Source organism: Wohlfahrtiimonas sp. G9077 (assembly GCF_002252155.1).
Classification (GTDB): Bacteria; Pseudomonadota; Gammaproteobacteria; order Cardiobacteriales; family Wohlfahrtiimonadaceae; genus Wohlfahrtiimonas.
Map to the genome: position 1 here is coordinate 230,150 of NZ_NEFD01000002.1, position 56,123 is coordinate 286,272.

Below are 56,123 nucleotides of genomic sequence, written 5' to 3' on the forward strand. Positions count from 1 at the left end.
TCTTGGCACGATGACTTTAGAAGCTGCCATCGACTTAATGAATAAAGATTAATACTTAATGGAGATAGAGTTATTAGCACACAGAATGAACATAGGTTAAATGACGAGATCACTGCACGTGAGGTTCGTTTGATCGATGCAGAGGGCGAGCAAAAAGGGATTGTTCCGCTTGCGGAAGCCCTCAATATGGCTTATGATAGCGACCTTGATCTTGTGGAGATTTCTCCAAATGCCGCTCCGCCTGTTTGCCGAATTATGAATTATGGTAAATTCAAATTCGAACAACAGAAAAAGCAACACGAAGCGCGTAAAAAGCAGAAACAGATCCAGGTCAAAGAGATCAAGTTCCGTCCAGGAACTGATGAAGGGGATTATCAGGTAAAACTACGCAACCTGATCCGTTTCCTTAGTGATGGTGATAAAACCAAAGTCACGCTGCGTTTCCGTGGTCGTGAAATGGCTCACCAAGAGTTGGGAATGAAGCTTCTGAACAGAGTTGAGGAAGATTTGAAAGAATATGGTGTGGTTGAACAGCGTCCTAAATTTGAAGGTCGTCAAATGGTTATGGTTTTAGCACCTGCTAAGAAATAATCTACCCATCTATTTGGTTCCTATTTGTTTTAATTATTGATTGAGAAATGCGAGTTAAAAAACTATGCCTAAAATGAAATCAAACAGCGGCGCTAAAAAGCGTTTCCGCAAAAACGGTGGCGGCAACTTTAAGCGTCACGCATCACACCGTAGCCACATCTTAACTAAGAAATCAACTAAGCGTAAACGCCATTTACGTAATGCTTCTGTTATCAAGAAAGTAGATACAAAAATGGTTAACCGCATGTTGCCTTACGCATAATTGAAGGAGTTTAGATCATGGCAAGAGTAAAACGTGGTGTTATCGCTCACGCGCGTCACAAAAAGGTTTTAAAGAAAGCAAAAGGTTACTACGGTGCACGTTCACGTGTTTATCGCGTTGCTAACCAAGCAGTTATCAAAGCGGGTCAATACGCATACCGCGATCGTCGTCAGAAAAAACGTGATTTCCGTTCTTTATGGATCGTACGTATCAACGCAGCTGCACGTGAGTGTGGTTTGTCTTACAGCCGTTTCATCAATGGTTTGAAAAAAGCAAACGTTGAAATCGATCGTAAAGTATTAGCTGATATTGCTGTATTCGAAAAAGAAGCATTCCGTGCTTTAGCAGAGCAAGCAAAAGCAGCTTTAGCTTAACTGTCAGTATTGATACTGAACCTTCAAGATTGATATTATCAAAGGAAAAGTAAGCATAGCGCTACTTTTCCTTTTTTTATGGATATAAATATGTCACTAGAAAACATTCTTAAGACAGCATTAAGTTCAATTGCTGATGCCAAAAATTTATCAGAGATCGAAGCCGTTCGTGTTGGGCATTTTGGTAAAAAAGGTGTGATCACTGCATTAATGCCTGAGCTTGGAAAGTTAAGCCCAGAAGAGAAAAAGGTTAGAGGGGCTGAAATTAATGCCGTTCGCCAAGAAATCATCAGCGCATTAGAGGCGAAAAAAACAGCGTTAGAAGATGCATTGTTGCAAGAAAAATTAGAATCTGAACGTGTGGATGTGACGCAACCTGGCCGCGGTCAAATGACCGGCGCTATGCACCCGATCACCATTACGCTCAATCGCATCAAATCACTCTTTGGCTCCTTAGGTTTTGAAGCTGTAGAGGGCCCTGAAATTGAATCGGCGTTCTACAACTTTGAAGCTTTGAACATTCCCGCACATCATCCTGCGCGTGCAATGTTTGATACATTCTATTTTAATGAAGATATGTTGCTGCGCACACATACTTCAAACACTCAGATTCATGTGATGCAAGCCCAAAAGCCACCAATTCAAATGATTGGCTATGGTCGCGTGTATCGCTCTGACTCAGATCAAACACACAGCCCGATGTTCCATCAAGTGGAAGGCTTAGTGATCAATAAAACTGCCACATTCAGTGACTTAAAAGGTTTATTGACTGAGTTCATGCAAAAATTCTTTGAAGAGGATTTAAAACTTCGTTTCCGCCCATCATTTTTTCCATTCACTGAGCCGTCAGCAGAAGTGGACATTGAATGTGTGATGTGTCATGGCGAAGGTTGCCGCGTTTGTAAACAAACAGGTTGGTTAGAAGTTTTGGGTTGCGGCATGGTTCACCCAAATGTCTTAAAAGCTGTGAATATTGACCCAAATGAATATCAAGGCTTTGCATTTGGTATGGGCGTTGAGCGTTTGGCAATGCTGCGTTATCGCGTGAATGACTTGCGTCTGTTTTATGAAAATGATTTGAGATTCCTCAATCAGTTCAAATAGTCATCCGAATCCTAAATTTTAAACAAAGAATAATTGTATGAAAATATCTATCTCATGGTTAAAAGAGTGGATTGATGAAATTCCACAAAACATTTCCAATCATTTGACGATGCTTGGTTTAGAGGTTGACTCAGAAGCATTGGCAGCACCTGCTTTCACAAATATTGTGGTGGGTGAAGTGTTAACGGTTGAACCGCATCCAGATGCTGATAAATTGCGCATTGCCACAGTGAATGTGGGAGAGGCTGAGCCATTACAAATCGTGTGCGGCGCGCCAAATGTGGCGGCAGGCATTAAAGTGCCAACGGCTGTGATTGGTGCTGTGTTGCCAGGTGATTTTAAAATCAAAAAATCCAAATTGCGTGGCGTTGAATCTTACGGCATGTTGTGTTCTGCCCGTGAATTGGGCTTAAGTGATGATCACGGCGGCTTGATGATTTTGGCGAAAGATGCGCCCATTGGTCAAGATTTCCGTGAGTATTACAACTTAAATGATGAAATTCTCGAAATCGATTTAACGCCAAACCGCGGTGACTGCTTAAGCATTTACGGCGTTGCGCGCGATTTAGCATTGAGCACAGGAACAGCTTTAAAAGCATTGCCACAGCATCATGTGGATGCCGTGATTGCTGATCAAGTCGCCGTGAATGTTCAAGATACAGTGGCTTGCCCACGTTATTTAGGCCGTAAAATTACTGGCTTAAATATGAATGCGCCATCTCCTCTTTGGATGACAGAGCGTTTGCGTCGTGCGGGCGTGCGCCCTCATGGCATTCTAGTGGACATCACTAACTATGTGATGTTAGAGCTTGGCCAACCATTGCATGCATTTGATGCCGATAAATTGGTAGGCAATATTCATGTGCGTCAATCTGCACAAGGTGAAACGGTGCAATTGCTCAATGGCGATACGGTGACATTAAAAGCGAACACATTGTTGATTGTCGATGATGAAAAAACGGTGGCGCTGGCTGGCATTATGGGGGCTGATAACAGCGTTTGTGATGACAATACTACGGCCATTTTCTTAGAATCTGCTTGGTTCAATCCATTGGCGATTGCTGGCCGTGCCCGTGAATATGGTTTGCACACAGATGCTTCGCACCGTTTTGAGCGCGGCGTAGATTTTAATCTACCCATGATTGCGCTTGAATATGCCACCCATTTATTGGTGACATTGGCAGGCGGTCAAGCGGGCGCTGTGACCGTTGCTGAAGATGCCGCATTATTGCCAAAGCGTGAAGCCATTACTGTGCGTTTTGCACGCATCAGCCAAATCGTGGGTCGTGATTATGCCATCGATCGCATTACAGAAATTTTAAGCCGCATTGGGAACACTCAAGTGGCGGATGATCATGCTGTGGTGGTGCCGCCATCTCATCGCTTTGACATTGAAATTGAAAATGATTTGATCGAAGAGATTGCGCGCATCGATGGGTATGACAACATCCATTCGCATTTTAATAACCGCATCTCCACCATGACGCCAATGACAGAGTACACAACGCCTGTGAATGCGTTTAACAATGTGTTGGTGGATCGTGGTTATAACGAAGTGATCACCATGAGCTTTGTGGCGCCAAAATGGCAAGCCATCATTGATAAAACTCAAGCGCCGATTGCGTTGAAAAACCCAATCTCCGCCGATCTTTCTGTGATGAGAACAACGCTTGCAGCGGGGCTCATCGCAACGATTGATTACAACTTAAAACGCCAACAAAAACGTGTGCGCATCTTTGAAACAGGTTTAACCTTTAAAGGTGAATTGGCAAACGTGACGCAACAAGCCTATTTAGGCGGTGCGGTTGTGGGCGATGTATTATCGGAACAATGGGGCGAAAAAGCGCGTAAAGTTGATTTCTTCGATGTGAAGAATGATGTGGAAGCGTTGTTAGCTCTATCCGCTCACGAGAGCGAAGTGCAATTTGTGGCCAAAGCATTTGATTTATTGCATCCTGGTCAAAGTGCAGAAATTTTTGTACGCGGTGAATCTGTCGGTTACATGGGCAAGATTCATCCGAAAGTGGCAAAAGAGCTCGACGTCAGCGCGGACATTTATTTGTTTGAATTAAATTTAACTGCCATCAAAACAACACAACCCACAGTGTTTAAGCCTTTGTCTAAGTTCCCGCAATCGCGTCGTGACTTAACATTGGTGGTGCCTGAGCACATGACTGTGGCGGCCGTGATTGATGTAATGCGTCAAGTTCAATCGCCACTCCTTCAATCCATTCAATTGTTTGATATTTATCAGTTGGCAAAAGAAGACAAAACAGAAAAATCTTTCAGTTTTGGCCTGATTTTCCAAAATGATATGGAAAATATCAAAGATGAAGAAATTGATACTATACTAACCAATATACTCAAGAACCTCGGTGAGGTTCAGGTGTTTTTGCGTCAATAATTCGTAGGGGGTAAAATGGCGACTTTAACAAAAGCTGAGATTGTGGAAAATTTGTATCATGATTTTAACCACATTCAGCGTGAAGAAGCGAAGCAATTTGTTGAAGATTTTTTCAATGAAATTCGCGAAGCTTTAACTAAAGGCGAATCTGTCAAATTGTCTGGTTTTGGTAGTTTTGAACTTCGTGACAAAAAGGAACGTCCTGGGCGTAATCCAAAAACTGGTGAAGACATTCCAGTTTCTGCGCGTCGTGTGGTGACTTTCCGTGTCGGTCAAAAGTTAAAAACTCGTTTAGCCAGCATCACCGTTGACGAATAAAGATCAGCTGTAAAAAAACCCCGAATTTCGGGGTTTTTTATTGCGTGGATTTAGGCGGATTTGACCTTTGCAATAAAGGTTTGAATGTCCTCTAGGAAGCATTCATCCGTTAAACGCACCATTTCAAGGACCTCTGTGCGCTCACCGTGCTCTAAAAACTCATCTGGCAAGCCAAAGGCTTTAAATGGTTTATAGATCAATTGACTGGCCAACAGTTCCAAAATGGCGCTGCCAACGCCGCCGGTCACAACACCATCTTCAATGCTGATGAGAAAATCGTGTGTTTTTGCCGTTTCTACGATCAGATCTTGATCGAGCGGTTTAACAAAGCGCAGATCAATCAGTGTGGCATTTAATGCTTCTGCAGCATGTTTGGCCACATGTAGCAATGTACCCGTTGCAAAAATGGCAATTGTGTGACCTGATCGAATTGTACGCCCTTTACCAAAGGTGATGTCTGAAGTTTCCGTTAAGGCAACGCCTTGAGCACTGCCACGTGGATAGCGCACAGCCGTTGGGTGATCAATCGTCAGCGCTAAATTGAGCATGTGATATTGCTCGTTTTCATCTGAAGGTGCCATCACCACCATATTGGGAATGATGCGTAAATATGCCAAATCAAATGCGCCAATGTGCGTTGGGCCATCTGGTCCCACAACGCCCGCGCGATCAATGGCAAACACAATCGGTAAATCTTGTAAAGCCACATCATGAATGAGTTGATCATATCCACGTTGTAAAAAAGTGGAATAGATGGCAACCACAGGTTTTAAACCCTTCATTTGCATGCCAGCGGCAATGGTGACGGCATGTTGCTCAGCAATGGCCACATCAAAAAAGCGCTTGGGAAAGCGCTGCTCAAACTCCACTAAACCTGAGCCTTCACGCATCGCAGGCGTGATGGCGACAACTTTATGGTCACGCGCCGCTGCATCACAAATCCATTGGGAGAAGATTTGCGTATAGGTTTTGGGTTTCGGTGCTTCAATAGGTTTCGGTGTTGCTGGTGCAGAGACTGCATGGAATTTAATGGGCGCCGATTCTGCGAGCGTATAGCCTTTGCCTTTTTGCGTGATCAAATGCAGCAGTTTTGGGCCACGTTTTTGTTTTAAATTATTGAGAATGGCGATCAATGAGGGTAGATCGTGTCCATCAACCGGCCCAAAATATTGGAAATCCAGCGCTTCAAATAAACCACCATCACCGGCCACCATGTTTTTAATCTGCTCTTCGGTGCGCTTTGCGAGCTCTAAAGCGTGTGGCAGCGGCAATTTTTCAATGAGTCGCTTACTCTCTGTGCGCAAAGATTGCAAAATGGGGTTCGACAATGTCTTAGTGAGCATGTTGCTCAGTGCGCCCACATTCGGGGAAATGGACATATTGTTGTCGTTTAAAATCACCAACATATCCGCTTTGATGGCGCCTGCATGATTGAGGGCTTCAAACGCCATGCCCGCTGTGAGGGCACCATCACCAATGACGGCAACAGCATGATGCGGATTGTGAAGTAGCTGATTGGCAATGCTCATGCCAAGGGCGGCACTGACGGATGTTGAGGAGTGCCCAACGGTAAAGGCATCATAGCGGCTCTCTTTCGGACAAGGAAAGGGCTTGAGACCATTTTTCTGACGAATGGTGCTGAGCTGTTCACGGCGCTCTGTGAGAATTTTATGGGGATACGCTTGGTGTCCCACATCCCAAATGATGGCATCGTTCGGCGCATCAAAGACATAATGCAGCGCCACCGTCAATTCAATGACGCCAAGGCCAGAGGCAAAGTGTCCGCCACTTTTCAACACGCTGTCGATCAAAAATTGGCGAAGCTCTGCCGTCAGCTGTTCGAGCTCAGGCATTGATAAGCGTTTAAGATCTTGCGGTGTTTGAATTTGGTTCAAAAGTGACATATTAATTCTGCCTTTCGATCACATAATGAGTAAGGGTATTGAGGGCATCGGCTGCGGCATCAAAGGGTTTTAGCATTGATAATGCTTCTGCCGTCAATTGGTTCATATAATCTTGCGCAGTCTCAATGCCAAGCAGGTTCACATAAGTGGCCTTTTCTTGGGCAGCATCTTTACCAACACTTTTGCCGAGCACTTCAGCGGTGCTGGTGGCATCTAAAATGTCATCTTGAATTTGGAACATCAAACCCACTTTTTGTGCATAAATCGCCAATTGATCAAAGGCTGCACGGTTAAATTGTGGCCCCACGCAATAACCCATCAAAATACTGGCTTGAATGAGTGCGCCGGTTTTATGTAGATGAATCTCTTGTAAGCCTTCAAGTGTGATCGGTTGATGCTCTGCCTGCATGTCCAAAAATTGACCTTTGATCATGCCAAGGGCGCCAGATGCGGTGCTTAAGAGTTTAAAAAGTTCTACTTTTTGCTCAGCACTGTAAACATCGGCATGGGCAAGGAGGGCAAATGCTTCGGTTAATAAAGCATCGCCCACCAAAATGGCGGTGGCTTCATCATAAGCTTTGTGGTTACTGAGTTTGCCACGGCGATAATCATCATCATCCATTGCAGGAAGATCATCGTGCACCAGTGAATAACAGTGGATCATCTCAATGGCAGCCGCGATGGGTAGGAGCGCTGCATTGTCCGCACCGCTCAATTGGCCGCCTGCAAAGACGAGCAACGGGCGGATGCGTTTACCACCATCGAGTGCACTGTAACTCATCGCTTCTTTCAATAAAGGCACAGTGGGCAGTTGATCTAGGTATTGTGCTAGATGGCACTCGAAGGCTTCTCTAAATTCGAACATGGTTATACTCAAAGGATTCTCTAATTAAAAAGGAATGTCATCGTTGTCAGTGGTCAAGTCATCAAAAATATCATGCCTGGTGGGCTGCGCGACTTTAGGGGGGTGAGCATCATCTTTAGCAGTGATGGCCTCAATTTTTGCAGCGGTTTGCTCTAATAATGTGCGGCAATCTTGAATGAGCTTTGTGCCATCGGTAAAGCATTTTAAAGATTCATCTAAACTCAATTCGCCAGACTCAAGCTGCTCAATCATTTGCTCGATTGCAGTGAGTTTGCTTTCAATGCTTTCATCGCCAGTTTTGCGTTTTGCCACAATATTCCTCGGTTAATTGTAAAGTAATGGAATGGTCAAAAACATATGTCATGACAGAGTTAAACTCTGCAATTTTACTCAAATGAAGTATATAATACTAGCTCTTTGTCTTTTTGCTTTAGAAAAAACGAATCACGCAAACATTATCGGGCGCTCATATTTTGAATAAGGTGGTTATGTGAACAAAAGAATCGTGGCTTTGCTATCCTTGATGTTTTGTGGATTACTCATTGATCTGCCTACGAATGTTGCGATGAGCCAAGCGTTACCCATCAATACGATTCTCAAAGATGGTTTAGGGGGCGAGAAGAGCGAAATAAAACAGCACGAATTGCCCGATCCTTTAAAGTTGAGCGCCACTTGGTGGGGATATTTTTCAAGTAAAAATGAGGATGACTTAAAAGGGGCGATTGAGGCTTTCACTAAACATGTGAGTGAGCAAATTGCTCAATTGCCTGCAGAAGAGCAAAAACAGTATCAAACGGTGGTGAATCAAATTTCTGCAAACTTAACCGCTTATGAAGCGTTTAAACGTAAGTCCGTCAAGAAAACCAGCGTCGCTAAAATCGTCATTGCTCAGCAATACAGCATTAAACAGCTCATTGATTTGATGCATCAGGAACGCGATTTAGAGGGCAATGCCCAGCGCCTTCGCTTAGAAGTGAGCGAGTATGAAAAGCAACTGCGCGCCCTTGATCGTCAGCTCAACACCAGTTTAGCTCGTTATTTAGAGATGACAAGCACCGATAGCCATCGCTTTCATGAAGGGCTCAACATCATTCAGCTGCAAACGGATGCCGTGCTGATCGATGAGCGCTATAAAGCCATTAAAATTGAGCTCGAGGGCATTTTAAAGCAGTTAGATGATGTCAAAATGGTGATGGGCGTTGCCGTCAATAGCTTGGTCACATCTGAAGCGGAGATTCAGCAACTGCGTGATGCCATCAATCAATCTGAGCAGCGCATGCAAGAGTTGTCCGCTAAATTGTCCCGCGAGCAGCAGTTTGCGGCTTTGATGGATTCATCTGGCACAAAAGAAGATGCCGCCGTTGCCCGTTATCGTGAGTTACGTGTTTTGAATACGCAAGTGCATTTGGCCACCATTCAAGCACAAATTGTGTTGTATAAGATGGAGGAAAATCTCCTGCAATTGCTCTTTGATGGCCATTCGGACAATGAAAAAGCAATGAAGATGGTGCGCCGTTATGATAAAGAGCTCAGTGAATTAAATGCAAAGGCATTGAGTCGTACGGAGCAAAATGAGATTGAGCGCATTCGTTCCACTGAATTGTTGGCAGAATCTCACGCCGATGGTGAGCAATCCCTCTTTTTACGCAACATCATTCAAGATCGCTCAAACCTCATTCAAGATACATCCATCACATTGCAGCGCTTGAATGTTTTGATCGAGGACAGTAATTATGTCTCGCGCCTGACTAAAGAGAAGGTGCTCGCGTTAAGTGGCGGCTGGCGCAATACCTATTATAAAGCGCGTCTATTTTTAAGTGATGCTTGGAAAACCGCCAAAGAATCCACATCAACCTCCCTTTTTAAAGTGGGCGAAACACCGGTGACCGCAAGCGGATTGGTGCGTTTTGTGGTGGTTTTATTTGTCTCTTGGTGGATTGCATTTTGGCTAAACCGCTTATTGCTGCGCGTTGGCAATCGCAATGGGGGCGATAAATTACCGGCGTACTATTTAACGGGGCGCTTGACCTATTACTCCATTATTTTGGTGGGCTTTTTAGGTGGGCTGACCATCATTGGGATCGACTTTACCAACTTTGCCTTGGTGGCCGGTGCGCTTGCCATCGGGCTGGGTTTTGGGTTGCAATCGATCGTCAATAACTTTGTTTCAGGCTTAATCATTCTCTTTGAGCGCTCGATTAAAGTGGGTGACTTCATTGAATTGCAAGACCGTAATTTACGTGGGGAAGTGCGCGCCATTAACGTGCGTGCCACCATCATTGCAGACAATGATAATGTGGAAATTGTCATTCCAAATTCAGAGCTCATCAATACCAAAATGCTCAACTGGACGCTCACAGAGCCCCATCGACGCATTCGTTATCCATTTAGGGTGGCTTATGGCACCGATAAAGAATTGGTGCGTGAAGCGGTGCTTAAATATGCAGAAGAGGTGCCACATACATTAAAAGGCATTCCCGGGCGCAATCCTGCAGTGTGGCTCAATCGCTTTGGGGATTATTATTATGAATTTGAGCTTGTGGTGTGGCTCACCGCGCGGGCCGTTAAACGCCCAAACAGCGTGCATGCAGCTTATATGTGGGCAATTGATACAGCGCTAAAAGTCAATAACATTGAAGTCCCTGTGCCACAAAGTGAATTGCGCTTTAGAGATAAGAGTGCAATGGCCATCAAGCCCTTTGAAGATGATACAGTGGAAAAGAGTTTTAAAGATGATCTGCGCGAAGTTCAGTTATCATTGTTCAAAAAAAGTGATTAAATGGGGTTGAACTCGCTATAATGTCGTCAATTTTTTAAGGTATAACGCAATTATGTCAAAAGTATTAACATTTCAGGAAATTATCCTCAAACTACAAACATTCTGGGCAGAACATGGCTGTGTGGTTTTACAACCCTATGACATGGAAGTGGGCGCAGGTACGTTCCATTCAGCCACATTTTTACGTTCATTAGGTCCTGAGCCTTGGGCATCTGCTTATGTACAGCCATCGCGTCGTCCAACCGATGGTCGTTATGGTGAAAACCCCAACCGCTTGCAGCATTATTATCAATTCCAAGTGGTGATCAAGCCTTCACCTGCGAACTTCCAAGAGCTCTATTTAGAGTCGTTAAATGTGCTTGGCATCAACACGAAAGTGCATGATGTTCGCTTTGTGGAAGACAACTGGGAATCGCCAACGTTGGGTGCGTGGGGATTGGGTTGGGAAGTGTGGTTAAACGGTATGGAAGTGACGCAATTTACCTATTTCCAACAAGTGGGCGGTTTAGAGTGTAAACCTGTGATGGGTGAAATCACCTATGGTTTAGAGCGCTTGGCGATGTATCTACAAAATGTCGAGAGCGTTTATGATTTAGTGTGGTCAGAAGGTCCATTTGGCACGATCACTTATGGGGATGTGTTCCATCAAAATGAAGTGGAACAATCAACGTATAACTTTGAACACGCGGATGTGGATTTCTTATTAACGGCATTCAGTTTTTATGAGAAAGAAGCCAAACGCTTGATTGAAGCAAAATTGGCATTGCCAGCGTATGAGATGGTGTTAAAAGCATCGCATACTTTTAACTTGTTAGATGCGCGTAAAGCGATCTCTGTGACAGAACGTCAATCTTACATTTTACGTGTGCGTGAATTGGCCAAATCAGTGGCAGAAGCCTATTACAACAGCCGTGAAGCTTTAGGTTTCCCGATGTTGAAAGATTAAGTATATGCCTATGAAAAAAGCGATCCTTGGATCGCTTTTTTATTGCCGGAGAGTATTAGACTTGTAATGCGTAGATCAAATCGATCATAAAGGCAATTTCATCTTTATTTTCAAGGATTTTCCAATCAGTGACGCCAATGTCATCTAAAATGGATTGACCATTTGGCAAGTTTTTCATCTCTTTGAGCACTTGTTTGATGGGCTCTGCAAATTCTGCCATTTGTGGGGAAAGCACAAAGCAATGGGCCACACTTTCGATGTCACGCGCTTGCGTTGACACCAATGGATTGAGGTCATTGGCAATGGTTTTACTGAGGCCATTGAAGATTTTGGTGGGAATCATGGCGATGTCTGCTTTGCCAGACAATAATGCTTTGATGGCTAAAATGTGATTGCTCACATCCACAAAAGTAAAATCATCTTTAGTGAGGTTTGCAGGCTCTAATAAAATGGCGCCTAACATGCGAAGATCAGCATTATCGGCCGCTGCAACATTCACACCTTTGGGAATGTCCACAACCGCTGTAATGGCACCGCCAACTTTGGCAACCACAGTCACTTCTGCCACATCGCTGGTGGGTTGCGCTAAAGCAATGAACTTTTGTTCGCGCACAAGCCAGCCAGCATCGTAAGGATTGGCGTATAAGAAATCTATTTTGCCATCTAACAGTGCTTGTTTTTGTTTTTCAAAAGATGAGAAATCTGTTGTTGTAATGGGGGTGTTGATCTGTTTTGATAGCCATGTCGCAAAGATATACCAACCTGGTAGACGTTGTGGCGCGATGTCTGGTGCTATTGAAAAAGAGATTGTTGACATATAATACTCCATGTAATTTTTATCTTTTTACATTTGTCTGTGAAGAGTTGGTCTCAATTCTAACAGAAAGTAAAAAAATGATCGTTAATTTTGTGCTTAATTGGGCAAGGTAATGTCATTTTGTCATAGTTTACATCTTAATATTGAGGAAAATATGGAACAGTTTTTAAAGGTTGCACTTTTAGCCGCGGCAGAGTCTAAAAAAATGATTCGTCAAGCGTACGAAGCACAAGGTTTTAACATTACGATTAAGGGTGATTATACACCAGTTACCGAGGTCGATGTTAATGTGGAAACCCTGATCAGATCAATTATTGTTGAAAATTTTCCTGAGCATGGATTTTGGGGTGAAGAAGGTGGAATGATCAATCCTGAGTCCGATTATCAGTGGCTCATTGATCCGATTGATGGCACCAAAGCCTTTATTCGCCGCCGTCCATTTTTCTCCACACAAATTGCGTTGATGTACAAAGGTGAGATCATTTTAGGTGTTTCATCGGCGCCATGTTTTGGTGAAGGCGAGATCGCTTATGCCACAAAAGGCAATGGGACATTCATCAATGGTGAGCGCGTTTATGTGAGCGACATTACTGAATTGAAAGATGCCGTATTTTCCTCAGGCAACATCAAATCATTGGCAAAAGACAGCACAAAATGGCAAAACTACGGACAATTGTTATTGGCCATCAATAGCACACGCGGTTTTGGTGATTTCTTGCATTATCATTATACGGCTGCAGGCAAAGTGGACATTGTGGTGGAATCTGATGTGACGATTTTAGACGTTGCGGCGCTTTCCATCATCGTGACAGAGGCGGGCGGTAAAGTGACGGATTTAAATGGTCAACCTTTGAGCTTAGAGAGCACAAACATCGTGGCAACCAATTGTGCATTGCATGATGCTGTTTTGAGTTATCTTCAATAAAAACGTTCGCCACAGGATTGTATGAAGAACATTTTAATTTTGTGCTGTGTGTGGATCATTGGTGCATGCAGCACACCTTCTCGTGCGCCGTATATGACGGATGCGCCCCTAGAACAGCGTTTAAAGAGCATTCGCGCGAAAAAGGGTGATCCCATTTTTGTGCGCATTTTTAAAGAAGAACGCATGCTTGAAATTTGGTATGAAAAACATGGCAAATATCAGCAATTGACCAATTATCCCATCTGTTACTATTCAGGACCTTTAGGGCCGAAGAAAAAGCAGGGTGATCGAGTTTCACCGGAGGGTTTTTATCAAGTCACGCGCCGCGCGCTCAATCCCTACAGCCAATATTACAAGTCGTTTGATTTAGGTTTTCCGAATCAATATGACCGCTTTAAGGGCTATACGGGCGATTATTTGATGGTGCATGGTGATTGTGTCTCCGTTGGCTGTTATGCCATGACCGATCAGCAAATGGAAGAGATTTATCAGCTCGTGGCCGCTTCATTGAATCGTGGGCAAGCGACAGTGCCGGTGCATGTGTTTCCCTTTAAAATGACGGATGCGCGCTTGAGCCGAGAGAAACATTCGCCCCATTATGCGTTTTGGTTAGAGTTAAAAGAAGGGTATGATTATTTTGAGAAATATCATAAGGTTCCGAATGTTGGCATCCGAAGTGGTAAATATACGATCAATCAATAATTTGCTATTTGGTTTTAAATCGGGTATATTTCTGCCCTCAAGCATTAATGGAGAAGTGGCCGAGTGGCTGAAGGCGTTCGCCTGGAAAGCGGATATACGTTAATAGCGTATCGAGGGTTCGAATCCCTCCTTCTCCGCCAGATAATGTAAAAAAGCCCTTGTTTTCAAGGGCTTTTTTATTGCCTAATTTAAATATCATTGTGCTGCAATGATTCTGCCCGAAAAGGGCAGGTAACAAGGAAAAAGAATGACAACTGCTGATTTTTATATCTATAAAATTAAAAAAGATGCGCAAGGCAACATTGCAGGCGCAAGAATTCGACGCGTTGATGTCGATCAAACAGGCAAAATCTCCGTGAAAAGTTCACGTTATGCCATCAAATCATTATTGTGTGATCTATTGAAAACACAAAAAATTGCTTTTGCAACGGCGCATTATGCGAAAAATCAAAAATTGTGGACGCCAATGCACGCGGTGAATTTAGTGATCATTGGCGATGCAGAATATTTACGCATTGATGAGGCTGAGATTGCCAAAGATGATTTAGGGCAATTGCCTGAATTTTTATAATTCAATGGTTCGGATTAAAAAAAACCTCAGCATGCTGAGGTTTTTTGATAACTTTTGAAAATGCTGCGATTAATTGAGCTGCAATGATTTTTTAGATTCCATTAAAAGATCAATCACATCGAGCGCTGTGATGATGATGGCATCTTTGAGTAAATCCTCTTCTTTGACGCCATTGTGGATCATACAGGCTTTACACACTTTCAATTTGCCGCCTGCTTGTAAAAAGGCTGGCAATAGTTCACGGAGCGCTTTAAAAGGTGCGCCAATGTCAATTTTTTCATCATAGCCTTGTTGTGCTAAAGCCACAGCATCAGACAACAGGACAATGTCCACGCTGTAGCCTTTATTTAAGGCTTCGTTGCCCATCGTAAAAGCGATGGTGACATTGTTCGCATTTGATTCATGTTGCGTTAAAGTGATTAATAAATCCGCCATAATTTACTCCTTAGGGTTGATTACATGGTCACAGCCATGCGCTAATTGCGTACAGATTAAACGGGTGACATTGTGAACCATCTCATCTTTGGTGATCAAACCATTGAGCAACATGCCGCCGGCGGCATTTGTGGCGCCATAGATCATGATCAACGTGAGCTTTGGAATTTGGTAGCCTTCCGGTAAAAACGGGGCAAGGGATGATTGCAATGTATTGCAATAAAAGTCTTGGACTTCTAGGTCAATCTGTTCATATTCAGGATAGGCTTTTAGTGCTGATATGATGGCAGAGAACTCTTTACCATGATTGTCCATGCAATTGATGCAAGTGCCCGCAAAAATACGCACGGCATCTTTTAAGCACGTGGCATCTTTGAGGATTTGTTGCTGCATCGTTTCGGCAACTTGCGTATAGGTTTGCTGAAAAAGGATGTGAAGCAGCGTTTTACGATTGCCAAAATGACGATAGGTAATGGGTTTGGTAACGCCTGCTTTATCCGCTAATGTGATCAATGTGAGGGCTTCAGTGCCTTCTTCACGAATGATCTGATTGGCAACAGACAATAACTGTTCATGGCGTTCATCTTTGTGTAAACGTTGGCTTCTCAACGGTTGTATCCTTATTGATCAATAAAATGATGATTCTCTATTATAGGCACAAATGTGAGAAGCACATAATTTTGTGGGGATAAATTCTCAAATATCGCGCAATATGTTAGATTATGAGCATGTTACAGCACTAAAATGTTGAAGGAATGAATTCAATGAGTAAAAAAAGTAAACCTTCGTTCAATCCGCAGATCGCGGCGAATAAAAAGGCTTTTCATGATTATTTCATCGAAGAGAGGATCGAAGCAGGCATCAGCTTAGAAGGTTGGGAAGTTAAAAGCATTCGCGCCGGTAAAGCTCAGATGAAAGAGGCGTATGTTACATTTAAAAATGGGGAAGCATTTCTCTTTGGCGCGCACATTTCACCATTGATGTCCGCATCGACCCATGTGCATCCTGATCCTATTCGCACGCGTAAATTATTGCTTCATAAGCATGAGATTGATCGCTTGATGGGCAGCATGGACCGCAAAGGTTACACCATTGTGCCATTGGCGATGTATTGGAAAAAAGGGATGGTGAAGGTGGAAATTGGTTTGGCGAAAGGTAAAAAAGATCATGATAAACGCGCAACCATCAAAGAGCGCGAATGGAACATCGAGAAACAACGTGTGTTAAAAGGAAGTGTGTAATGGTGACGATGTCAAAAAGTCGCTTAGATGAAATTGTGGCAAAAGCGAGAAAAGAAGCAGATCAACGTGCGGCAAGTTATCGTGAACGTGCCCTTAAAATGTACTCTTGGATTTGTGGGCGCTGTGCGCGTGAGTTTGATCGCAGCAATCTATTTGAATTGACGGTGCATCATCGTGATCATGATCATGACAACAATCCGCCCGATGGCAGCAACTGGGAGTTATTGTGTTTGTATTGTCATGACAATGAGCATCAGCGCCAGGAAGAGGCTTTGCGTGCAAAATATCATGTCAGCGAAGATGAAAAAGTTGAGGTAAAACATAATCCTTTTGCAGGATTGGCGGACATGCTCAAAAAATAGGCGCAATAAAAATTGACAGCGCCGGAGATTACGCTATAATGAGCACCTCTTTTGAGACAAGCGCCCATAGCTCAGCTGGATAGAGTACCTGGCTACGAACCAGGCGGTCGGAGGTTCGACTCCTTCTGGGCGCGCCAATTGATAGAAACCCTGCACGAAAGTGTAGGGTTTTTTGGTATTGAGCGGATGAAAAATGATCGAAACATTTATTTGACAGATCTAAAAATCACGCTATAATGATTGCCTCTTTTGAGAATGCGCCCATAGCTCAGCTGGATAGAGTACCTGGCTACGAACCAGGCGGTCGGAGGTTCGACTCCTTCTGGGCGCGCCAATTGATGAAAACCCTGCACAATGTGCAGGGTTTTTTCATTTTTGGCATTTCATTTGATGGATAATAAAAAAGGCTGAAAATTCAGCCTCTTATCATGTAACTGTTTTACATTAAATGCGTTTTGCCAACTCGGCTGCTTGACCAATGTAGTTGTGTGGCGTTAATTTTTTCAATTCTACTTTGACATCTTCAGGCAATTCAAGCGTATCGATAAAGGCCGTTAATTTTGCCGCATCCACTTTTTGACCACGCGTTAAGGCTTTGAGTTTTTCATACGGCGCTTCAATGCCATAGCGGCGCATGACGGTTTGAATTGGCTCAGCTAAAACTTCCCAGTTGTGATCTAAATCCGCATGAATGTTCGCTTCATTGACTTCCAATTTAGATAAACCTTTTTGTAAGCTCTTATACGCAATCATGGTGTAACCAAAGGCAGAACCTAAGCTTCTTAAAACAGTGGAGTCACTTAAATCGCGTTGCCATCTTGAGATTGGCAATTTTTCTGCAAAATGGGTGAACAGAGCATTTGCAATGCCAAAGTTGCCTTCTGCATTTTCAAAGTCAATTGGGTTGACTTTATGCGGCATGGTTGAAGAGCCCACTTCACCTGCAATCACTTTTTGTTTGAAGTAGGCAAGGCTGATGTAACCCCAAATGTCGCGGGCTAAATCAATCATGATGGTGTTTGAACGACTCATGATGTGAGAGAGTTCAGCCACATAATCGTGGGGTTCAATTTGTGTGGAATAAGGCATGAAGCTTAAGCCTAAATGTTTTTCCACCAATGTCATGGCGTGATTTTCCCAATCCACATCCGGATAAGCCACCATGTGCGCATTGTAGTTACCCACAGCACCATTGATTTTGCCGAAAAATTCAAAATTCTCAAGGGCTTTGTATTGGCGTTCTAAACGATACACCACGTTGGCCATCTCTTTACCGAGCGTTGATGGCGTTGCAGATTGACCATGCGTGCGTGACAATAATGGAATGTCTGCCAATGTGTGTGCCATTGTGCGAAGCGTTGCGATGATGTTGGCCAATTCTGGCATCATCACATCATTCACGCTCTCTTTGAGCATCAATGCATAGGATAAATTGTTGATGTCTTCAGAAGTACACGCAAAGTGTAAAAACTCAGAGTATTGTTCCACTTCAGGGACAGAACGGAACGCATCTTTTAACCAATACTCCACGGCTTTGACATCATGATTGGTGGTTTTTTCGATCTCTTTGACGGCTTTAGCGTCGCTTGGCGCAAAGTTTAGATAGATGTCGCGCAATAACTGCACGGTGTCATTAGAGAATGCTGGCACTTCAGGAATGCCTGCATTTTCAGACAATGCGATGAACCATTCAATTTCTACAGTGATTCTGGCTTTAATCAAGCCATATTCACTCATGAGTTTTTGTAATGGTGAGGTTTGGCGTGAATAACGACCATCGAGTGGAGAAAGTGCAGTAATTGCATCCAACATATTTAAGCCCCTTTAGGAATAACAATGTTTGAAGAAAATTTAAAACAGCCAATCAAAAATAATAACCACGCAATCATCAATGAGGTGCCGCCAATCGGCGCAACCATTCCGAATGCTGTGATGCCCGTCAATGCGATGGCGTATAAGCTACCGGCAAAGCACACAATGCCAAGCGTGAAGAGTGCGCTGGCAATGAAAAAATAACGTTGGGTTTGAAATAAATATGCCGCAAAAGTCGATAAGAGAATGGCAACGCCATGGATCATCTGATAATAGTTGCCGCGTTCCCATAAACTCATTTGATATTCGTTAAACATGGGTTTTAATGCGTGCGCACCAAATGCACCAAACGCCACGGCAAGGGTGCACATCAATCCGCCAATGATGAAAAAACTACGCATCTGTTGTTTCCTCAAAAAGGGTGAGAAGGGCTGTGTGATCCGGGCGGCCAATTTTGGCGCGTTGATCATCTGTCACCACAATCGGGCGCTCTAATAGGGCAATGTTATCCGCTAAATATGCGAGTTTTTGTGCATCTGACCAAGTGGCCCATTGATCTTTGATGGGGGTAAATGCATCATCTTTCATGCGCACCATGGCATCAATGTTGTGATCAAGATAGCCTGCAATCTCTGTTAATGTGGCCAAGCTTGGCGGCGTTTGTAAATAATGGATGACATTAAAATCCACGCCTTTTTCTGTCAATAGAGCAAATGCTGCCCGTGATTTAGAACAATTGTCATTATGATAAATGGTCCACATTATGGCCTCCCGAGACGATAAAATTCTTGTAAATAATTGACGCGCTGCTTTGGACTCATGATGCGAATGCCAGGCAGCTTCGGAAAATTTTTGGGCAACATTGATTCGGCAATGTATAGCGTGTGTTTTGTGCGCGTGATGGCGACATATAACAGGTTGATCTCTTCGATGATTTTGAGGATTTGGCTGGCATCTGCGCTTTTTGCTAAACGTTTAACTTCATCTTCTGTGATGAAATCCTCAACCAAATAAACCTCATCATATTCAAGCCCTTTACTGCGATGCACGGTGGAAAAAACTAAATCGGCTTGATCCTTATTCTCTTTATCCACTAAGCGTGCTTTGAGCTTTTTCATCACATTAAAGAGATTTGGTCCATAGAGCCGCACCAGTTCAATCAGCATTTTAAGTTGTGCATCATTGGTGGTTTCGGCATATTCCTCAAGAGCTTCAAGGCTTGGGAATGTTTTGATCATAGGACTGTGGATTTTATCGAATTTGCCCAAGTGTAGATTCACCACATCATAAAGGGATGTGCCTTCCTCTGTATGGGTATAAGCATGAATGCTGCCTTCAAAATAGAGGCTGCCAGTTAGGGAAGGATCATGAATGTAACGAATGGCTTCGCGCAATAAACCTAAATTTGTGCGGCCAAGCACGATCTTTTGATGTAAATTTTCACGCTTGCCAAGACCTTTGATTTCGGTCTCTTCTTTGATATGTAGATGGGCTTTCCAACCTAAAATCGATTGCGCAAGTTTGGCAATGTCTGATGAAAATCGAAAGCTTGAGCTCAATGGAAAGGTGATAAAATCTGTCTCTTCTAACGCATTGACGGCATAACGCCAACTGTAAATTTGTTGGTGGCGATCCCCCACGATCATTTTTTTAGCCGGCTGCTTTAAGAAAATATCGAGCATCACAGGAGAGGCATCTTGCCCTTCATCAAAACAGATGTAATCAAAGGGCAATTCTGGGCTCAACAATTGAAACTTTTTGAGATAAAAATCGTGTGTGATGGGGATTTCGGCCTGATTCATCTTACGCATCCAGGTGCGCGTGTGTTCGATGATCTCATTTTGATGATGACTGACAAAGGCTTTGGCTTTTGCATCATGTAATGTTGCCGCATAATTGAGCTCTGTGGCACTGTGGGCGGCACTGTTGCAATAGAACATCATCAATCCATCGATGTGATGGGCCATTAAATAGGCGCGCTGTATGGGCATTGATTGATTCAGTGCCAACAGTTGAACGATCTCAGAGAGGCCATAGCCATGATTTTTAATTTGATAACCGCCGCGGCGCACCACATAACGATAAGCCAATGAATGGGCAGTTTCTACGGTGACATTGTGCAATTGCGCATCTTCAAAGCGCACAATCGCTTCTTGTTTGACGGTTTGATTAAAGGCTAAATAGAGGATCCGAGCATCAGAAGGGCGCGATTTGGCATAGGCAACGATGGTGGTTGTCTTGCCAGAGCCAGCAACCGCATTCACTTTTAAGTTGGCATCAATTGCAAGAATTGCATCTTGCTCGGGGGTCAGCTTCATTATTTAGGCAAAGTCATAAGATCGAGGTGATATTACAAAAGTGCTATTCTAACAAAGATCATAAAAGATTGAGCGACTAAATTATGGGAGAGCGCATGCGGGTTTTGGTGATTGGTTATGGCGCAATGGCAAAAGCAGTGTTGCAAGCTTTGCCAGAGGGAATGTTTGTGACAGGCTTGGTGGTGCGTCAAGGCAATGAAAAAGCTGTACAAAATGAGGTTGGCCGCTCGATTCAAGTGGTGTCAAACATTGATGAGATTCAAAATGCGCCAGATGTTGTGATTGAAATGGCAGGGCAAAGCGCTTTGAAAATGCATTTGCCCAAAGCCATGACATTTGGCGTGCCCATTGGCATCATTTCTGTGGGGGCATTTGCCGATGATGATTGGCATCAATCCATGCTGGATTCAGCGCGTGTTTATGGCAGCCGCTTGCACATTTTATCTGGTGCAATCGCAGGCGTTGATGCATTGAGTGCGGCAGTTTATGTAGGATTAGATGAAGTGATCTATCAAGGCAGAAAGCCGCCGGAAGGCTGGTAAGGGAGCCATGCAGAACACTGTGTGGATTTGGCTCAATTAACTGAAGCGGTGACATTTTATCGTGGTACGGCTAGGGAAGCGGCAACACTGTTTCCGGCCAATACCAATGTGGCGGCAACGCTTGCACTGGCCGGCATTGGCATGGATCAAACAACGGTGGAGCTCACTGCAGATCCAAGCATTGGCCGCAATCAACATTGCGTGACAGCCCGCGGCGCATTTGGTCAATTGACAGTGATGATTGAAGGTGAGCCGTTGGATGATAATCCCAAAACTTCTCAATTGGCTGCCATGAGCGTGGTGCGTTTTTGTCATGATTTGATGCGGCCAATCGTGATTGCATAATGATTGGGGCAATAAAAAAGGTCGACTTAGTCGACCTTTTTTGAATCATGCATGAAACGATTTACACAGATTTCACCGCTGCAATCATGTCATTGACCATCTTCTGAGCATCGCCATACACCATGTTGGTGTTGTCGAGGTAGAAGAGATGGTTTTCAATGCCGGAGAAACCTGCGCCTTGACCACGCTTAATGACAAACACTTGTTTTGCCATGTCTGCATTTAAGATTGGCATGCCGTAAATTGGACTGGATTTATCTGTACGTGCCACAGGGTTGACAACATCGTTCGCACCGATGACTAAGACTGCATCTGTGTCTTTAAATTCATCGTTGATTTCATCTAAGTCAAAGATTAAATCATAAGGAATGCCAGCTTCTGCTAACAATACGTTCATGTGTCCTGGCATACGACCCGCCACAGGATGGATGGCAAACTTAACATCCACGCCTTTATCTTCAAGCAATTTTGTCAATTCAGCCACTTTGTGCTGTGCTTGCGCCACTGCTAAACCATAACCTGGTACGATGATCACTTTTTGTGCATATGCCATTGTCATTGCAGCGTCGCCTGCACTCACAGGTTTTAAGCTGCCCGTGATCTCTTCAGTGCTGGCTTGTGCATCACCAAAGTTAGAGAACAATACGTTGGACAATGAACGGTTCATCGCTTTGGCCATTAAAATGGTCAATAAAGAACCAGCTGCGCCCACAACCATACCAGAAACCACTAAGCCGTAGTTATTGGTTGCAATCCCTTCAAATGCCACCGCTAAACCTGTTAACGCATTGAATAAAGAGATGACCACAGGCATGTCCGCACCGCCAATTGGAATGGCGATTAAAATACCCAAAGCGGCTGCCACTACGAACAATAACACCACATAGAAGTAATCAGGATGAGTTGCTTCTGGCGTAACATTGGCAAGCATGATGACAAACAAAATGGCCGCCATCAATAAACCTGCATTGATGAGGTTACGACCTTTGATGCGCACGGTTTTGTTCATGCGACCATCTAATTTCATCCACGCGATGATGGAACCTGTAAAGGAGATCACGCCGATTAAGCCGCCGATACCCGCTAACAACAGCATAGGCGGTACGCTTCTAAAGTCTGCGCCACTGTGTAATTCCACCAATGTGCCAGTGCGAAGCAATGTGATGGCTGCAATACATGCTGCAGAGGCTGAACCCACACCATTATAAATGGCGATCATTTGTGGCATGTCCGTCATTTTGACGCTTTTTGCCGTAATGTTCGCAATGATGCCACCGATTAAAATGGCAATGATGATGAGTAAGTAATTGCTGTGCACATCAGGATGAATGAAGGTGATGAGCGTTGCAAAAGCCATCGCATAACCTGCCCAAACAATCCCTGAGCGTGCTGTGGAAGGATGACTCATGCGTTTGAGCGCAAAAATAAAAGTGATCGCCGTGGCAAAATAGCCAAGATTGACGATAAATTGTAATAATCCACTCATTGTTTATTTCCCCTTTTTATCGCTTGGCTTAAACATTTCGAGCATGCGTTCGGTCACAACGTAACCCCCCACAGCATTTGCTGCACCAAAAATCACTGCGATGAAACCTAAAGTTGTTTGCCAAAAGCCCTCAGCTTCACCAAGAGCGATCATTGCGCCAATTAACACGACGCCATGAATGAAGTTAGAACCCGACATTAACGGCGTATGTAAGATTGCAGGAACCCTTGAAATGATTTCAAACCCCACAATCGCCGCAAGTGCGATGACGAAAAGTGTAATCATGATTATTTCTCCAATGTTTGACGAACGCGTTCATGCACGATTTTGCCATCTTTTGTTAAGAGGCATTGCGCGATGACTTCATCGTCATAATCTAAAGTCAATTGCCCATCGGCCATAAATGGAGAGAGCAAGTTAAAGATGTTTTTTGCATACATTTCTGATGCGTGAAGGGCGGCGCGAGAGGCAACATTCACAGGGCCAGAGATGGTGACATTGTTGTATTGCACAATTTTACCCACTTGTGTCAATGCACAGTTGCCGCCTGTTTCTGCCGCTAAATCGATGATGACAGAACCCGCTGGCATCTCTTCGACCATATCTTCTGTGATGATCACAGGCGCTTTGCGACCTGGAATGGCTGCTGTGCTGATCACAGCGTGCGCTTTGCTTAAATGCTTTTTAAGGGCAGCGGCTTGCATGGCAACTTCTTCTTCGGTCAACTCACGGGCATAACCGCCTTCACCGGCAGCATTCACGCCTGTATCAATGAGTTTGGCACCTAAAGATTCCACTTGTTCTTTGGCATCTGGGCGAATGTCATAGGCTTCCACTTGGGCGCCCAAACGACGCGCAGTACCAATGGCTTGTAAACCGGCAACGCCTGCGCCAATGACCACAACTTTTGCCGGACGAATGGTGCCTGCCGCTGTGGTTAACATTGGGAATAAACGTGGTGATAAGGATGCGGCCATTAATACGCCTTCATAGCCCACGATGGTGGCTTGAGAGGAGAGGGCATCCATGCTTTGTGCACGCGTGATTCTTGGAATCAATTCCATGGCAAAGGAAGTGATGTTTTTCGCTTGTAGTGCTTTGACCACATCCGCATTTTGATACGGATTGAGTAAGCCCACCAAAATGGAGTTTGGCGCAAGGGCTTCGATGGTTTCTAAACTTGGGGCTTGCACACAAAGGACAATATCATTTTCACCAAATGTTGGGGCATTGACCGCAACATCTTGGTAGCTTTCATCAGGGAAGAAAGCTTGCTTGCCAGCATTTGGCGTGACAGTTACAGAGAATCCGAGATCACTGAAACGTTTGGCAACTAAAGGATCAAGCGCAACACGCTTCTCCTGAGCTGCACATTCCTTGAGGACAATAATATTTTGTGTCATGTGTACACCTTAAAATTGCAGTTAATATATTAAGTCGGGTCATCCTATCATATTTTTTTAATTATCCGTATTTGCACGAAGTAATTAATTAATTTTGCTCAATATTTGTCGGTTTTTCACCCTGTAAATTCGAGGATGTAATGCGCTGTCTGAAGGTACTGAGTTTGATGGATTGATCCGGCTCTTTTTGAAGCTCATAAATCACCTCATAGACGATGGAGGGATTCTCAACGTATGTGGGGACATTTGGCCCTTCCACTTTATATTGCGCAAGCACGCCACACAAGCGTTTGTTGCGATTAGGATCAAAGTAAAGCTCTTGATTATACGCATAATTTTGAATGGTTAAGGTGGCATTTGGCGACGTACTTTTAACGAGTTCAGGAATGCCTTGGGCTAAGATTTTTTCAAGCAGCGCCGTGCTGCTCTCATCGGTGCACTCTTCGATGATGTTGATGTCATCAGTCTCAATGCCTGTCACCGTGGATTCTGCTTCTAGAGCATTGGCTGCACGAAACTCTATGGCGCCCATTTTCCATGCCACGCCTGCTCCTGCAAGCAATAGCACCACGAGTGACCACGCAAAAACTGCCGAAGAACGCTGTGTAGATGTTTGTTTTAATTCTTGATTATCTGACATAAAAAGTGCTCCATAAAGTTAAGTTATTGACATTGTTATTCGTCTGTACCCGCCATATTGTTATAGTCGATGGTGGTTAAATTTGCAAAGCGAGAGTACTTTCCTTGGAATGCAAGTTTAACGGTACCAATCGGACCATTACGCTGTTTCCCAATGATGACTTCTGCAACGCCTTTGTCTGGGCTCTCAGGATTGTATACTTCATCGCGATAAATAAAGCAAATTAAGTCAGCATCCTGCTCGATGGCGCCAGATTCACGTAAGTCACTCATAATGGGGCGTTTATTGGGGCGCTGCTCAAGGCTTCGGTTGAGCTGTGAGAGCACAATCACCGGCACTTCTAATTCACGGGCCATGAGTTTGAGAGAACGAGAGATTTCAGACACCTCAGCAACACGTTGATCGCCTAAGCCCGGCACTTTCATCAATTGTAGGTAATCCACCATGATGAGCCCTAAATCTTTCTCTTCACGTTTAAGACGACGGGCACGGGCACGCATTTCAGAGGGGCTTAAGCCGCCCTGATCATCAATAAAAATGCGTGTTTGGTTCAGTTGCTTGGTGGCAGAAACCAAGCGCTGCATCTCATGGGCATCTAGACGGCCAGAACGCAAATTGGTCTGTTCAATGCGCCCAAGCGATGAGAACATCCGCATCACGAGCTGTTCTGAGGGCATCTCCATACTGAACACAGCGATCGGTTTTTTAGTCGACAGCGCCACAGCCTCAACAATGTTCATGGCAAAAGTGGTTTTACCCATCGATGGACGGCCTGCAACCACGATCATATCGCCATTTTGTAGGCCTGAGGTCATGTTATCAAACTCAGTCCAGCCTGTGGGCGCCCCAGTGATGCCATCTTCAATTTTGCCAAGTTCATCCAAGCGCTGAAGAGAGGCTTTTAATACGGTATTGATGCCCACTAAACCTTCACCGGCTTTTGAACCTTGTTCTGCGATGGCAAAGACGCTTTTTTCCGCATCTTCGAGCATCTCTGCGGTGGTTTTACCGTCGGGATTAAAGCCTGTGTCGACAATTTTTGACCCAGCACCAATGAGTTGGCGGACAATGGAGCGATCACGAATGATGTCAGCGTACGCCGTGATGTTTGTGGCACCGGTTGTTTCTGCAGCAAGCATTGCCAAATAGGTGCGTCCACCGGCATCTTCTAATTTGTTTTGCTGTGCTAAGTGATCGGCCACCGTTAAAATGTCGATGGGCTTACCATCTTCGGCAAGGGCATGAATGGTGGTGAAAATTAAACGATGATCCCCACGATAGAAGTCAATGGCATTGATGCGCCCATCAATGCGTTGCCAACCGTCTGCATCATAAAGCAAAGCACCAAGCAAGGCTTGCTCTGCTTCTATGGAGTGCGGTGGGATTTTAAGTTGTTGAATTTGTTGATCATCCATGGTGCTGACAGATTTCCTAATGATGGACTGAATAAAGGGCGATAATTCTAACATAGATCATGAAATTTTAATTATACGGACATCGATCACGAATTTTTACTTGCAAGTATGAATCGTTCTCGTTAGAATCTTCGTAATTTGTTGAATTTATAGCGAAGTCATCTTGTCAGTTTTTGACATCATTCAACACGTGTGACACATTCAAAATTAGAAAAGAGGTAGCATGAATACTCTCAACGACAACCAGCCATCGATCATTGAAACGGTTGATGACACCTTGTTCTATGAGCAATACATTACTGCACATAATGAATTAGTGTGTGAAAATCGCCGTAATTTATTAAAACTCACCACAGGCGCATTGGCCGCAACTTCTCTTATGGGCGTGTTTGCTATGCAACCTTCGCTTGCGAAAGAAGCAGTAACGAAAGAACGCGAGTTGAGAATTTATACGCCTGCTTTAGGAGAAACCACCCGCGTGATCTATTGGATCCCTGGTGAAGGTTACATCCGTGAATCTTTAGATGAAATCTCTTGGGCCTTGCGTGATCGTCGTACAAAAAGCGCAAAACTCTATGACCCGCACGTGTTAGATCAATTGTATGCCCTTCGTTTGCAATTGGGTTATCACAAACCCACACATGCACTCAGCGGTTATCGTTCACCACAAACAAATGCGATGCTCAGCCGTCAGCAAGGTGGCGTGGCGAAAAACAGCTTCCACATGCGTGGTCGTGCCATTGACATTAGAATGCCAGGCACAGCAACATCAAACATCAGACGCGCGGCGCTTTCATTGAAAGCAGGTGGCGTGGGTTATTATAGCCGCTCTAATTTTGTCCACATTGACAGCGGACAAGTGAGAACTTGGGGTCGCTAATCCGTTAAAAAATTTGTAAGCCATGGGTTCATGGCTTTTTTTTCGTGTATCAGTTGAGTTAGGATTTATTATGAAGGATCATCAAAAAGCATTCATCGAATTAGCGATTCAATACAATGCGTTAAAGTTCGGCGAGTTCACTTTAAAATCAGGCCGCATCAGCCCTTATTTTTTCAATGCAGGTGCATTTAATACAGGTGAAGCATTGGCAAAGCTCGGTGAATTTTATGCCACGATGATCAACGAAGCCGGTTTATCATTTGACATGATGTTTGGCCCTGCTTATAAAGGCATTCCTTTGGTTTCATCTACCGTTTCTGCTTTGTATGCCAAATTTGGACAAAACTATCCTTGGAGCTTTAACCGCAAAGAGGCCAAAGATCATGGCGAAGGCGGCATGATTGTAGGTTCTGCATTAACGGGCAATGTGTTATTGATCGATGATGTGATGACGGCCGGCACTGCCATCCGTGAATCCATTGAGTTGATTGAAAAAGCAGGAGCAAAGCCAACGGCGGTTGTGTTGATGCTTGATCGAGAAGAACGCGGTAAAACTGAGCGCTCTGCCGTACAAGAGATGCGTGAAACATTTGGTTTACATGTCAGTGCATTGATCACCATGAGTGATTTGATCCAATATTTAGAACAAAGCGGTGAGCATGCCGAAACATTGGCAAACATGAAAGCGTACCGCGCACAATACGGAGTGTAAAATGTCTGTGCCTGATCGCGCTAAGATTCATGTGAAATCTCATCAACGCTTGTTTGATGGCTTTTATAAAGTGGATGAGCTCATTTTCGATCACCCAACCTTTAAAGGCGAGATGATTGAGGATGTGCGCCGCGAGATCTTTGTGCGTAAAGATGCCGTTGCGGTGTTGCCGTATGATCCTGTGACGGATCAAGTATTGTTGATTCGTCAGCTTCGCATCGCAGCGATCGGGCACACTGAGCATCCGTGGGTGGTTGAATTGATCGCAGGGCTCATTGATAAAGCAGGGGAAGATGTGAAAGATGTCGCAGTGCGTGAAGCGTATGAAGAAGCTGGTTTATCGCTGACACATTTGCGTCACATTGGTGAATTTTTCCCATCGGTGGGCGGCAGCAATGAGTATATGTATCTTTTTGCAGCGGTGTGTGATTTATCCGCAGCAGGCGGTTATTATGGGCTTTGTGAGGAGAAAGAGGACATCGAAGCTTTTGTCATCAGCCGCACCGAAGCCATGAATCGTCTCAATAATGGAGAAATTCAAACCGCTTCCACCATTATTGCGTTACAATGGTTGGCGCTGAATTATCAGTCGTATCAAAAATAGACACAATAATTTTGAGGTTATTATGATTTTGCACATTCATCCTGACAATCCCCAAGCGCGTTTGATCAATCAAGCGGTGGAGATTTTGCGTGCGGGTGGAATTGTGATTTATCCGACCGATTCTAGTTACAGCTTTTGTTGTATGCTTGGAAATCAAAGTGGTATGGAACGCATTCGCCAAATTCGTGAGGTGGATGATGACCATTTTTTCTCTTTGGTGTGTCGTGATTTATCAGAATTGGCCACGTATGCCATGGTGGATAACAGTCAATATCGTTTGTTGCGCGCGGTGTTACCGGGGGCGTATACATTCATTTTAAAGGGGTCGAAAGACATTCCGAAAAAACTATTGACGCCCAAACGTAAAACCATTGGTTTACGCATGCCAAAGCATAAGATCACTCAGGATTTGTTAGAAGCGTTAGGCGAGCCTTTGTTGAGCACAACAGTGACATTGCCTAACTATTCGGCGGAAGATTTACGGGAAATTTATCAGATCGAGGATTTGTTAGAAAAACGCGTCGATGCAATCATTGATGCCGGTGACTGTAGTCACTTGCCCACGACAGTGATTGATTTAACATCTGGTGTGCCAGAAATTATCCGCGAAGGTGAGGGAGCGATTGATCTATTTGTTTAAATTTTATTGCGTATGATGTAAAAAATATGCAATTTAATTTTAAATGGTATACAATGCTTTCCTTTTTATGGTTACCAAATAGTTGGTTTTGAGTAATAGGTTTATCAATTATGAATATCGTACAGCAATTAGAGCAAGAGATGATGAACCGTGAACTTCCTGAGTTTTCAACAGGGGATACGGTTATCGTTAATGTAAAAGTTAAAGAAGGAAACCGTGAACGTGTTCAAGCATTCGAAGGCGTAGTGATCGCTAAGCGTAATCGCGGTATGGGTTCTGCTTTCACAGTTCGTAAAATTTCTCATGGTGTTGGTGTAGAACGTACGTTCCAAACATACAGCCCATTGATCGCATCATTAAGCGTTAAACGTCGCGGTGATGTTCGTAAAGCGAAGATTTACTATCTTCGTAATCTTGAAGGTAAGGCAGCTCGTATTAAAGAGAAACTTACAATCAAAGCGAAATAATTTTCGAATCATCTCAGCAAAAACCCTAGCTTGTTCTAGGGTTTTTGTTTATGGGGCGAAAAAACATGGTCAAACAAATTTATTGCATCACAGATGGCAAAATGGGGCATCAGCGCCAAACGGAAGGTTTAGCCACAGCATTGCAAATGCTCATGCCTGCAAACATTACATGGTTGCCTGCGTTTTCCTTATGGCAATATTTATTGAGCGGTGGAAAATGTGCATCATCCATTGATAAAAATGCCATCGTCATTGGGGCAGGGCATCGCACACATTTTGCATTGCTCTATTATCGCTTGCGTTATCATGCTAAAAGCATTGTCATCATGAAACCCTCATTGCCAAAATCATGGTTTGATCATTGCATTGTGCCGCGCCATGATCATGTGACCGGTTCAAATGTATTGGTGACAGAAGGCGCGATGAATGTGCTTTCCCTTCAAACAGTCGAGAAAATCCCACAAACGGTGATTTTAATTGGCGGCCCGAGTGAACATTGCGCATGGCGTAATGAAGACATTTATCAGCAGCTCATCGATTGGGTGAAAACAACGAATGGGCGGATGATTTTATCCACATCAAGGCGTACACCTGCGGACTTTTTAAACAATATGCCAGATGCGTTAAAAGCCGCGATTGAGTGCCATGATGTGGCAAATTTACCAAGTGATTGGCTGCCTAAAACGTTGCTTGAAAGTCAACATGCATGGGTAACGGCAGATTCTGTCTCCATGGTGTTTGAGGCTTTAAGTGCAGATTGTGACACAAAAGTGATTGCAGTGGCAGGTTTAACCGGTAAAATGGCGGAAAATTTACAGCAATTACCGCATTTAATGAGCACGCGCTTAAACGAATCGGGGCGTGTGGCACAACAATTATTAGCAATGGGGCTTTTTGAATGACATCAGAGAAATCGTGCGGCTTACCACAAAAGGTGGCCATTTTTTTCTTCTCCGCCATGTTTTGGCTATACATTGCCAAGATGGGGATTTTTAATGGCGTTGTGATTGCCACGGCCGTATGGGGCATTTATGTATTGATTCGCCATCGCTGTGAAGTGATCAGCTATTTAAAATCATCCCAATTTTTATGGCTGTTTTTACTGCTCTTTGTGCCGGTGGTGATTTCTGCCATTGGTAGTTTAACCCCGAAAGATAGTTGGCGCACTGTGCTCAATATCAGCCGCTTTTTCTTCATTGGCGGGTTGGCAATTGTCTTAACACAAAGTTCTGTGGAGAAAATTCGCTGGGTCGTGTTGGGCTTCATTGCCTTGATCTCTGTGGATGCTGTGATTGAATGGCTCACCGGTTATCATTTAACGGGCGCGAGTCGTGATCGCGTGCGCATTATGGGGCTCTTTCAGTTTTACCATTTAGGCTATGTGCTCGGCACATTGACGCCCATCATTTTCTATCAAACGTACCAAAGTTTTGCGACCAAAGAGCGCGGACGCTTTGCATGGTTAGTCATTACAGCCTGTGCTTTGATTGCCATTTTTGTGGCCGGTGCACGCGCAGGTTGGGTCTCTTTATTGGTCAGCGGTGGCTTGTTATTATTGTGGTTGTTGATCCATCAAAAGATCTCTTGGAAGCGCGTCATTGTGGCATTAGGATTGTGTATCGTCGTTGCAGGGGGTATCACACAAATTCCGATGGTGAAAAATCGCTTGGTGAATCCAAATGGTGCGGCCACTGTGGAATTTGGCAGTTATGAATGGTTTGATAAATTATCTTCTGCACGCTTAGTGTTGTGGGAATTTGCTTGGAAACATTATCAAGAATATCCTGTGATTGGCGCAGGCACAGGCAGCTTTCATCAAACCTTTACAGAGCAGCCCCAAGAGTTAAAAGGCGCGCATGATGAGGCGTTCTTCCCACATTTTCATGGTTTAGAAGTATTGTCAGAAACAGGTACTGTGGGCTTTATTTGTTACCTCATTGTGGTATTCAGTGTATTGTGGCTGTTGTTGTCTGCCCCCTATTTTTCAGTATGGTTGGCGGTGGCATTCATTGCCATGATGCCGATCAATACCCATGTGGCATTTTATGGCAGTTTTTGGGCAGTATTGATTTGGGTGCCTTTGATCTTGGGCTTACGCGAAAGATTTTTACGCCGTAAGGCTGACGCAGCACTTGAAAATAGACTAAACTGATAGCATTCATGAATCCATTGAGTTTTTAAGAGGGAGTTTTATGTTTAAACGTATTTTATTATGGACAGTGACGAACGTTGCGGTGATTGCAGTCATCACAGTGATTTTATCCGTCACCGGTTTGAGCGGTGCGTTAAACGGTGGCCAAGGTTTATTGCCAATGTTGCTTGCCGCAGCGGTGGTGGGTTTTACAGGTTCCATCATCTCTTTATTGATGTCAAAAAAAATGGCCATCCATGGCATGGGTGTGCACATTATTACGGAACCTTCTAACCAAATGGAAGCATGGCTTGTGGACACAGTGCATCGCCAAGCAAAAGCGGCGGGCATTGGTTTGCCGGATGTGGGTATTTTTGAATCAGCTGATCCGAATGCCTTTGCAACGGGGGCGAATAAAAATGCAGCCCTTGTGGCCGTCAGCACAGGTTTATTGCACACAATGAATCGAGATGAAATTGAAGCGGTGCTCGGTCATGAAGTTGCCCACGTTGCCAATGGTGACATGGTGACATTGACTTTAATCCAAGGCGTGGTGAATACCTTTGTGATCTTCTTATCACGCATTGTGGCGAACATCATCACATCAGCCTTGCAAGGGAATAATGATGATGAGGCACCAGTTGAAAACAGCGGCACATTCTTCATTGTCTCTTTTGTATTGCAGATCATTTTTGGTTTCTTGGCGAGCATCATTGTGGCGTGGTTCAGCCGTAAGCGTGAGTTTAAAGCCGATGAAGGCGGCGCACGTTTAGCCGGACGCGATAAAATGATTGGTGCATTACAAGCCTTACAGCGCGGTCATGCAAACGAAGATTTGCCGGGCAATATGGCAGCATTTGGCATCTCTGGTAAAGTTGCGAATTTATTCAGTACGCATCCACCGTTAGAAGAACGCATTGATGCTTTACGCTTACAGCCGCGTTAATGAAGTGAATTGAATAAAAAACCGTTGATGATTCAACGGTTTTTTTATGAATCAGCCAAAAATCTTTGCAAGCAGCCAAGCGGACTTGATGTGGTTGTTTAAAAAGAGCTTGGCAATGATGCGTTTGATGAAGGGTAAATCCTGTAAATCGATCATTTGTTCTGTGATTAAGCGGGCAAAGTTTGCTTGAGCAATCGGGAAAAGTGTGGCTTTGAGTACAGGTTCTTTAGTTTTACGGATGATCTTGCTTACAAGCATGCGATACGCATCCTCTGCCATCTGTTGTTTAAGGCGCGCTGCCATTGCTTGAGAAATGCGCGGCGCTTTAAAAAAGTAATCATACGTATATTGCAGGCGGCGCGTGGCATCATTGAGATAACGTTGATGTTTTAAACTTGACGTCACGCTGCTCGGGTGTCTGCGATAAAAATAGAGTGGTAAATCAATGAAGGCATAATCGCGCGTGTTTGCGAGGATTTGCAGCGTGTAGAGTACATCATCTTCATAGAAGATCTCTTCACAAAAGCGCTCATGACGATAGCGCTCGGTTCGGTAGAGTTTATTCCAAACATTTGCTTGCGGCGAATGGGCATCTTTATCTAAAAAGCGCACAAAGCCATCGGAATAAACCGTCACAGGCAAAGGCGAAGGAATCGCAACGGGCTGAATGTGATCCTCATCACTGAATAAAACCTTATCAAACGCCACGCAATCGATGGTGTCAGAGGATTCAATGACGGATAAGCTCATTTTTAAAGCCTCAGGATGCAGCAAATCATCGCCATCGAGAATCATGAAGTAATCGCACTGTTGTATTTTTTCTAAACCCACATTGCGCGAATGGCACGGCGAGCCATAGTTGCGCTCATTTTGTATGGCCACAAAGCGTGGATCTTTTTCGCTAAAGGCCGTGAGCTTTACAAATGTGTCATCGGTGGAACAATCATCAATGCAGTAACAGGTAAAATCCGCATGACTTTGCTCAGCGATTGCCGTTAAGCAAGATGTGACATAATCAGAGAGATTGTAAAACACAACAATGATGCCAACACTTTTCATAAAAAATCTCCATTAAAAAATTGCCCCAATGAAGGGGCAAATCAAGGATTATTGTAAGTAAGCTTTTGTGGCATCATCAAAGCGCTGCTGCATAGACTTTGATGCAGGTTGACCGATTTTGCTGAACACCACAATGGCAATCGTCGCTAAAATGAAGCCTGGGATGATTTCATACAAGGATAAAATCGGCACGCTGTCAAATAGGCCTTGGCTGATGTTTTGGTATTGATCATCTGTTAAGCCGCCGTAAGTGAGGGAAATATAAATCGGGACGATGTTTTTATATAAAATCACCGACAATGCACCCACGATCATGCCTGCTAAAGCGCCATTACGCGTCATGCCTTTCCATAAGAGGGATAAAATCACCACCGGACCAAATGCCGCCCCAAAGCCTGCCCAAGCGTAGGAAACTAAGGATAAGACTTTACTGTTTGGATCTTTGGCAATGAAGATGGCGATCGCTGCAATCATGAACACCATAAAGCGACCGACCCACACAAGTTCTCTATCTGAGGCATTGCGTCTAAAGAATCCTTTGTATAAATCTTCAGTTAAAGCGCTTGATGACACAAGGAGCTGACAGCTCAACGTACTCATCACTGCTGCCAATACACCGGATAACACAATGCCTGCCACCCAAGGATTGAGCAGGTATTTGGCCAATTCCATAAAGACTTTTTCAGAATCACCATTGACGATGCCAGCAATCGCTGCATTTTGCGTAAAGTATGCACGGCCAAAAAAGCCAATGCAGATGGCGCCAAATAGACACAAGGCCATCCAAGTGATGGAGATGCGGCGGGCTTTTGGAATGGTGTTCACAGATTCAGCCGCCATAAAGCGCACCAAAATGTGTGGCTGACCAAAATAACCCAATCCCCATGCTAAAAGGGAGATGATGCCGATGGTGGTCATGTTGTGGAAGATGTTCATGAAGTTAGGATTTTCTTTTAATACGATCTCCATCGTTTGTGGAAGGTCAGACAAGGAGAGGATCACCATGGTGGGCAGCAGCAATAAAGCAAAGATCATCAAAGTCGCTTGAATGGTGTCTGTCCAACTGACGGCTAAAAAGCCCCCAATGAATACATATAAAATGGTTGCCAAAGCGCCCACCCAAAGAGCCGTATCATAATTCATGTTAAAGGTGCTTTGGAATAAGCGCGCACCCGCCACAATGCCAGAGGCACAGTAGATCAAAAAGAAGAATAGGATGATGAGGGCTGCGAAGATTTTCAATAAGCGTTTGTCATCTTCAAAGCGGCTATGAAAATAGTCTGGCAATGTTAAGGCATTGTTATTGAATTCAGTAAAGACGCGAAGGCGTCCTGCCACAAATAGCCAGTTTAAATACGCACCGAGGGTTAAGCCGATGGCGATCCATGATTCTGATAAGCCTGCTAAATAAATCGCGCCGGGTAAGCCCATTAAGAGCCAACCGCTCATGTCGGATGCACCCGCAGAGAGCGCCGTGACCACACTGCCAAGGCTGCGACCCCCTAAAATATAATCGGATAAATTTTGCGTGGCGCGATAAGCGATGAAGCCAATGGCGATCATCGCAAATATGTATAAGAAAAATGTAATGGTTAATGGGTTAAATGACATGTCTACCTCCTAGGAGGTGACATTATACTCAAATTTCGTAAGGATTTTTGATGGATAACGCCTCTAAAATCTCAATTTCCAAACTTTCCATCTCTTCGGCCTCTTCATCGATGATGTGATCATAGCCTAAAAGGTGCAAGACACCATGTGTCACCATGTGGGCTAAGTGATGATCGAAGGTTTTTTCTTGCTCGGTGGCTTCCGCTTCCACCACGCTCAAACAGATGATTAAATCTCCAAGAAAATAGACATCACTCTCTGGCAGATTACATGTTGAAGGAAAAGAGAGCACATTTGTGGGCTTATCTTTGGCGCGATAGGTGTGATTGAGGGCTTGAATCTCCTCATCATCTGCAAAACGAATGGTGAGCTCTACAGTTGGCTCATCAATGGCGATGAAGGACAGGGCATTATTGACCCAAACAGCCAATTGATCATCCGTTGGGATGCTTGGATGGGTGGATGCATTTTGTACATCTAGCACTAAATCACTCATGACTGTTGTCCTCAGCCTTTTGATAAGCATTGATGATTTTGGCCACAAGCGGATGGCGTACCACATCTTTTGAGTCAAAGAATGTCATGGAGATGCCTTCGACGCCTTCAAGCACATGCATGGCATTTTTAAGCCCTGATTTGACATGTTTAGGTAAGTCAATTTGGGAAATGTCGCCTGTAATCACCGCTGTTGAGTTAAACCCTAAACGGGTGAGGAACATTTTCATCTGTTCAACGGTTGTGTTTTGCGCTTCATCTAAAATAATGAAGGCATCGTTTAAAGTGCGACCACGCATAAAGGCAAGGGGGGCAATCTCGATCACGTTGCGCTCGATGAGTTTGAGCACCGTTTCAAAACCCAGCATTTCGTACAATGCATCATATAAAGGGCGCAAATATGGATCGACTTTTTGTGTCAAATCACCCGGTAAAAAGCCTAAACGCTCGCCTGCTTCAACGGCAGGGCGCACTAAAATGATGCGGCGAATGGTTTGGCGCTCTAAGGCATCCACGGCCGAGGCCACCGCTAAAAATGTTTTACCGGTACCGGCAGGGCCAATGCCAAAGTTGATGGCATTTTCTGAAATTTCATTGAGATATTGTTGTTGATTGAGGCTGCGCCCGCGGATCATGCCGCGCTTATTTTTTAAGACCACCTCTTTGCGCTGAGTGTGTGCCGTATTGATGGCAGAGGCAACATCAAAGTTCGCGCCATGAAGGGTTAAACGCACCACGTCTTCATCTAAAATTTCTTCAGCTGTGGCATCATAAAGGTGTTCTAAAACCAATTTAGCCGCAGCTTCGGCTTTTTCTTCCCCAATGATTTTAAATTGAGTGCCACGATTGGCAATCTCCACAGCAAAATGTCTCTCCACTAAATGTAAATGGGCATTTAAATTGCCACAGAGATTTGCGAGGCGTTCATTGTTGTCTGGAAAAGTCAGCTCAATCATTCATCTACCATATCCAAAAGGAAACCATTATACACCCAACGCCCCTAGAAGAAAGAGTGCATCTCTATTTCTAAGGTGGCAATAATTCGCTATAATCAAACCCATGAATCGATTGACCTTTAAAAGTGAGAATCTGGTGTGGCTATAAATCCAACGCAAAATAATACGAATGATGCAGCGCAACCGAAGAGTCCTTCATTGATGCGATTGATGCACAATGGCCTTGTGAAGGCATTGATGGAAAAAGGATTGGTGACCGAAGCGCACTTAGACCGAGCCGATACCATCATGCAGGCCGATAAATGCTCCTTAATGCGAGCATTGATCACCTTGAACATTGCGCCGCAAGCGCTGTTTGAAGTGACGCAGAGTTTGTCAAACTTGCCGCGTTTTGACTTTAGAGCATTTGATCTACGCACAAAACCGCCTGAGCTGTTGTCCACAGAAGAGATGGAAAAAAACCTTGTGTTTCCGCTTCGCATGAAAAATGGCACGCTTTATGTGGCGGTGGCGGATCCGACGGATAGCCGCATGCTTGAAACATTGCGCTTTAAGTCACGCGCCATCATTGAGCCCATTTTGGTGGCGCCCATGCAATTGGTGGCACATTTTGAATCGTATGGCGGCGTGAACCGTGAGAAGTTGCAAAGCATCTTCACCCAAATGGAGACGCAAAAGAAAGAAGAAACCACAGATCCGGATGCATCGGTCACTTATAACTTAATGAGTGACAAAGACAATTCACCGATCGTGCGCTTCATTAACGGCGTATTGGCCGATGCCATTACGCGCGGTGTGTCGGATTTGCACTTTGAACCGTATGAACACAGTTATCGCGTGCGCTTTCGCATCGATGGTGTTTTGCAAGAGGTGTATACACCGCCAGATAGCTTTAGAGATCAAATTGCGGCGCGTATTAAAGTCATGTCCCAATTAGACATCACCGAAAAGCGCGTGCCACAAGATGGTCGCATTAAAGTGGATTTGAAAGGCCGCATCATTGACTTTCGTGTGAGCATCTGTCCGACCCTTTGGGGCGAGAAGATTGTTATGCGTATTTTAGACAGCTCGGCTGCGAACCTTAACATCGAGATTTTGGGCTTCAGTGACATTCAAAAGAAAAACATTCTAGAAGCCATTCAAAAGCCACAAGGGATGATTTTGGTCACAGGTCCCACAGGTTCGGGTAAAACGGTGACGCTTTACACCTGTTTAGGCATTTTAAATCAGCCGACCACAAACATTTCGACGGCAGAAGATCCTGTAGAGATCAACTTAGAAGGCATCAATCAGGTGCCGGTGAATCCTAAAGTTGGGCTGAACTTTGCGGCGGCGTTAAAATCCTTCCTTCGTCAGGATCCGGACATCATCATGGTGGGGGAGATTCGTGACTTAGAAACGGCAGACATTGCCATTAAAGCGGCACAAACCGGTCACTTGGTATTATCAACCTTACATACAAACTCCGCACCTGAAACGTTAACCCGTTTGATCAACATGGGCGTGGAAACCTTTAATATTGCCTCTACGGTGCACTTGATCATCGCTCAGCGCTTAGCGCGTCGTTTATGTTCTTACTGTAAGGAGCCAGTGCGCATTGAGTCAAAAGTGTTGGAAACTTTAGGCTTTTCCGCAATGCAGGCTGCAGGACAAATTTATGGTCCTGTGGGTTGTGAGATGTGTAACAAAGGCTATAAAGGGCGTGTGGGTATTTATGAAGTGATGCCCATTTCTGATACCATGGAACGCATGATTTTAGACAAAGCGAGTGCTGTTGACATTGCAGAGCAGGCTCGTTTAGAAGGGGTGGATAGCATTCGTCAATCTGCCATCAAAAAAGTAGTAGAAGGGGTGACCAGCATCGATGAGTTATTGCGTGTCACCACGGATTAATGATGCGGTCTTGTTTAAGTTAATGATATGGAGACTATGATGAAAAAAGTGATTGATTCACCAAAAGCGCCAAAAGCCGTTGGCCCTTATTCACAAGCACAAGTGTTTAAAGATTTATTGTTCACATCGGGTCAAATCCCATTAGATCCAGACAGCGGTGCTGTTGTGGGCAATGATGTGAAAACCCAAGCCCAGCGCGTATTTGAAAATTTACGTGCTGTGCTTGAAGAAGCAGGTGCAAGCTTTGATACAGTGATCAAAGCCACTTGCTATTTAGACAATATGGAAGATTTCGCGGCGTTTAACGAAATCTATGCTCATTATTTAGGTGAAAGCTTGCCTGCACGTTCATGCTTCGAAGTGGCACGTTTGCCAAAAGATGTATTGTGCGAAGTTGAACTGATTGCATATGTCCCATAATTTATGCGTTTAGATCAATTCCTACAAAAGACTTTAGGGGTTTCTCGCCAAACGGCCAGAAGCATTCTTAAAAGCAAACAAGTGAGCGTCAATGGGGAAATGGTCAAACAAGCAAAACATCAACTCGATCTTGCTGTGGATCGAGTTTTTTATGGCCAAGAGCCGCTTGTTTACCAAGAATTCTACTATTGGATGCTCAATAAACCGAAGGGTTATGTCTCAAGTCACATTCATGATGGTGGCATTCCCATTTACCAATTGTTAGAAGATTTTAGCCATGTGGAGATGCATTGCGCAGGGCGCTTAGATGTGGATACCACAGGTTTAGTGCTCATCACGAACAATGGCCAATGGTCGCACAGAGTGGCGCACCCAAGCCAAGCGTGCTTTAAGCGTTATCGCGTGATGACACAATTGCCATTGTCAGATGATGCCATTGCAGCCTTGGAAAAAGGTGTCACCCTTGGCAATGGTGAAACCACATTGCCAGCTAAAGTGGTGCGTTTAGCGGACAATGAAATTGAGCTGTCCATTTGTGAAGGCAAATTCCATCAAGTCAAACGCATGCTCAAAGCTGTGGGCAATGAAGTGATTGATTTGCACCGTTTACAAATTGGTGCCATCACCCTTGGCGATCTCGCTGAAGGGGATTACCGAGCATTAACAGAAGCAGAGATTGAGGAGTTTGCATGATGCAAGATGCATTTAGCGCCCTTTATCAGCGCGCTGCCCATCAAACCTTTGATCAAAGTCTTTGGTTTGTGGATGAAAATTATGATGTGGCAAGTCGCCCATTGATGATCAATGTAACAGATGCCATCACCAACCGCATTGACATTGCAGATTACTTAGCTGAGCATTGCACGGTGAATTTATCGGATTATGATTGCGCATCGTATGCCGATCATAGCATTGATGCAGTGTATTTGCGCGTGCCTAAATCTAAGGCATTGCTCAATCATATGGTGCGTGAATCATTGCGTGTCTTAAAGCGAAATGGGCGCTTAATTTGCGTGGGCTTTAACGATGAAGGGATTAAAAACACCTTTAAAAAGATTGAAAAAGCCACCGGTGAACTCATCGAGCAAGAGTTATTAGGCAAAGGGCTACGCATTGCAGAATTTAGCGTCACTGCAGTGAATGCTGCGGCGATTGAAGATCGTGGCTATCAAAACACCCTCAATGTTGCCAATGATTTAGGTTTAACGATTGTGGGCAAAGCAGGTGTGTATGGGGCAGAGAAGATCGATGCGGGCAGTGCATGGCTGTGCGATGTGATGTTAGAGAATCTCTCGACCTTGCCAAATGCAGTGTTAGATTTAGGCTGCGGCAATGGTTTGATTGCTCTGCGTTTAGCGCAGCACTTTCCGGCAACCCATTATGTGGCGACGGACAATAACGTCACCGCAGTTGAAATGTGCCGCTTAAACTTTGCTAAAAATGGTGTGCAAGGTGAGGTAATTTTAGCTGATTGCGGACAGACTTTAGCTGATCGCAGCTTTGAGATGATTGTGTGTAATCCGCCTTTTCATCAAGGTTTTGACACCTCTGAAGCCTTAACATTGAAGTTCTTAGCCACCATTGAGCGTTTGCTCACTAGAAAAGGGCAAGCGTGGCTTGTGATGAATCGATTTTTAAAAGTCGAGCACCTCATTAAAGGCACAGGGCTACAATTGACGAAGATTGATGAGAATCATCAATTTAAAATCTTAAAGCTCAATCGATGAGCATAAAAAAACCCTCAACATTGAGGGTTTTTTATTAGATTAGAGATGCATTAATCTTTTTGTGGACCTGCAGCCACTAAAGATTTGCCTAAATCTGTGTCTGTGTATTGGGCAAAGTTTTTGATGAAGCGGTTCGCTAAATCATCTGCTTTTGCTTCCCATTCAGCAGCATTGGCATACGTATCACGTGGATCTAACAATTTAGGATCAACATTTGGTAATTCAGTTGGCACTTCTAAATTGAAGATTGGGATGTGTTTAGAAGGCAATTGATCAATTTCACCACTGATGATGGAATTGATGATGGTGCGCGTATCTTTCAATGAGATGCGTTTACCTGTACCGTTCCAACCTGTGTTCACTAAGTAAGCTTCTGCACCTGATTCTTGCATTTTCTTCACCAATACATCTGAGTATTGTGTTGGGTGAAGCAATAAGAATGCTGCGCCAAAACATGCTGAGAATGTGGGTGTTGGCTCAGTAATGCCGCGTTCTGTACCGGCAACTTTTGAAGTAAAGCCTGATAAGAAGTAGTATTGCGTTTGCTCTGGGGTTAATTTAGACACCGGTGGGAACACGCCAAATGCATCCGCCGTTAAGAAGATCACTTTTTGTGCAGGACCTGCTTTAGAGATCGGCTCCACAATGTTTTCAATGTGGTTAATCGGGTAAGACACACGCGTGTTTTCTGTTTTAGAACCATCGTTGAAATCTACAGTACCATCTTCTAACACCACAACGTTTTCTAACAATGCATCACGGCGGATCGCACCATAAATTTCAGGTTCATGATCTTTAGATAAATTGATGGTTTTTGCATAGCAGCCGCCTTCAAAGTTAAACACGCCATCATCATCCCAGCCGTGTTCATCATCACCGATCAATTCGCGGTTTGGATCTGTCGACAATGTGGTTTTACCTGTGCCAGATAAACCAAAGAAAATCGCCACATCGCCATCTTTACCCACGTTTGCAGAGCAGTGCATGGAGGCAATGCCTTTTAATGGCAATAAGTAGTTCATGACAGAGAAGAGACCTTTTTTCATCTCACCGCCGTACCATGTACCACCGATCAATTGAACATTTTCAGTTAAGTTAAATGCCACGAAGTTTTCTGAGTGTAAACCGTGTTCTTTCCAGTTTTCATCAGTACATTTTGCGCCATTCATCACGGTGAAGTTTGGTTCAAATGTTTTGAGCTCTTCTTCCGTTGGGCGAATGAACATGTTTTTCACAAAATGTGCTTGCCATGCCACTTCTGTGATGAAGCGTACGCTTAAACGTGTGTCTTTGTTTGCGCCACAAAATGCATCAATGATGTAGAGTTTTTTGCCTGTCAATTGATGCGTGACCACATCTTTTAACTCTGTCCAGACTTCTTGCGTAATGGGATCATTATCATTTTTAACGCCACCGGTACCATTCCACCATAAAGTGTTTTCTGTGGTGGCATCTTTGACGATGAATTTATCTTTTGGGGAACGACCAGTGAAAATACCTGTATCCACTGCCAGCGCACCTAGATTGGTTAAGGTTGCTTTTTCATAGCCAGTTAATGATGGATCCATTTCTGCCTCAAACAGCACATCATAACTCGGATTATAAATAATCTCCGATGCTACAATATTGTGTGATTGCAAAAAGGCCTTAATCTTATCGATCATTTCAATCTCCAGGATGAGTGTCAGTGTAATAAAGTTAAATAATAAAGTTGAATATTATACAAGAATGCTACAATTTTACTACAAATAGTTCGAGTTATTTCGATCACATGATTTGTGCTTTTAGCTTTTGGAATTTGTTTTGGAATTTGTATTTAAACTGATCCCAATAACGCTTCATAAAGCTTGCTTGTTCCACGGTTTCTTGTGCATAAAGTGGGGTGTTTAAAATGGTTTGTGTGCCATTTTTAACGATGAATTCGCCAATTTTTTGACCTTTTTCGACAGGCGCAATGAGGGGTTTTTTCACCTCAACGCTTGCACGTAAATTGTCATATTGACCACGCGGATAAGTGATGTAGATGTTTTTATCCGACACTAAATTCACGCTGTTGCTTTCCCCTTCATGAATGGGAGATTGCAAAATCACTTGGTCAGCATCGTATAATTTTTTGTGCTCAAAGTTCATAAACGCATAGTTCAAAAGCTCTGTCGATAACTGAGCGCGCTCTTTTTCGCTGTTTGTGCCAAGCACCACAACAATCACGCGAAAGCCATTACGAATGGCGCTTGAGGCTAAGTTATAGCCCGCTGAACGGGTGTGACCTGTTTTGATGCCATCCACACTTGGATCAGTCCACAATAATGTGTTGCGGTTTTTTTGCGTGATGCCATTCCAAGTGAAGGATTTGTGTGAGTAGATTTCATAATGTTCTGGGAAATCTTGAATCAAATGGCGCGACAAAACAGCAAGATCATAGGCGCTGCTGTAATGATTCGGATGAGGTAAACCTGAAGCATTCATGAAATTGGTGTCATTCATGCCAAGTTCTTTGGCTTTTTTGTTCATCTCAACGGCAAAATTTGGCTCACTGCCACGTAAATATTCTGCTAAAGCAATCGATGAATCATTGCCTGATTGAATCACAAGGCCAAGCACTAAATCATGCACGGTGATCTGTGTGCCAGCTTCTGCAAACATGCGTGAACCTTCTTGAGATTGGGCATATGGCGAGATGCTCACTTTAGCATCGGGTGCAATGACCCCTTTGTCTAACGCTTCGGCGATGAGGTAGCTTGTCATCACTTTGGTGACGCTTGCAGGCTCAAGGCGCTCTTTGCCATTGTAATCGGCTAAGATTTCGCCAGTGTCATAATCCATGATCACCCATGCTTTGACGGGGACATTGACGTGAATCAGGGGCAATTGCTGAGCAAAGCTCGCAGTTGAAAAAATCGAAAGACAAACCAGTAGAATTTTTTTCATGAATCGACTCTATGTTTATGACTGAATGTGGAAGGTTTTTGCCGATAAACCCTCTTTTTTGAGGGCCAATGCTGCTTCATCGGCTGCTTGTTGGGTATTATAACGATGAACAATCACGCGGTAAAACTGTCCGTCGTAATGAACTTCGGTGGGTAATTGATAGGCTTGCTGAATTTGCTCTTTAAAATTGCTCGCATTGTAAGGGCTGCTGTAGGCATTGAGCTGAATGGTGTAATTGCCATTAGCATCATGCTTTGGCAAGATCGGCGCATCATTATTGACCAAAGGATCACCATGGGAATCGGAGATCACATCGGTGGCCTCTGGAATGTATGTGTGCCCATAGGCTGCTTTTTCAGCGTTTAAGTGTTGGTAAGGCTTTAATGCCACCACGCGCACTTTCGCTGTCCCTTTGCCGATCATGCCCAAATCTTTAGCGGCTTGATAGGACAGATCAATGATTCGGCCTTTCGCAAAAGGTCCGCGATCATCAACGCGCACATTGACGGATTTACCATTTTCAAGATTTGTCACTTGCACATAAGTGGGGATGGGTAATGTGCGATGCGCCGCTGAATAAGCATACATATTATAAGGCGTGCCACTTGAAGTGCGCTTAGCATGGAAATCTTTCCCATACCAAGAAGCAATGCCCGTTTCGCTGTAGCCTTTTGAGGTTTCTTTGACATGATACGTCTGCCCAAGGGCTTGATAGCTTTTCGGGTTGCCATATTTACTGACGGGCTCTTTTTTCGGCACGGCACCATGGCTGTTTTGTTCGGTTTTTGGTGCACTGCTACAGCCTGCAATGATGAGCGGGACTAAAGCGGCGACAAGTAACAGAGGTTTACGCATCATTATTTTCTTTCGTTGATGGCATTGGCCAATTGAGAAACCGCCAACGCATACATATTTGAGTGGTTGTAACGGGTGATCACATAGAAGTTATGAAACCCTAACCAATATTCATAATGATTGGGCGACACTTCAAAATCCATCAAGGTCACAGGTGCTGTGGTGTTAAGATTCGTTTGAACACCCAGTGATTTGAGTTTGGCAAGGCTCGTTTTAGGTGGCAATACGCGCCCACGTTGGAAATAGCTGGCCACTGCCTGAGGATTGGTGACATCGACTTTAGCAATCAATGGACCATTGCGCTGCCAACCATGTTTAGATAAATAGTTGGCCACAGAGCCAATCGCATCCACAGGATTGTCCCATAAATCTTTCACGCCATCGCCATCAAAATCGACCGCATATTGTAAATAGCTTGAGGGCATAAATTGCGGATAACCCATTGCGCCAGCATAGGAGCCTTTAAAGCTGAAGGGATCACGTTTCATGCCGTAAGCGATTTTAAGGAAATTGGCAAGCTCTTTAGAGAAAAACTCAGCACGACGCGGATATTCAAAGCTCAAGGTTGCGAGTGCATCCACCACCGCCCAATTGCCTTTATTGGTGCCATAACCCGTTTCTACACCAATGATGGCGGCAATCACAGCAGCCGAGACGCCATATTCGCGTTCAGCACGTTCTAAGGCGGATTGATATTGATGGTAAAACGCCACGCCTTGATTGATGCGCTGTTCTGTCATGAAAATGGGACGATAGCGACCCCAATTCATTTTTTCCGCAGGGCGATTCATCGCCTCAACAATCGTGGGCTTAATCGATGCACGGTTCATGGTTTGTGTGAGCCATGCTTGATCAATGCCGGTGGATTGATGGGTTTTTTCAATGAAATTTGCCACATCCGCACGTTCTGCTAAATGTGTTTGCGCGCGCGGCACCGCTTGCTCAGGATGCGCTGTACGCGTTGGCACAGGTGCATTTGAGCATGCACTGATGAATAGGATCGTTGAACAGGCTAACCAGAGATTGAGTCGTTTCACGTTGTGTATTCCTTTTCTTTTTTAGGCTCGGGGTGGGCGAAAATGCTCATGATTATACCAAATGAGATGAACAAGGTCACAATGGATGTGCCACCGTAACTGATGAAGGGTAATGGCACGCCCACGATTGGTAATAAACCACTGACCATGCCAGCATTGACAAAGATGTAAAAGAAGAAGCATGCCGTAATCGATCCGCCAATCAGTTTATTAAAGGGCGTTTGGGAGCGGTTGACTAAGTAAAATGCACGCAAAATGATCATAAAGTACAAGGATAACAAAAAGGCGATGCCCACAAAACCAAATTCTTCTGCTGTGATGGCATAGATAAAGTCAGTGGAGGATTCTGGCAGGAATTTCAAAGAGGCCTGTGTACTGTTGAGCCAGCCTTTGCCATACATACCGCCTGAGCCAATGGCAATTTTCGATTGAATGATTTGATAACCTTTGCCAAGTGGATCAGATTCAGGATTAAGCAGCGTTAAAATTCGGCTCTTTTGATACGCTTGTAAGCCAAACTCCCACACAAACGGCAGCGCGCTGCCCACAATCACAAGGGTTGCAATGATGTAACGCCACAATAAACCACTGAAAAAGAGCACCGTAATGCAGGCAAAGAGAATCAAAAGCGCTGTGCCTAAATCGGGCTGACGTAAGACCAAGGCAAAGGGAATCAAAGTGATGATGAGGGCCAATATGATATTGATAAAGCTTGGCGGTAAATTGCGATTGCTGAGGAAATAAGCCACCATCATTGGGGCGGCTAATTTGGCAAATTCAGAAGGCTGAAAGCGCACTACTTTTAAATCGAGCCAGCGGTGCGAGCCATTGACCTCAACACCCACCACATAAATGAGGGCGAGCGCAATGAGCGTGATGCCAAAAAAGTAGGGCGTCAAACTTTTAATGACATGTGGCGGAATGAAGGCGATGAACATCATGGCGATGATGCCAATGATCATGCGTAGGGCTTGGGCTTGGACAATGGCAAAATTGCCGCCTGAGGCACTGTATAAAATGGCCAAACCACAAGCGCACACCGTTAAAAGCAATAAAAATAGCGTGGTATCCAAATGAAAAAGCGCCAATAAACCTTTGGGTTTAGGGGCGAGATGTGCGTCGAATCGTTGCATTATTCACCTGCCTTTGCATTGGTTTTAGGGGTTTGTAGCGGCGCTTTAAAGCCCGTCATCCATGCGTGGATCACCTCTTTGGCAAGGGGTGCGGCAACGCCTGAGCCTGAGCCACCATTTTCTAAAAAGACCGTCACCACAATGCTTGGGTCATTTGCTGGCGCAAAGGCTGTAAACCACGCGTGATCGTGATGTTTTTTGGCCAATGCATCTTTGTTGTAAACGGCATTTTGGGCAATGGATTTGACTTGTGCTGTCCCTGATTTACCGGCAATTTTATAGTTTAAACCGGTGGCGATGCGCCGTGCGGTGCCTTTATTGTCATGCACAACACCCACCATTCCATCGATGATGCTTTGCCAATATTCAGGGCGGCTGACGTGAATGGGCTCAATGGGCACCGGTTCATTGATCACTGTCTCATTGGTGCTTGGATTACGGATGGAGTGCAAAATATGTGGCACAAAAGCTTGGCCACGCTGAGCCACAATCGTAGTGGCTTGATTGACCTGTAATGGCGTTGTCAGCCAATAACTTTGCCCGATGCCCGCGGTGACGGTTTCGCCATCAAACCAAGGTTGATTAAAACTCAAGCGCTTATATTCTGGCGTTGGCAGAACGCCACGACTTTCACCAAGTAAATCAATGCCGGTGGGCTGGCCTAAATAGAACTGTTTTAAAAAGTCCGTCATCGGCGTGATGCCCATTTTATAAGCTAAGTCATAGTAATACACATCACATGATTGCACGAGGGAGAGGTATAAATTCACTTTGCCATGACCCCAACGGCGCCAATCGCGGAATTTATGTTTATTGCCGGGCACTTGGAAATAACCTTGGCAATTGATGTGGGACGTTGCTGTGATGATGCCGGCCTCTAAACCTGCTAAAGCAATTTGTGGCTTAATGGTGGAGCCCGGCGGATAACGACCTTGCATCACTCGATTAAGAAAAGGTTTATTCGGATTGCTGTTTAAATCATTAAAATCTTTATGGCTGATGCCGTTCACAAATAAGTTTGGGTTGTAATTTGGTTTTGAGACAAAGGCGAGCACTTCACCGGTTTTGGGGTCAAATGCCACAATGGCGCCGGTGTGATCACCGAGCACCTCTTCTGCCACTTTTTGTAAGCGCATGTCGAGCGTGAGATAAATGTCGCGTCCGGGCGTTGGCAAAGTTTGCTCAAGGCGACGGATGATGCGGCCATTGGAATTGGTTTCCACTTCCTCAAAGCCCATGGTGCCGCGCAATACATCTTCAAAACTCTTTTCTGCCCCTTTTTTACCAATGTGAGTGAGGGTAAGGTATTGGTTTTGGATGTTTTTTGCCTCGATGTCCTTCATGTCGTTTTGATCGATCCGCCCAACATAGCCGAGCGCATGAACCGCCGTATTATATTCAGGATAAAAGCGCGTGAGTTGAGATGAGATGTCCACGCCATCGAGCTGATAGAGATTGACCGATAAGCGATTGATCTCCTCTTCTGTCAGTTGCTCTTTTAAAGGCACCGGCGTTTGGCGCGCGGTGACGCGATCGGTACGATAATATTTGTTGATCTCTTGCTCAGAAATATCCACCCATTGTGAGAGCGTCTCGATGATTTCAGCCACCGGTTTTGAGGTGTTTTGACGCGTGATGGTGAGATTAAATGAAGGCACATTTGTAGCAAGTACCACGCCATTGCGATCAAAAATCTGCCCGCGCGTTGGCGGCATTGGAATGAGTTGAATGCGGTTAGAATCCGACATGGTGGAATATTTGTGGTGCAAATTGATCTGCAAGTGAAACAGCTGCGTCAGCAGCAGCGTAAAGCACGCAATGATGATGATCAGCATGAACAAGACGCGATTGCGAAAAATGATCTGTAATTTAGCTTTACTTCGTTTTTTTCGCGCAATGACTTTAGAGAAAAATACCATACGTTTTTATCGAGAAGGGATCTTCAGTATATGACAAGCTTCGTTCAATAACGTCAGAATCAATGGCCAAAAGAGGGCGGAGGTGACAATGGAACCAAACATCCAGAAGTTAAACTCATTGGTGTTGCCCACCATGTTATTGATGATCAATGAGAGTAACACTTGTAACACATAAAAGCCCATAAAAGCTAAGGATAGCTGACCGATGGAAATTCTGTTGAGCCATTTGTTGTGGCGTTTTGTAATGTAGGCTGTGATGGCAAAAATGAGCGCATTGAGCCCAAGGGGATAAAAGAGCGTGATGTCTAAGAGTAAGCCCACGCTCCATGCTGAAAGAATGCTGAACTGTTTTTTGGTGTAATGGAGCCAAAAGAGCGTGATCATCAATAAAAATTGTGGGCGAAAGGGCTCAAGGTAATTCGACAGAGAGATGAGCTCTAACGACAATCCCAATACAATGGAAACAATTAATAAAATGTAGTACTTCATTGTGCCGCAGCCTCAGGCAATGGGGATAAATCAGGTTCGATGGATTTGAGCACCAAAACTTCACGGGTTTTATTGAGTTCTGCCGTGGGCTTTGCACTGATTTTGGCAAAGTGGTTGGTGGGATCGTGCTCAATACTCGTGACAATTGCCACAGGATAACCTTGTGGAAAACGTTGATCTAAACCTGAAGAGATCAACAAATCCCCCACTTTAATGTCTTCATCAATGGGGATGTTTAAAATGTTTAAGGATTGGCTATTGCCGGTGCCTTGTGCAAGGCCGCGGATGCCATTGCGATTGACTTGCACCGAGAAAATGTGCTGTGGATCTGAGATTAAAATGGCTTTGCTCGAGCGCGGATTGACTTCAATGATCTGGCCAATGACGCCGGATGTATCAATGATGGGTTGATGCACCTCAACGGCATCATTGCTGCCGCGATTGAGCTCAACAATGAAGCGATAAGGATTGGTGTTTGTGCTCATGATCTCGGCAATGATCGATGGATATTGCAGAGTGTTTGAAGAGCGCAGCAACAAGCGCAGACGGCGATTTTCTGCCAATAAGCTGGCATTGCGCTGTACTTCAAACTCTAAAATGTATTGACGATTTTGTAATTGCTCGATGGTGTCAATGAGCTCTTTTTTATCGCTTGCCCAGATTTTGATCTGTTTGCCAAGGGTGCTTGGCAATTCGGCCAATAATTTAATGGGATAAATGACAGAATTGACCGATGATTTAATGGGCATCGTGTGCAGTGTGCGTGCATCTAAATACAACAAAACAACTGACGCGAGCACAGCAATCACCATTTTAATGGTGATGATGCTTTGGTTCGGAATCAGTTGCTTTTTTTGCGCGCTTGATTGTGTCATTCAATTTATTCAAGTGCAAATGCGTTTAAACCATACATGCCTTGCATTTCTAGCGCTTTACCGCCGCCACGCACAACGCAAGTTAATGGATCATCAGCAATGAGGGCATCTAAGCCGGTCTCTTCTGAAATTAACTTATCAATATTGCGAAGCAGGGCGCCGCCGCCTGTGATGACAATGCCGCGCTCTGAGATGTCTGCGGCCAATTCAGGTGGCGTTTGCTCAAGGGCTAAACGCACCGCGCTGACGATGCCTTGTAATGGTTCCATCAAGGCTTCTAAAATTTCATTGGACGTTAAAGTAAAGGTGCGTGGAATGCCTTCACTTAAGTTACGGCCACGCACTTGTGTCTCTAGCACTTCATTGAGTGGGTAGGCGGTGCCCACATCTTGTTTGATGCGTTCAGCGGTTGGTTCACCAATGAGCATGCCATAGTTGCGACGCACATATTGAATGATGGCTTCATCAAAATGGTCACCACCAATGCGGATGGAGTTGGCATACACAATCCCTGTTAATGAGATCACCGCCACTTCAGATGTACCGCCGCCGATGTCTAAAATCATGGAGCCTGTGGCTTCATGCACGGGAATGCCAGCGCCGAGGGCTGCAGCCATCGGTTCAGGAATCAATTTAACATCAATGGCGCCCGATGCTTCTGTGGCTTCTTTGATGGCACGCTTTTCAACATGGGTTGCGCCTGATGGAACACAAACAATGATGCGTGGCGTCGGTTTGATGAAGGCACGTTTGTGCAATACGCGATTGATGAAGCTGCCGAGCATGTCCTCTGTGCGTTCGATGTCTGCAATCACGCCATCTTTTAATGGGCGATATGCATCGATGCCATCAGGGGTTCTGCCAAGCATGCGTTTGGCTTCATGGCCGACAGCGGCGACTCGTTCACGGCCTGTTTTTTTATCTTTTTCCATTGCCACAACGGACGGCTCATTTAAAATGATGCCTTGTCCGCGAGCATAGATGAGTGTGTTCGCTGTTCCGAGGTCGATTGAAAGATCACAAGAGAAGAGTGACTTTAGTCGTTTTGGTATCATAATTTGTCCATCTGCCATCAGGAAAATAAAAATAAGGTGCCCATTTTACATGGTTTTGAGGGAATATAAACCTATGGGGCTATAAAAAAATGTGACAATGCAGTAACATACAGTGGCTTTTAAAAATAGACATGTATAGGTGCCTTATGAAAAAGAAAAAGTTGATTGCAGGAAATTGGAAAATGAATGGCGACGTTGCACTCGCGCAAACCATCGTCGATGGCATTAAAGATGCTGCTGATCAAAGCAATCACGATGTGGTGATCGCGCCGCCTTTTGTGTATTTGCCACAAGTGGCTTTGTGGACAAAAGAGAGCAACATTCAGCTCAGTGCACAAAATTTAGCAAAATTTGATCAAGGCGCTTATACCGGCGAAGTCTCTGGCAAAATGCTCAAAGACATTGGTTGCCAATATGTGTTGGTGGGGCATTCAGAGCGTCGTCAATACTTTGGTGAAACCAATGAGATTGTGGCAGAAAAAGTTGATTTTGCCCTTAAAAATGGTTTAACCCCGATTTTATGTGTGGGCGAAACCCTTGAAGAACGCGAAAGCGATGCTTGGAAAAGCGTGATCGAAGCGCAGCTTGAAAGCGTGGTTAAACTCATTGGTATCGAAGCGTTTAACAATGTTGTGGTGGCGTATGAACCTGTTTGGGCAATTGGCACAGGCAAGTCAGCGAGCGCAGAGATTGCCAACGAAGTGCATGCGTTTATTTTCTGTACATTAACAGGCAAAAGTGATAGTATTCGCGATTCTTTACGTATTCTATATGGTGGAAGTGTCACGGCTGATAACTCCGCACAATATATGGCCATGAGTCATATTGATGGCGTGTTAGTGGGCGGCGCTTCATTGAAACCAGATGCATTTTCACAAATTATTCGAAGTGTTGAGTAACATTGAAGGTTTAATATGGTATTAACAACAATCATTACAGTGATTCACGTTATTGTGGCTTTGTGTATTGTCGGATTGGTTTTGATTCAACACGGCAAAGGCGCAGACGCAGGAACGGCTTTTGGTAGCGGAGCTTCTGGTACAGTATTTGGCGCTGCCGGTAAAAGTAACTTTTTAGCACGCATGACAAAATGGTTAGTGGTGGTGTTTTTCCTCACCAGTTTTTCCATGATGGTTTTGTATGGTAAAAAGGCAACAATTGAAGGCGAGAGCGTGTTAGATGTGCCAGCTGTATCGATTGTGCCAACGATTGAAGATCTGTCTGTTCCTTCTGTTGATCCTGTAGAAAATTCAACAAAATAAATTAATGTGCAAATCGCGCATTAATTATGCAGACAAATAGAAAAATTAATATATACTGTTTGAGTTAATTGCCGGCGTGGTGGAATTGGTAGACACGCTACCTTGAGGTGGTAGTGCTGAAAGGCTTCCCGGTTCAAGTCCGGGCGTCGGTACCATTATACTAATAAAGAATGGAAACCTATGGCTTTAGATAATCGAAAAGAAGTCGACTATAATTGGGTTGGTCGTGATAAGTTAGGTAATCGTGTTGAAGGTGTTTTAAAAGCAGCCTCTCCCACTAAGGTGAGATCTCTGTTAAATGCCCAAGGCATTCAGCCACTCAAAATTGTCAAAGCTAAAGTCAAAAAAGGTAAGGGCGGTAAAGTTAAGCCCGATGACATTATGCTCTTCACGCGCCAATTGGCGACGATGTTGGCAGCAGGTTTACCATTATCTGAAGCACTCTCTATGCAGGCTTCAGGTGCATCTAAAATTGCTTTAAGTGAATTGTTATATACAGTCAAAACCGACGTTGATCGCGGTGGCGGCTTGTCGAACGCTTTAGCAAAACATCCTTTTATCTTTGATCGCACTTATGTGGGCTTAGTGGCCGCAGGTGAGCGTTCAGGGACGCTTGAAATCATCTTAGCGCAATTGGCAGACTTCTTAGAGAAATCAAGCCGCATCAAAAAAACCATCAAAAAAGCTCTGGTCTATCCTGCGATCGTGATTTTTATCGCGTTGAGCATCACCGCTTTAATTTTATGGAAAGTGGTGCCCGTTTTTGCGGACATGTTTAAAGAGCAGGGCAGAGAATTGCCAGGGGCAACACAATTTGTGGTGAACATCTCAGAAGGGATTCGCTCGTGGGGCTTTATTTATACCTTGATGGGCATTGGCGTTTTCATTTATCTCTTTAAACGTTTACTGCGTACCAATCTTAAATTTAAACGTAAATTCGATGAAGTGGTGTTAAAACTGCCCATTTTTGGTAACTTAATCGTTTTATCTAACAGCGCAAACTTTGCAAGTACGTTGGCAACGATGTATGAAGCTGGTACACCGATGATTGCAGCATTAACAACGGTTGCAGACTCAACAAGTAACTCAGTCTTTAAAGAAGCGATTGAGAAAATTAATGCGAACGTTTCCATCGGCCAAGAGCTGAACTTTGCGATGCGTCAATCAAAAATGTTCCCCGACATGGTGAGCTATATGGTGGGCATTGGCGAAAAATCCGGTAACTTGTCTGAGATGTTAAATAAAGTCTCGAACTTATACATGGAAGACATTGACAATGCTGTGGGCGCGATGATGTCAATGATTGAACCGATTTTGATCGTGATTTTAGGTTCGCTCGTGGGTGGTATTGTTGTGGCGATGTATTTACCGCTCTTTAGTATGGCTGAAGGTATGTAGTGCAAGCAGAAATCCCCTTATTCATTTTAATTTTTATTCTCGGAGCTGCCATTGGCAGCTTTTTGAATGTTGTTGCCTATCGTTTGCCCAAAATTCTGTTTGATCAAGATTATCGTGTGATCTCAGGTTTTTTGCGTGAAGAAGCGGCCAAGTCCGATCGCTTTAAAAGTGGCATTCCCATTTTAGATCGCATTTTATCCCGTCAAAATGCCGATCAACTCTTAACAAAACACGATGTATTACCGGCTAAAGGATTATTGTATTTAGCCACGCCCGCATCAAGCTGCCCAAACTGTGGCCACAAAATCCGCGCCTATGAAAACATTCCTGTTTTAGGCTGGCTCTTTTTAAGGGGCAAATGCTCAGGCTGCCATTCGCGCATTTCTGTGCAATATCCACTTGTGGAGCTTTTGACAGGATTATTGACGGTTGCGGTGGTTTACGTCACGGGTTTAGATTTAAATGGCGCGCTCTTTGTCTTTTTTATGTGGATTTTAATGACGCTCTCATTGATTGATTTAAAATTCTACGTATTGCCGGATCAATTGACCTTACCCTTGATGTGGCTAGGCTTATTATCGAGCTTTTTTGGTTGGATTCAGGTGGATTTCAAGGAAGCTTTTTTAGGTGCAATCGTCGGTTACCTCTCTTTGTGGTTCATCAATCAAGTGGCGCGCCTCATTTTGCGCCGTGATGGCATGGGCAATGGCGACTTTAAATTATTGGCCGCCCTTGGCGCATGGCTGGGTTTAGGCAATCTCTTTAATGTGATTTTACTCTCCTCCATCAGTGGCGCAGTGGTTGGCATTGTGGTGATGATGATCTCTAAAAACCGCATGATCCCGTATGGTCCATTCTTAGCGCTCGCAGCTCTATTGATTGTGCTCTTTGGCATTGAGCCGCACACCTTTTTCTATCTTGCCTCATGATGGATCGACAGATCATCGTTTTAACGGGTGGCATAGCTTCTGGCAAAACATTGGCATCGAATGATTTAGGTGCCCTTAATGCTCATGTGATTGATACAGATGTCATTGCGCGCCAATTATTAACAGTTGATGGCAATCCCTATTCTGACGCCGCTCTTACAGCCGTTAAAGATGCCTTTGGTGATGCAATTTTTAAAGATGGCGAGATTGACCGCGTGAAACTGCGCGCGTTGATCTTCAGTGATCCCGCGCATAAAGCGACGCTTGAAGGCATTATGCATCCACTGATTTTCCAGCGCGTTCAGGATCTTTTAGGCAAAGGCGATGGCTTGTATGATTTAGTGGTGGTGCCTTTATTGCATGAAGGCTCGCCATATGTGGCGCTTGCTGACCAAATTCTGGTGATGGAAGTGGATGAAAACACACAACTTCAGCGCGTCATGGCGCGTGATCACATTGATGCAGATTTGGCAAAACGCATCATTGATTCCCAACCGAGCAATCAAGCACGCCGCGCTTTAGCGAACACCATCATCATTAATACGAATGCTCAATATACGCAAAAAGTATTGAAACAGTTAGATAAACAGTATAGTCTAGCACCATCTAAGAATAGGGTGACATGATTTATGATTTATGAATTTCCTCTCAGTGAGGGTGTTCGCCGTTTGTTGCGTGCGGAGATGCTGTTTAAACAGAGCCAGTCGCACATTGAGTATGACAATCCATTTAGCACGATTGCAGCATTGTCGGCATTGGTGGATTTAGTGGAAGTGATCTCGAAAAATAATTTAAAAATTGAGATGATCAAGCAGTTAGATCGTTTGCAGTATAAAGAAGAGATTAATGATGCACAGCGTCAAGAGATGAAAGAGCTCAGTCAAGATTTAGTGTTTGGCAGCGTCAAAGCTTTTGATGAGGTCAAAGAGAATATCTTTTTAAATGTGGTTCGTCAGCGTTTGAAAATGACGGGAGGATTAGGCGCCTTTGATTTGCCTAATCTTCATCATTGGTTGCGCTTTGAACACGGATTGCGTTTAGAGCACATGGATCGTTGGTTTGCCCAGTTTGCGCCCACAGAAAAAGCATTGAATTATGTTTTATCGATGTTGCGTACGTTGTCAGATCAAGAAGTGTGCCA

62 protein-coding genes and 4 tRNA genes (2 of these 66 running past the window's edge) are annotated in these 56,123 nt (G+C 44.3%); 38 read left to right on the forward strand and 28 right to left on the reverse strand.

Annotated elements, in window-relative coordinates; translation table 11 throughout:
- The 7 genes from thrS to B9T20_RS04405 form a co-directional block, all read left to right on the forward strand.
- On the forward strand, positions 1-52 hold the 3' end of the coding sequence (gene thrS, locus B9T20_RS04375) for a threonine--tRNA ligase (RefSeq protein ID WP_094489978.1). Its footprint begins 1,865 nt before the window's first position; the window shows 52 of its 1,917 coding nt (coding positions 1,866-1,917); its start codon lies off the left edge, out of view; it ends in the stop codon at positions 50-52.
- A 20-nt stretch (positions 53-72) separates the two neighbouring features.
- Entirely contained in the window at positions 73-591 is a 519-nt protein-coding gene (infC, locus tag B9T20_RS04380) for a translation initiation factor IF-3 (RefSeq protein ID WP_304440701.1), read from the forward strand.
- 64 nt (positions 592-655) lie between these two features.
- Positions 656-853, forward strand: a complete 198-nt coding sequence (gene rpmI / locus B9T20_RS04385; RefSeq protein WP_081600416.1) for a 50S ribosomal protein L35 — start codon at positions 656-658, stop codon at positions 851-853.
- 17 nt (positions 854-870) lie between these two features.
- Positions 871-1,227, forward strand: coding sequence for a 50S ribosomal protein L20 (gene rplT / locus B9T20_RS04390; protein ID WP_008315421.1), 357 nt, complete (start codon positions 871-873; stop codon positions 1,225-1,227).
- Positions 1,228-1,317: 90 nt separating this feature from the next.
- Positions 1,318-2,331 carry a phenylalanine--tRNA ligase subunit alpha gene (gene pheS, locus B9T20_RS04395; protein WP_094489980.1) on the forward strand — a complete coding sequence of 338 codons (1,014 nt, stop codon included), beginning with the start codon at positions 1,318-1,320 and terminating at the stop codon, positions 2,329-2,331.
- A gap of 37 nt (positions 2,332-2,368) precedes the next feature.
- Positions 2,369-4,735 (forward strand): phenylalanine--tRNA ligase subunit beta, encoded by a 2,367-nt coding sequence (gene pheT / locus B9T20_RS04400; RefSeq protein WP_094489981.1) that lies wholly within the window; start codon positions 2,369-2,371, stop codon positions 4,733-4,735.
- A 15-nt stretch (positions 4,736-4,750) separates the two neighbouring features.
- Positions 4,751-5,053: an integration host factor subunit alpha gene (locus tag B9T20_RS04405; protein WP_094489982.1), complete on the forward strand. Its 303-nt coding sequence runs from the start codon at positions 4,751-4,753 to the stop codon at positions 5,051-5,053.
- Between the two features lie 50 nt (positions 5,054-5,103).
- Here B9T20_RS04405 and dxs read toward each other — a convergent pair whose 3' ends face one another.
- Genes dxs through xseB form a run of 3 tightly spaced genes read right to left on the reverse strand, consistent with a single transcriptional unit; the run spans position 5,104 to position 8,134 of the window.
- Complete coding sequence (gene dxs / locus B9T20_RS04410; RefSeq protein ID WP_094489983.1) at positions 5,104-6,957, reverse strand: 1-deoxy-D-xylulose-5-phosphate synthase; 1,854 nt, start codon at positions 6,955-6,957, stop codon at positions 5,104-5,106.
- Between the two features lies 1 nt (position 6,958).
- The gene (locus B9T20_RS04415; protein WP_094489984.1) at positions 6,959-7,822 is read right to left on the reverse strand and encodes a polyprenyl synthetase family protein; all 864 of its coding nucleotides are present in this window, start codon (positions 7,820-7,822) and stop codon (positions 6,959-6,961) included.
- A 24-nt stretch (positions 7,823-7,846) separates the two neighbouring features.
- Positions 7,847-8,134: an exodeoxyribonuclease VII small subunit gene (gene xseB / locus B9T20_RS04420; RefSeq protein ID WP_094489985.1), complete on the reverse strand. Its 288-nt coding sequence runs from the start codon at positions 8,132-8,134 to the stop codon at positions 7,847-7,849.
- 178 nt (positions 8,135-8,312) lie between these two features.
- On the opposite strand from xseB, the gene B9T20_RS04425 reads away from it, so the two are divergent.
- Both B9T20_RS04425 and glyQ read left to right on the forward strand, forming a co-directional pair.
- Complete coding sequence (locus B9T20_RS04425) at positions 8,313-10,601, forward strand: mechanosensitive ion channel domain-containing protein (RefSeq protein WP_094489986.1); 2,289 nt, start codon at positions 8,313-8,315, stop codon at positions 10,599-10,601.
- 52 nt (positions 10,602-10,653) lie between these two features.
- Positions 10,654-11,547, forward strand: a complete 894-nt coding sequence (gene glyQ, locus B9T20_RS04430) for a glycine--tRNA ligase subunit alpha (protein WP_094489987.1) — start codon at positions 10,654-10,656, stop codon at positions 11,545-11,547.
- 55 nt (positions 11,548-11,602) lie between these two features.
- Here glyQ and B9T20_RS04435 read toward each other — a convergent pair whose 3' ends face one another.
- Entirely contained in the window at positions 11,603-12,364 is a 762-nt protein-coding gene (locus tag B9T20_RS04435; protein WP_094489988.1) for a PhnD/SsuA/transferrin family substrate-binding protein, read from the reverse strand.
- A gap of 154 nt (positions 12,365-12,518) precedes the next feature.
- Between B9T20_RS04435 and B9T20_RS04440 the strand changes: the two genes are divergently transcribed.
- The 4 genes from B9T20_RS04440 (at position 12,519) to B9T20_RS04455 (ending at position 14,562) form a co-directional block, all read left to right on the forward strand.
- Positions 12,519-13,289: an inositol monophosphatase family protein gene (locus B9T20_RS04440; RefSeq protein ID WP_094489989.1), complete on the forward strand. Its 771-nt coding sequence runs from the start codon at positions 12,519-12,521 to the stop codon at positions 13,287-13,289.
- A gap of 21 nt (positions 13,290-13,310) precedes the next feature.
- Positions 13,311-13,991 carry a murein L,D-transpeptidase family protein gene (locus tag B9T20_RS04445; RefSeq protein ID WP_094489990.1) on the forward strand — a complete coding sequence of 227 codons (681 nt, stop codon included), beginning with the start codon at positions 13,311-13,313 and terminating at the stop codon, positions 13,989-13,991.
- A 49-nt stretch (positions 13,992-14,040) separates the two neighbouring features.
- Positions 14,041-14,131 (forward strand) — tRNA-Ser (locus tag B9T20_RS04450).
- A gap of 107 nt (positions 14,132-14,238) precedes the next feature.
- On the forward strand, positions 14,239-14,562 hold the full coding sequence (locus B9T20_RS04455; RefSeq protein ID WP_094489991.1) for a hypothetical protein: 324 nt from the start codon (positions 14,239-14,241) through the stop codon (positions 14,560-14,562).
- A gap of 69 nt (positions 14,563-14,631) precedes the next feature.
- Here the strand turns inward: B9T20_RS04455 and B9T20_RS04460 are convergent, their stop codons facing one another.
- A complete protein-coding gene (locus B9T20_RS04460) occupies positions 14,632-14,997 on the reverse strand; it encodes a DsrE family protein (RefSeq protein ID WP_094489992.1) in 366 nt (121 codons plus the stop codon).
- A gap of 3 nt (positions 14,998-15,000) precedes the next feature.
- Positions 15,001-15,606, reverse strand: coding sequence for a TetR/AcrR family transcriptional regulator (locus tag B9T20_RS04465; RefSeq protein ID WP_094489993.1), 606 nt, complete (start codon positions 15,604-15,606; stop codon positions 15,001-15,003).
- A 155-nt stretch (positions 15,607-15,761) separates the two neighbouring features.
- On the opposite strand from B9T20_RS04465, the gene smpB reads away from it, so the two are divergent.
- From smpB to B9T20_RS04485, 4 genes are all read left to right on the forward strand, one after another.
- Complete coding sequence (gene smpB, locus B9T20_RS04470) at positions 15,762-16,238, forward strand: SsrA-binding protein SmpB (protein WP_094489994.1); 477 nt, start codon at positions 15,762-15,764, stop codon at positions 16,236-16,238.
- Positions 16,238-16,600, forward strand: a complete 363-nt coding sequence (locus B9T20_RS04475) for a YajD family HNH nuclease (protein WP_094489995.1) — start codon at positions 16,238-16,240, stop codon at positions 16,598-16,600. Before smpB ends, B9T20_RS04475 begins: the two co-directional genes overlap by 1 nt.
- Before the next feature lie 60 nt (positions 16,601-16,660).
- A tRNA-Arg gene (locus B9T20_RS04480) sits at positions 16,661-16,737 on the forward strand.
- Positions 16,738-16,857: 120 nt separating this feature from the next.
- Positions 16,858-16,934: transfer RNA gene (locus B9T20_RS04485), tRNA-Arg, on the forward strand.
- Between the two features lie 110 nt (positions 16,935-17,044).
- On the opposite strand, the gene purB is transcribed toward B9T20_RS04485, so the two are convergent.
- From purB to B9T20_RS04505, 4 genes are read right to left on the reverse strand one after another with little or no spacing between them, the layout of a single operon-like run.
- Entirely contained in the window at positions 17,045-18,412 is a 1,368-nt protein-coding gene (gene purB, locus B9T20_RS04490; RefSeq protein WP_094489996.1) for an adenylosuccinate lyase, read from the reverse strand.
- A gap of 2 nt (positions 18,413-18,414) precedes the next feature.
- Positions 18,415-18,813: a DUF423 domain-containing protein gene (locus tag B9T20_RS04495; protein WP_094489997.1), complete on the reverse strand. Its 399-nt coding sequence runs from the start codon at positions 18,811-18,813 to the stop codon at positions 18,415-18,417.
- Positions 18,806-19,174: an ArsC/Spx/MgsR family protein gene (locus tag B9T20_RS04500; RefSeq protein ID WP_094489998.1), complete on the reverse strand. Its 369-nt coding sequence runs from the start codon at positions 19,172-19,174 to the stop codon at positions 18,806-18,808. Before B9T20_RS04500 ends, B9T20_RS04495 begins: the two co-directional genes overlap by 8 nt.
- Positions 19,174-20,730, reverse strand: a complete 1,557-nt coding sequence (locus B9T20_RS04505) for a UvrD-helicase domain-containing protein (protein WP_094489999.1) — start codon at positions 20,728-20,730, stop codon at positions 19,174-19,176. Before B9T20_RS04505 ends, B9T20_RS04500 begins: the two co-directional genes overlap by 1 nt.
- Before the next feature lie 95 nt (positions 20,731-20,825).
- Here B9T20_RS04505 and B9T20_RS10245 point away from each other — a divergent pair, with 95 nt between their 5' ends.
- Together B9T20_RS10245 and B9T20_RS10250 are read left to right on the forward strand one after the other, a co-directional pair.
- Complete coding sequence (locus B9T20_RS10245) at positions 20,826-21,272, forward strand: hypothetical protein (protein ID WP_233491576.1); 447 nt, start codon at positions 20,826-20,828, stop codon at positions 21,270-21,272.
- Between the two features lie 21 nt (positions 21,273-21,293).
- Entirely contained in the window at positions 21,294-21,617 is a 324-nt protein-coding gene (locus B9T20_RS10250; protein ID WP_233491579.1) for an aspartate dehydrogenase domain-containing protein, read from the forward strand.
- A gap of 61 nt (positions 21,618-21,678) precedes the next feature.
- On the opposite strand, the gene B9T20_RS04515 is transcribed toward B9T20_RS10250, so the two are convergent.
- From B9T20_RS04515 to dnaB, 5 genes are all read right to left on the reverse strand, one after another.
- Entirely contained in the window at positions 21,679-23,103 is a 1,425-nt protein-coding gene (locus B9T20_RS04515; RefSeq protein WP_094490000.1) for an NAD(P)(+) transhydrogenase (Re/Si-specific) subunit beta, read from the reverse strand.
- A gap of 3 nt (positions 23,104-23,106) precedes the next feature.
- On the reverse strand, positions 23,107-23,388 hold the full coding sequence (locus B9T20_RS04520; protein ID WP_008315384.1) for an NAD(P) transhydrogenase subunit alpha: 282 nt from the start codon (positions 23,386-23,388) through the stop codon (positions 23,107-23,109).
- Between the two features lie 2 nt (positions 23,389-23,390).
- Positions 23,391-24,506, reverse strand: a complete 1,116-nt coding sequence (locus B9T20_RS04525) for an NAD(P) transhydrogenase subunit alpha (RefSeq protein WP_094490001.1) — start codon at positions 24,504-24,506, stop codon at positions 23,391-23,393.
- Between the two features lie 88 nt (positions 24,507-24,594).
- Positions 24,595-25,146 (reverse strand): hypothetical protein, encoded by a 552-nt coding sequence (locus tag B9T20_RS04530; RefSeq protein ID WP_094490002.1) that lies wholly within the window; start codon positions 25,144-25,146, stop codon positions 24,595-24,597.
- Between the two features lie 35 nt (positions 25,147-25,181).
- A complete protein-coding gene (gene dnaB, locus B9T20_RS04535; RefSeq protein WP_094490003.1) occupies positions 25,182-26,561 on the reverse strand; it encodes a replicative DNA helicase in 1,380 nt (459 codons plus the stop codon).
- Between the two features lie 223 nt (positions 26,562-26,784).
- Between dnaB and B9T20_RS04540 the strand changes: the two genes are divergently transcribed.
- From B9T20_RS04540 to htpX, 8 genes are all read left to right on the forward strand, one after another.
- Positions 26,785-27,441, forward strand: a complete 657-nt coding sequence (locus B9T20_RS04540; protein ID WP_008315379.1) for a DUF882 domain-containing protein — start codon at positions 26,785-26,787, stop codon at positions 27,439-27,441.
- Positions 27,442-27,511: 70 nt separating this feature from the next.
- On the forward strand, positions 27,512-28,153 hold the full coding sequence (gene pyrE / locus B9T20_RS04545) for an orotate phosphoribosyltransferase (RefSeq protein ID WP_094490004.1): 642 nt from the start codon (positions 27,512-27,514) through the stop codon (positions 28,151-28,153).
- Between the two features lies 1 nt (position 28,154).
- The gene (locus B9T20_RS04550) at positions 28,155-28,757 is read left to right on the forward strand and encodes an NUDIX domain-containing protein (RefSeq protein ID WP_094490005.1); all 603 of its coding nucleotides are present in this window, start codon (positions 28,155-28,157) and stop codon (positions 28,755-28,757) included.
- Between the two features lie 22 nt (positions 28,758-28,779).
- A complete protein-coding gene (locus B9T20_RS04555) occupies positions 28,780-29,397 on the forward strand; it encodes an L-threonylcarbamoyladenylate synthase (protein ID WP_094490006.1) in 618 nt (205 codons plus the stop codon).
- A 110-nt stretch (positions 29,398-29,507) separates the two neighbouring features.
- A complete protein-coding gene (rplS, locus tag B9T20_RS04560) occupies positions 29,508-29,864 on the forward strand; it encodes a 50S ribosomal protein L19 (RefSeq protein ID WP_008315375.1) in 357 nt (118 codons plus the stop codon).
- 65 nt (positions 29,865-29,929) lie between these two features.
- Positions 29,930-30,766 carry an ELM1/GtrOC1 family putative glycosyltransferase gene (locus B9T20_RS04565; RefSeq protein ID WP_233491582.1) on the forward strand — a complete coding sequence of 279 codons (837 nt, stop codon included), beginning with the start codon at positions 29,930-29,932 and terminating at the stop codon, positions 30,764-30,766.
- On the forward strand, positions 30,763-32,016 hold the full coding sequence (locus tag B9T20_RS04570; RefSeq protein WP_094490008.1) for an O-antigen ligase: 1,254 nt from the start codon (positions 30,763-30,765) through the stop codon (positions 32,014-32,016). The genes B9T20_RS04565 and B9T20_RS04570 overlap by 4 nt, the downstream gene beginning before the upstream one ends.
- Before the next feature lie 40 nt (positions 32,017-32,056).
- Positions 32,057-32,941, forward strand: coding sequence for a protease HtpX (gene htpX / locus B9T20_RS04575; RefSeq protein WP_094490009.1), 885 nt, complete (start codon positions 32,057-32,059; stop codon positions 32,939-32,941).
- Positions 32,942-32,992: 51 nt separating this feature from the next.
- Here the strand turns inward: htpX and B9T20_RS04580 are convergent, their stop codons facing one another.
- From B9T20_RS04580 to B9T20_RS04595, 4 genes are read right to left on the reverse strand one after another with little or no spacing between them, the layout of a single operon-like run.
- Positions 32,993-34,000: a glycosyltransferase family 2 protein gene (locus B9T20_RS04580; RefSeq protein WP_094490010.1), complete on the reverse strand. Its 1,008-nt coding sequence runs from the start codon at positions 33,998-34,000 to the stop codon at positions 32,993-32,995.
- A 48-nt stretch (positions 34,001-34,048) separates the two neighbouring features.
- Positions 34,049-35,611 (reverse strand): sodium/proline symporter PutP, encoded by a 1,563-nt coding sequence (gene putP, locus B9T20_RS04585; RefSeq protein WP_008315365.1) that lies wholly within the window; start codon positions 35,609-35,611, stop codon positions 34,049-34,051.
- 28 nt (positions 35,612-35,639) lie between these two features.
- Positions 35,640-36,107, reverse strand: coding sequence for an rRNA maturation RNase YbeY (gene ybeY / locus B9T20_RS04590; protein ID WP_094490011.1), 468 nt, complete (start codon positions 36,105-36,107; stop codon positions 35,640-35,642).
- Positions 36,100-37,062, reverse strand: coding sequence for a PhoH family protein (locus tag B9T20_RS04595; RefSeq protein WP_008315359.1), 963 nt, complete (start codon positions 37,060-37,062; stop codon positions 36,100-36,102). The genes ybeY and B9T20_RS04595 overlap by 8 nt, the downstream gene beginning before the upstream one ends.
- Positions 37,063-37,263: 201 nt before the next feature.
- On the opposite strand from B9T20_RS04595, the gene pilB reads away from it, so the two are divergent.
- From pilB to B9T20_RS04615, 4 genes are read left to right on the forward strand one after another with little or no spacing between them, the layout of a single operon-like run.
- Positions 37,264-38,955, forward strand: a complete 1,692-nt coding sequence (pilB, locus tag B9T20_RS04600) for a type IV-A pilus assembly ATPase PilB (RefSeq protein ID WP_094490012.1) — start codon at positions 37,264-37,266, stop codon at positions 38,953-38,955.
- A 36-nt stretch (positions 38,956-38,991) separates the two neighbouring features.
- A complete protein-coding gene (locus tag B9T20_RS04605) occupies positions 38,992-39,375 on the forward strand; it encodes a RidA family protein (protein ID WP_026165756.1) in 384 nt (127 codons plus the stop codon).
- A 3-nt stretch (positions 39,376-39,378) separates the two neighbouring features.
- Positions 39,379-40,068 (forward strand): pseudouridine synthase, encoded by a 690-nt coding sequence (locus tag B9T20_RS04610; protein ID WP_094490013.1) that lies wholly within the window; start codon positions 39,379-39,381, stop codon positions 40,066-40,068.
- The gene (locus B9T20_RS04615; protein WP_094490014.1) at positions 40,065-41,102 is read left to right on the forward strand and encodes a methyltransferase; all 1,038 of its coding nucleotides are present in this window, start codon (positions 40,065-40,067) and stop codon (positions 41,100-41,102) included. Before B9T20_RS04610 ends, B9T20_RS04615 begins: the two co-directional genes overlap by 4 nt.
- Positions 41,103-41,152: 50 nt before the next feature.
- Here the strand turns inward: B9T20_RS04615 and pckA are convergent, their stop codons facing one another.
- The 9 genes from pckA to B9T20_RS04660 all read right to left on the reverse strand — a co-directional run bounded on the left by pckA (position 41,153) and on the right by B9T20_RS04660 (position 51,390).
- Positions 41,153-42,766, reverse strand: coding sequence for a phosphoenolpyruvate carboxykinase (ATP) (pckA, locus tag B9T20_RS04620; RefSeq protein WP_094490015.1), 1,614 nt, complete (start codon positions 42,764-42,766; stop codon positions 41,153-41,155).
- A 103-nt stretch (positions 42,767-42,869) separates the two neighbouring features.
- On the reverse strand, positions 42,870-44,030 hold the full coding sequence (locus B9T20_RS04625) for a D-alanyl-D-alanine carboxypeptidase family protein (protein ID WP_094490016.1): 1,161 nt from the start codon (positions 44,028-44,030) through the stop codon (positions 42,870-42,872).
- A 15-nt stretch (positions 44,031-44,045) separates the two neighbouring features.
- Positions 44,046-44,888 (reverse strand): septal ring lytic transglycosylase RlpA family protein, encoded by an 843-nt coding sequence (locus B9T20_RS04630; protein ID WP_094490017.1) that lies wholly within the window; start codon positions 44,886-44,888, stop codon positions 44,046-44,048.
- Positions 44,888-45,922, reverse strand: coding sequence for a lytic murein transglycosylase B (gene mltB, locus B9T20_RS04635; RefSeq protein WP_094490018.1), 1,035 nt, complete (start codon positions 45,920-45,922; stop codon positions 44,888-44,890). Before mltB ends, B9T20_RS04630 begins: the two co-directional genes overlap by 1 nt.
- The gene (rodA, locus tag B9T20_RS04640) at positions 45,919-47,055 is read right to left on the reverse strand and encodes a rod shape-determining protein RodA (RefSeq protein WP_094490019.1); all 1,137 of its coding nucleotides are present in this window, start codon (positions 47,053-47,055) and stop codon (positions 45,919-45,921) included. The genes mltB and rodA overlap by 4 nt, the downstream gene beginning before the upstream one ends.
- Positions 47,055-48,974, reverse strand: a complete 1,920-nt coding sequence (mrdA, locus tag B9T20_RS04645; RefSeq protein ID WP_094490020.1) for a penicillin-binding protein 2 — start codon at positions 48,972-48,974, stop codon at positions 47,055-47,057. Before mrdA ends, rodA begins: the two co-directional genes overlap by 1 nt.
- A gap of 6 nt (positions 48,975-48,980) precedes the next feature.
- On the reverse strand, positions 48,981-49,463 hold the full coding sequence (gene mreD, locus B9T20_RS04650; RefSeq protein ID WP_094490021.1) for a rod shape-determining protein MreD: 483 nt from the start codon (positions 49,461-49,463) through the stop codon (positions 48,981-48,983).
- Positions 49,460-50,338, reverse strand: a complete 879-nt coding sequence (gene mreC / locus B9T20_RS04655; RefSeq protein WP_094490022.1) for a rod shape-determining protein MreC — start codon at positions 50,336-50,338, stop codon at positions 49,460-49,462. The genes mreD and mreC overlap by 4 nt, the downstream gene beginning before the upstream one ends.
- A gap of 5 nt (positions 50,339-50,343) precedes the next feature.
- Positions 50,344-51,390, reverse strand: a complete 1,047-nt coding sequence (locus B9T20_RS04660) for a rod shape-determining protein (RefSeq protein WP_199415223.1) — start codon at positions 51,388-51,390, stop codon at positions 50,344-50,346.
- Between the two features lie 149 nt (positions 51,391-51,539).
- On the opposite strand from B9T20_RS04660, the gene tpiA reads away from it, so the two are divergent.
- The 7 genes from tpiA to zapD all read left to right on the forward strand — a co-directional run.
- A complete protein-coding gene (gene tpiA, locus B9T20_RS04665; RefSeq protein WP_094490024.1) occupies positions 51,540-52,292 on the forward strand; it encodes a triose-phosphate isomerase in 753 nt (250 codons plus the stop codon).
- A 15-nt stretch (positions 52,293-52,307) separates the two neighbouring features.
- Positions 52,308-52,655 carry a preprotein translocase subunit SecG gene (gene secG, locus B9T20_RS04670; RefSeq protein ID WP_063503272.1) on the forward strand — a complete coding sequence of 116 codons (348 nt, stop codon included), beginning with the start codon at positions 52,308-52,310 and terminating at the stop codon, positions 52,653-52,655.
- Between the two features lie 70 nt (positions 52,656-52,725).
- Positions 52,726-52,810, forward strand: a tRNA-Leu gene (locus tag B9T20_RS04675).
- A gap of 25 nt (positions 52,811-52,835) precedes the next feature.
- Positions 52,836-54,053, forward strand: coding sequence for a type II secretion system F family protein (locus B9T20_RS04680; RefSeq protein ID WP_008315339.1), 1,218 nt, complete (start codon positions 52,836-52,838; stop codon positions 54,051-54,053).
- Complete coding sequence (locus B9T20_RS04685; RefSeq protein WP_094490025.1) at positions 54,053-54,982, forward strand: A24 family peptidase; 930 nt, start codon at positions 54,053-54,055, stop codon at positions 54,980-54,982. The genes B9T20_RS04680 and B9T20_RS04685 overlap by 1 nt, the downstream gene beginning before the upstream one ends.
- Positions 54,979-55,608, forward strand: a complete 630-nt coding sequence (coaE, locus tag B9T20_RS04690; protein ID WP_094490026.1) for a dephospho-CoA kinase — start codon at positions 54,979-54,981, stop codon at positions 55,606-55,608. Before B9T20_RS04685 ends, coaE begins: the two co-directional genes overlap by 4 nt.
- Before the next feature lie 3 nt (positions 55,609-55,611).
- A protein-coding gene (gene zapD, locus B9T20_RS04695) for a cell division protein ZapD (protein WP_094490027.1) crosses the window boundary here: on the forward strand, positions 55,612-56,123 show its 5' portion. 202 nt of this gene lie beyond the right edge of the window; the window shows 512 of its 714 coding nt (coding positions 1-512); its start codon is at positions 55,612-55,614; its stop codon lies off the right edge, out of view.

Coding starts and splice junctions, on each gene's coding strand:
- rpmI (WP_081600416.1), top strand. CDS start 656: ATGCCTAAAATGAAATCAAACAGCGGCGCTAAAAAGCGTTTCCGCAAA.
- rplT (WP_008315421.1), top strand. CDS start 871: ATGGCAAGAGTAAAACGTGGTGTTATCGCTCACGCGCGTCACAAAAAG.
- pheS (WP_094489980.1), top strand. CDS start 1,318: ATGTCACTAGAAAACATTCTTAAGACAGCATTAAGTTCAATTGCTGAT.
- pheT (WP_094489981.1), top strand. CDS start 2,369: ATGAAAATATCTATCTCATGGTTAAAAGAGTGGATTGATGAAATTCCA.
- B9T20_RS04405 (WP_094489982.1), top strand. CDS start 4,751: ATGGCGACTTTAACAAAAGCTGAGATTGTGGAAAATTTGTATCATGAT.
- dxs (WP_094489983.1), bottom strand. CDS start 6,957: ATGTCACTTTTGAACCAAATTCAAACACCGCAAGATCTTAAACGCTTA.
- B9T20_RS04415 (WP_094489984.1), bottom strand. CDS start 7,822: ATGTTCGAATTTAGAGAAGCCTTCGAGTGCCATCTAGCACAATACCTA.
- glyQ (WP_094489987.1), top strand. CDS start 10,654: ATGTCAAAAGTATTAACATTTCAGGAAATTATCCTCAAACTACAAACA.
- B9T20_RS04435 (WP_094489988.1), bottom strand. CDS start 12,364: ATGTCAACAATCTCTTTTTCAATAGCACCAGACATCGCGCCACAACGT.
- B9T20_RS04440 (WP_094489989.1), top strand. CDS start 12,519: ATGGAACAGTTTTTAAAGGTTGCACTTTTAGCCGCGGCAGAGTCTAAA.
- B9T20_RS04445 (WP_094489990.1), top strand. CDS start 13,311: ATGAAGAACATTTTAATTTTGTGCTGTGTGTGGATCATTGGTGCATGC.
- B9T20_RS04455 (WP_094489991.1), top strand. CDS start 14,239: ATGACAACTGCTGATTTTTATATCTATAAAATTAAAAAAGATGCGCAA.
- B9T20_RS04460 (WP_094489992.1), bottom strand. CDS start 14,997: ATGGCGGATTTATTAATCACTTTAACGCAACATGAATCAAATGCGAAC.
- smpB (WP_094489994.1), top strand. CDS start 15,762: ATGAGTAAAAAAAGTAAACCTTCGTTCAATCCGCAGATCGCGGCGAAT.
- B9T20_RS04475 (WP_094489995.1), top strand. CDS start 16,238: ATGGTGACGATGTCAAAAAGTCGCTTAGATGAAATTGTGGCAAAAGCG.
- purB (WP_094489996.1), bottom strand. CDS start 18,412: ATGTTGGATGCAATTACTGCACTTTCTCCACTCGATGGTCGTTATTCA.
- B9T20_RS04495 (WP_094489997.1), bottom strand. CDS start 18,813: ATGCGTAGTTTTTTCATCATTGGCGGATTGATGTGCACCCTTGCCGTG.
- B9T20_RS04500 (WP_094489998.1), bottom strand. CDS start 19,174: ATGTGGACCATTTATCATAATGACAATTGTTCTAAATCACGGGCAGCA.
- B9T20_RS04505 (WP_094489999.1), bottom strand. CDS start 20,730: ATGAAGCTGACCCCCGAGCAAGATGCAATTCTTGCAATTGATGCCAAC.
- B9T20_RS10245 (WP_233491576.1), top strand. CDS start 20,826: ATGCGGGTTTTGGTGATTGGTTATGGCGCAATGGCAAAAGCAGTGTTG.
- B9T20_RS04515 (WP_094490000.1), bottom strand. CDS start 23,103: ATGAGTGGATTATTACAATTTATCGTCAATCTTGGCTATTTTGCCACG.
- B9T20_RS04520 (WP_008315384.1), bottom strand. CDS start 23,388: ATGATTACACTTTTCGTCATCGCACTTGCGGCGATTGTGGGGTTTGAA.
- B9T20_RS04525 (WP_094490001.1), bottom strand. CDS start 24,506: ATGACACAAAATATTATTGTCCTCAAGGAATGTGCAGCTCAGGAGAAG.
- B9T20_RS04530 (WP_094490002.1), bottom strand. CDS start 25,146: ATGTCAGATAATCAAGAATTAAAACAAACATCTACACAGCGTTCTTCG.
- dnaB (WP_094490003.1), bottom strand. CDS start 26,561: ATGGATGATCAACAAATTCAACAACTTAAAATCCCACCGCACTCCATA.
- B9T20_RS04540 (WP_008315379.1), top strand. CDS start 26,785: ATGAATACTCTCAACGACAACCAGCCATCGATCATTGAAACGGTTGAT.
- pyrE (WP_094490004.1), top strand. CDS start 27,512: ATGAAGGATCATCAAAAAGCATTCATCGAATTAGCGATTCAATACAAT.
- B9T20_RS04550 (WP_094490005.1), top strand. CDS start 28,155: ATGTCTGTGCCTGATCGCGCTAAGATTCATGTGAAATCTCATCAACGC.
- B9T20_RS04555 (WP_094490006.1), top strand. CDS start 28,780: ATGATTTTGCACATTCATCCTGACAATCCCCAAGCGCGTTTGATCAAT.
- rplS (WP_008315375.1), top strand. CDS start 29,508: ATGAATATCGTACAGCAATTAGAGCAAGAGATGATGAACCGTGAACTT.
- B9T20_RS04565 (WP_233491582.1), top strand. CDS start 29,930: ATGGTCAAACAAATTTATTGCATCACAGATGGCAAAATGGGGCATCAG.
- B9T20_RS04570 (WP_094490008.1), top strand. CDS start 30,763: ATGACATCAGAGAAATCGTGCGGCTTACCACAAAAGGTGGCCATTTTT.
- htpX (WP_094490009.1), top strand. CDS start 32,057: ATGTTTAAACGTATTTTATTATGGACAGTGACGAACGTTGCGGTGATT.
- B9T20_RS04580 (WP_094490010.1), bottom strand. CDS start 34,000: ATGAAAAGTGTTGGCATCATTGTTGTGTTTTACAATCTCTCTGATTAT.
- putP (WP_008315365.1), bottom strand. CDS start 35,611: ATGTCATTTAACCCATTAACCATTACATTTTTCTTATACATATTTGCG.
- ybeY (WP_094490011.1), bottom strand. CDS start 36,107: ATGAGTGATTTAGTGCTAGATGTACAAAATGCATCCACCCATCCAAGC.
- B9T20_RS04595 (WP_008315359.1), bottom strand. CDS start 37,062: ATGATTGAGCTGACTTTTCCAGACAACAATGAACGCCTCGCAAATCTC.
- pilB (WP_094490012.1), top strand. CDS start 37,264: ATGCGATTGATGCACAATGGCCTTGTGAAGGCATTGATGGAAAAAGGA.
- B9T20_RS04605 (WP_026165756.1), top strand. CDS start 38,992: ATGATGAAAAAAGTGATTGATTCACCAAAAGCGCCAAAAGCCGTTGGC.
- B9T20_RS04610 (WP_094490013.1), top strand. CDS start 39,379: ATGCGTTTAGATCAATTCCTACAAAAGACTTTAGGGGTTTCTCGCCAA.
- B9T20_RS04615 (WP_094490014.1), top strand. CDS start 40,065: ATGATGCAAGATGCATTTAGCGCCCTTTATCAGCGCGCTGCCCATCAA.
- pckA (WP_094490015.1), bottom strand. CDS start 42,766: ATGATCGATAAGATTAAGGCCTTTTTGCAATCACACAATATTGTAGCA.
- B9T20_RS04625 (WP_094490016.1), bottom strand. CDS start 44,030: ATGAAAAAAATTCTACTGGTTTGTCTTTCGATTTTTTCAACTGCGAGC.
- B9T20_RS04630 (WP_094490017.1), bottom strand. CDS start 44,888: ATGATGCGTAAACCTCTGTTACTTGTCGCCGCTTTAGTCCCGCTCATC.
- rodA (WP_094490019.1), bottom strand. CDS start 47,055: ATGCAACGATTCGACGCACATCTCGCCCCTAAACCCAAAGGTTTATTG.
- mrdA (WP_094490020.1), bottom strand. CDS start 48,974: ATGGTATTTTTCTCTAAAGTCATTGCGCGAAAAAAACGAAGTAAAGCT.
- mreD (WP_094490021.1), bottom strand. CDS start 49,463: ATGAAGTACTACATTTTATTAATTGTTTCCATTGTATTGGGATTGTCG.
- mreC (WP_094490022.1), bottom strand. CDS start 50,338: ATGACACAATCAAGCGCGCAAAAAAAGCAACTGATTCCGAACCAAAGC.
- tpiA (WP_094490024.1), top strand. CDS start 51,540: ATGAAAAAGAAAAAGTTGATTGCAGGAAATTGGAAAATGAATGGCGAC.
- secG (WP_063503272.1), top strand. CDS start 52,308: ATGGTATTAACAACAATCATTACAGTGATTCACGTTATTGTGGCTTTG.
- B9T20_RS04680 (WP_008315339.1), top strand. CDS start 52,836: ATGGCTTTAGATAATCGAAAAGAAGTCGACTATAATTGGGTTGGTCGT.
- coaE (WP_094490026.1), top strand. CDS start 54,979: ATGATGGATCGACAGATCATCGTTTTAACGGGTGGCATAGCTTCTGGC.